Annotated in this window: 51 protein-coding genes, 2 pseudogenes and 1 riboswitch (2 of these 54 only partly in view); of the genes and pseudogenes, 32 read left to right on the top strand and 21 right to left on the bottom strand. The window is 73.4% G+C overall.

Annotated elements, in window-relative coordinates:
* Window positions 1-316, top strand: the 3' portion of a protein-coding gene (locus tag ACFVU3_RS26165; RefSeq protein ID WP_390069840.1) for a TetR family transcriptional regulator. 332 nt of this gene lie to the left of the window's left edge; the window shows 316 of its 648 coding nt (coding positions 333-648); its start codon lies beyond the left edge, outside the window; its stop codon occupies window positions 314-316.
* Window positions 317-432: 116 nt separating this feature from the next.
* Here the strand turns inward: ACFVU3_RS26165 and def are convergent, their stop codons facing one another.
* Complete coding sequence (def, locus tag ACFVU3_RS26170) at window positions 433-993, bottom strand: peptide deformylase (RefSeq protein WP_390069842.1); 561 nt, start codon at window positions 991-993, stop codon at window positions 433-435.
* 124 nt (window positions 994-1,117) lie between these two features.
* Here def and ACFVU3_RS26175 point away from each other — a divergent pair, with 124 nt between their 5' ends.
* From ACFVU3_RS26175 to ACFVU3_RS26195, 5 genes are all read left to right on the top strand, one after another.
* On the top strand, window positions 1,118-2,365 hold the full coding sequence (locus tag ACFVU3_RS26175; protein ID WP_390069844.1) for a MurT ligase domain-containing protein: 1,248 nt from the start codon (window positions 1,118-1,120) through the stop codon (window positions 2,363-2,365).
* 31 nt (window positions 2,366-2,396) lie between these two features.
* Window positions 2,397-3,125 (top strand): type 1 glutamine amidotransferase, encoded by a 729-nt coding sequence (locus ACFVU3_RS26180; protein ID WP_390069846.1) that lies wholly within the window; start codon window positions 2,397-2,399, stop codon window positions 3,123-3,125.
* Between the two features lie 188 nt (window positions 3,126-3,313).
* A complete protein-coding gene (locus tag ACFVU3_RS26185; RefSeq protein ID WP_390069848.1) occupies window positions 3,314-4,342 on the top strand; it encodes a 6-phosphofructokinase in 1,029 nt (342 codons plus the stop codon).
* Between the two features lie 117 nt (window positions 4,343-4,459).
* Window positions 4,460-5,407, top strand: coding sequence for a cytochrome c oxidase assembly protein (locus ACFVU3_RS26190; protein WP_390069850.1), 948 nt, complete (start codon window positions 4,460-4,462; stop codon window positions 5,405-5,407).
* A 161-nt stretch (window positions 5,408-5,568) separates the two neighbouring features.
* Window positions 5,569-5,787 carry a hypothetical protein gene (locus tag ACFVU3_RS26195; RefSeq protein WP_390070001.1) on the top strand — a complete coding sequence of 73 codons (219 nt, stop codon included), beginning with the start codon at window positions 5,569-5,571 and terminating at the stop codon, window positions 5,785-5,787.
* 47 nt (window positions 5,788-5,834) lie between these two features.
* Here the strand turns inward: ACFVU3_RS26195 and ACFVU3_RS26200 are convergent, their stop codons facing one another.
* Window positions 5,835-6,839, bottom strand: a complete 1,005-nt coding sequence (locus ACFVU3_RS26200) for a DUF3048 domain-containing protein (protein WP_390069852.1) — start codon at window positions 6,837-6,839, stop codon at window positions 5,835-5,837.
* 95 nt (window positions 6,840-6,934) lie between these two features.
* Between ACFVU3_RS26200 and ACFVU3_RS26205 the strand changes: the two genes are divergently transcribed.
* Window positions 6,935-7,612: a lysophospholipid acyltransferase family protein gene (locus ACFVU3_RS26205; protein WP_390069853.1), complete on the top strand. Its 678-nt coding sequence runs from the start codon at window positions 6,935-6,937 to the stop codon at window positions 7,610-7,612.
* A 100-nt stretch (window positions 7,613-7,712) separates the two neighbouring features.
* On the opposite strand, the gene ACFVU3_RS26210 is transcribed toward ACFVU3_RS26205, so the two are convergent.
* The 8 genes and pseudogenes from ACFVU3_RS26210 to ACFVU3_RS26245 form a co-directional block, all read right to left on the bottom strand.
* A complete protein-coding gene (locus ACFVU3_RS26210; RefSeq protein WP_390069855.1) occupies window positions 7,713-9,299 on the bottom strand; it encodes an alpha/beta hydrolase in 1,587 nt (528 codons plus the stop codon).
* Between the two features lie 118 nt (window positions 9,300-9,417).
* Window positions 9,418-10,188: an urease accessory protein UreD gene (locus ACFVU3_RS26215; RefSeq protein WP_390069857.1), complete on the bottom strand. Its 771-nt coding sequence runs from the start codon at window positions 10,186-10,188 to the stop codon at window positions 9,418-9,420.
* The gene (gene ureG, locus ACFVU3_RS26220) at window positions 10,185-10,880 is read right to left on the bottom strand and encodes an urease accessory protein UreG (protein ID WP_390069859.1); all 696 of its coding nucleotides are present in this window, start codon (window positions 10,878-10,880) and stop codon (window positions 10,185-10,187) included. The genes ACFVU3_RS26215 and ureG overlap by 4 nt, the downstream gene beginning before the upstream one ends.
* A 13-nt stretch (window positions 10,881-10,893) precedes the next feature.
* On the bottom strand, window positions 10,894-11,562 hold the full coding sequence (locus ACFVU3_RS26225; protein WP_390069861.1) for an urease accessory protein UreF: 669 nt from the start codon (window positions 11,560-11,562) through the stop codon (window positions 10,894-10,896).
* On the bottom strand, window positions 11,562-13,283 hold the full coding sequence (locus ACFVU3_RS26230; RefSeq protein WP_390069863.1) for an urease subunit alpha: 1,722 nt from the start codon (window positions 13,281-13,283) through the stop codon (window positions 11,562-11,564). Before ACFVU3_RS26230 ends, ACFVU3_RS26225 begins: the two co-directional genes overlap by 1 nt.
* A gap of 121 nt (window positions 13,284-13,404) precedes the next feature.
* Window positions 13,405-13,710: pseudogene (locus ACFVU3_RS26235) on the bottom strand (urease subunit beta); the annotation flags it as partial.
* Between the two features lie 15 nt (window positions 13,711-13,725).
* Window positions 13,726-14,028 carry an urease subunit gamma gene (locus ACFVU3_RS26240; RefSeq protein WP_384676113.1) on the bottom strand — a complete coding sequence of 101 codons (303 nt, stop codon included), beginning with the start codon at window positions 14,026-14,028 and terminating at the stop codon, window positions 13,726-13,728.
* Window positions 14,029-14,190: 162 nt separating this feature from the next.
* Window positions 14,191-14,823, bottom strand: a complete 633-nt coding sequence (locus tag ACFVU3_RS26245) for a TetR/AcrR family transcriptional regulator (RefSeq protein ID WP_390069865.1) — start codon at window positions 14,821-14,823, stop codon at window positions 14,191-14,193.
* A gap of 192 nt (window positions 14,824-15,015) precedes the next feature.
* Here ACFVU3_RS26245 and ACFVU3_RS26250 point away from each other — a divergent pair, with 192 nt between their 5' ends.
* Window positions 15,016-16,017, top strand: a complete 1,002-nt coding sequence (locus ACFVU3_RS26250; RefSeq protein ID WP_390069866.1) for an ABC transporter permease — start codon at window positions 15,016-15,018, stop codon at window positions 16,015-16,017.
* Window positions 16,018-16,320: 303 nt separating this feature from the next.
* On the opposite strand, the gene ACFVU3_RS26255 is transcribed toward ACFVU3_RS26250, so the two are convergent.
* On the bottom strand, window positions 16,321-16,620 hold the full coding sequence (locus ACFVU3_RS26255; RefSeq protein WP_390069868.1) for a type II toxin-antitoxin system Phd/YefM family antitoxin: 300 nt from the start codon (window positions 16,618-16,620) through the stop codon (window positions 16,321-16,323).
* A gap of 58 nt (window positions 16,621-16,678) precedes the next feature.
* On the opposite strand from ACFVU3_RS26255, the gene ACFVU3_RS26260 reads away from it, so the two are divergent.
* The 4 genes from ACFVU3_RS26260 (at window position 16,679) to ACFVU3_RS26275 (ending at window position 18,992) form a co-directional block, all read left to right on the top strand.
* The gene (locus tag ACFVU3_RS26260; RefSeq protein WP_390069870.1) at window positions 16,679-17,302 is read left to right on the top strand and encodes an ATP-dependent Clp protease proteolytic subunit; all 624 of its coding nucleotides are present in this window, start codon (window positions 16,679-16,681) and stop codon (window positions 17,300-17,302) included.
* A 7-nt stretch (window positions 17,303-17,309) separates the two neighbouring features.
* Complete coding sequence (locus ACFVU3_RS26265; protein ID WP_390069872.1) at window positions 17,310-17,615, top strand: hypothetical protein; 306 nt, start codon at window positions 17,310-17,312, stop codon at window positions 17,613-17,615.
* Window positions 17,616-17,929: 314 nt separating this feature from the next.
* A riboswitch (cyclic di-AMP (ydaO/yuaA leader) is annotated at window positions 17,930-18,136 on the top strand.
* A 3-nt stretch (window positions 18,137-18,139) separates the two neighbouring features.
* Window positions 18,140-18,616 (top strand): C40 family peptidase, encoded by a 477-nt coding sequence (locus ACFVU3_RS26270; protein WP_390069874.1) that lies wholly within the window; start codon window positions 18,140-18,142, stop codon window positions 18,614-18,616.
* A gap of 28 nt (window positions 18,617-18,644) precedes the next feature.
* Window positions 18,645-18,992: a hypothetical protein gene (locus ACFVU3_RS26275; protein WP_390069876.1), complete on the top strand. Its 348-nt coding sequence runs from the start codon at window positions 18,645-18,647 to the stop codon at window positions 18,990-18,992.
* 21 nt (window positions 18,993-19,013) lie between these two features.
* On the opposite strand, the gene ACFVU3_RS26280 is transcribed toward ACFVU3_RS26275, so the two are convergent.
* Window positions 19,014-19,448, bottom strand: coding sequence for an ATP-binding protein (locus ACFVU3_RS26280; RefSeq protein WP_390069878.1), 435 nt, complete (start codon window positions 19,446-19,448; stop codon window positions 19,014-19,016).
* Between the two features lie 317 nt (window positions 19,449-19,765).
* A complete protein-coding gene (locus ACFVU3_RS26285; protein ID WP_390069880.1) occupies window positions 19,766-20,944 on the bottom strand; it encodes an 8-amino-7-oxononanoate synthase in 1,179 nt (392 codons plus the stop codon).
* A gap of 156 nt (window positions 20,945-21,100) precedes the next feature.
* Between ACFVU3_RS26285 and bioB the strand changes: the two genes are divergently transcribed.
* The 7 genes from bioB to ACFVU3_RS26320 all read left to right on the top strand — a co-directional run bounded on the left by bioB (window position 21,101) and on the right by ACFVU3_RS26320 (window position 28,174).
* Window positions 21,101-22,369 (top strand): biotin synthase BioB, encoded by a 1,269-nt coding sequence (gene bioB, locus ACFVU3_RS26290; RefSeq protein WP_390069881.1) that lies wholly within the window; start codon window positions 21,101-21,103, stop codon window positions 22,367-22,369.
* A gap of 9 nt (window positions 22,370-22,378) precedes the next feature.
* Window positions 22,379-23,659: an adenosylmethionine--8-amino-7-oxononanoate transaminase gene (locus ACFVU3_RS26295; RefSeq protein ID WP_390069883.1), complete on the top strand. Its 1,281-nt coding sequence runs from the start codon at window positions 22,379-22,381 to the stop codon at window positions 23,657-23,659.
* Window positions 23,660-23,838: 179 nt separating this feature from the next.
* Window positions 23,839-24,555, top strand: a complete 717-nt coding sequence (gene bioD / locus ACFVU3_RS26300) for a dethiobiotin synthase (RefSeq protein WP_390069885.1) — start codon at window positions 23,839-23,841, stop codon at window positions 24,553-24,555.
* 179 nt (window positions 24,556-24,734) lie between these two features.
* Window positions 24,735-25,079 (top strand): VOC family protein, encoded by a 345-nt coding sequence (locus ACFVU3_RS26305; protein ID WP_390069887.1) that lies wholly within the window; start codon window positions 24,735-24,737, stop codon window positions 25,077-25,079.
* Between the two features lie 112 nt (window positions 25,080-25,191).
* Window positions 25,192-25,617: a GNAT family N-acetyltransferase gene (locus ACFVU3_RS26310; protein ID WP_390069889.1), complete on the top strand. Its 426-nt coding sequence runs from the start codon at window positions 25,192-25,194 to the stop codon at window positions 25,615-25,617.
* A 200-nt stretch (window positions 25,618-25,817) separates the two neighbouring features.
* Window positions 25,818-27,158 (top strand): hemolysin family protein, encoded by a 1,341-nt coding sequence (locus tag ACFVU3_RS26315; protein ID WP_390069891.1) that lies wholly within the window; start codon window positions 25,818-25,820, stop codon window positions 27,156-27,158.
* A complete protein-coding gene (locus tag ACFVU3_RS26320) occupies window positions 27,155-28,174 on the top strand; it encodes a hemolysin family protein (protein ID WP_390069893.1) in 1,020 nt (339 codons plus the stop codon). Before ACFVU3_RS26315 ends, ACFVU3_RS26320 begins: the two co-directional genes overlap by 4 nt.
* A gap of 313 nt (window positions 28,175-28,487) precedes the next feature.
* Here the strand turns inward: ACFVU3_RS26320 and ACFVU3_RS26325 are convergent, their stop codons facing one another.
* Window positions 28,488-29,507, bottom strand: coding sequence for a maleylpyruvate isomerase N-terminal domain-containing protein (locus tag ACFVU3_RS26325; protein ID WP_390069895.1), 1,020 nt, complete (start codon window positions 29,505-29,507; stop codon window positions 28,488-28,490).
* 64 nt (window positions 29,508-29,571) lie between these two features.
* Between ACFVU3_RS26325 and ACFVU3_RS26330 the strand changes: the two genes are divergently transcribed.
* The 3 genes from ACFVU3_RS26330 (at window position 29,572) to mug (ending at window position 32,483) form a co-directional block, all read left to right on the top strand.
* Entirely contained in the window at window positions 29,572-30,354 is a 783-nt protein-coding gene (locus tag ACFVU3_RS26330) for an SGNH/GDSL hydrolase family protein (RefSeq protein WP_390069897.1), read from the top strand.
* Window positions 30,355-30,468: 114 nt separating this feature from the next.
* Complete coding sequence (gene purB, locus ACFVU3_RS26335) at window positions 30,469-31,911, top strand: adenylosuccinate lyase (protein WP_390069899.1); 1,443 nt, start codon at window positions 30,469-30,471, stop codon at window positions 31,909-31,911.
* 62 nt (window positions 31,912-31,973) lie between these two features.
* A complete protein-coding gene (mug, locus tag ACFVU3_RS26340; RefSeq protein WP_390069901.1) occupies window positions 31,974-32,483 on the top strand; it encodes a G/U mismatch-specific DNA glycosylase in 510 nt (169 codons plus the stop codon).
* 141 nt (window positions 32,484-32,624) lie between these two features.
* Here mug and ACFVU3_RS26345 read toward each other — a convergent pair whose 3' ends face one another.
* Window positions 32,625-33,062: a hypothetical protein gene (locus tag ACFVU3_RS26345; RefSeq protein ID WP_390069903.1), complete on the bottom strand. Its 438-nt coding sequence runs from the start codon at window positions 33,060-33,062 to the stop codon at window positions 32,625-32,627.
* Between the two features lie 189 nt (window positions 33,063-33,251).
* On the opposite strand from ACFVU3_RS26345, the gene ACFVU3_RS26350 reads away from it, so the two are divergent.
* Window positions 33,252-34,409 carry an ROK family transcriptional regulator gene (locus tag ACFVU3_RS26350; protein WP_390069905.1) on the top strand — a complete coding sequence of 386 codons (1,158 nt, stop codon included), beginning with the start codon at window positions 33,252-33,254 and terminating at the stop codon, window positions 34,407-34,409.
* A gap of 183 nt (window positions 34,410-34,592) precedes the next feature.
* On the opposite strand, the gene ACFVU3_RS26355 is transcribed toward ACFVU3_RS26350, so the two are convergent.
* Complete coding sequence (locus tag ACFVU3_RS26355) at window positions 34,593-35,333, bottom strand: GntR family transcriptional regulator (RefSeq protein WP_390069906.1); 741 nt, start codon at window positions 35,331-35,333, stop codon at window positions 34,593-34,595.
* 484 nt (window positions 35,334-35,817) lie between these two features.
* Here ACFVU3_RS26355 and ACFVU3_RS26360 point away from each other — a divergent pair, with 484 nt between their 5' ends.
* Entirely contained in the window at window positions 35,818-36,654 is an 837-nt protein-coding gene (locus tag ACFVU3_RS26360) for an alpha/beta fold hydrolase (RefSeq protein WP_390069908.1), read from the top strand.
* Between the two features lie 51 nt (window positions 36,655-36,705).
* On the opposite strand, the pseudogene ACFVU3_RS26365 reads toward ACFVU3_RS26360, so the two are convergent.
* Window positions 36,706-37,599: pseudogene (locus tag ACFVU3_RS26365) on the bottom strand (DMT family transporter); the annotation flags it as partial.
* Here ACFVU3_RS26365 and ACFVU3_RS26370 point away from each other — a divergent pair.
* The 5 genes from ACFVU3_RS26370 to ACFVU3_RS26390 all read left to right on the top strand — a co-directional run bounded on the left by ACFVU3_RS26370 (window position 37,590) and on the right by ACFVU3_RS26390 (window position 46,574).
* Window positions 37,590-39,068, top strand: coding sequence for a PLP-dependent aminotransferase family protein (locus ACFVU3_RS26370; protein ID WP_390069910.1), 1,479 nt, complete (start codon window positions 37,590-37,592; stop codon window positions 39,066-39,068). The pseudogene ACFVU3_RS26365 and the gene ACFVU3_RS26370 overlap by 10 nt on opposite strands.
* Window positions 39,069-39,218: 150 nt before the next feature.
* Window positions 39,219-40,844 (top strand): alkaline phosphatase D family protein, encoded by a 1,626-nt coding sequence (locus ACFVU3_RS26375; protein ID WP_390069912.1) that lies wholly within the window; start codon window positions 39,219-39,221, stop codon window positions 40,842-40,844.
* Between the two features lie 85 nt (window positions 40,845-40,929).
* Window positions 40,930-42,297: an SWIM zinc finger family protein gene (locus ACFVU3_RS26380; protein ID WP_390069914.1), complete on the top strand. Its 1,368-nt coding sequence runs from the start codon at window positions 40,930-40,932 to the stop codon at window positions 42,295-42,297.
* Between the two features lie 49 nt (window positions 42,298-42,346).
* The gene (locus ACFVU3_RS26385) at window positions 42,347-45,061 is read left to right on the top strand and encodes a DUF6493 family protein (RefSeq protein ID WP_390069916.1); all 2,715 of its coding nucleotides are present in this window, start codon (window positions 42,347-42,349) and stop codon (window positions 45,059-45,061) included.
* Between the two features lie 88 nt (window positions 45,062-45,149).
* A complete protein-coding gene (locus ACFVU3_RS26390) occupies window positions 45,150-46,574 on the top strand; it encodes a GNAT family N-acetyltransferase (protein WP_390069917.1) in 1,425 nt (474 codons plus the stop codon).
* Here ACFVU3_RS26390 and ACFVU3_RS26395 read toward each other — a convergent pair.
* Window positions 46,501-47,712 carry a trans-sulfuration enzyme family protein gene (locus ACFVU3_RS26395; RefSeq protein WP_390069919.1) on the bottom strand — a complete coding sequence of 404 codons (1,212 nt, stop codon included), beginning with the start codon at window positions 47,710-47,712 and terminating at the stop codon, window positions 46,501-46,503. The genes ACFVU3_RS26390 and ACFVU3_RS26395 overlap by 74 nt on opposite strands.
* 59 nt (window positions 47,713-47,771) lie before the next feature.
* Between ACFVU3_RS26395 and ACFVU3_RS26400 the strand changes: the two genes are divergently transcribed.
* The 3 genes from ACFVU3_RS26400 (at window position 47,772) to ACFVU3_RS26410 (ending at window position 50,550) form a co-directional block, all read left to right on the top strand.
* Window positions 47,772-48,269 (top strand): Lrp/AsnC family transcriptional regulator, encoded by a 498-nt coding sequence (locus tag ACFVU3_RS26400; RefSeq protein ID WP_390069920.1) that lies wholly within the window; start codon window positions 47,772-47,774, stop codon window positions 48,267-48,269.
* Between the two features lie 49 nt (window positions 48,270-48,318).
* Window positions 48,319-50,019 (top strand): DUF885 domain-containing protein, encoded by a 1,701-nt coding sequence (locus ACFVU3_RS26405; RefSeq protein WP_390069922.1) that lies wholly within the window; start codon window positions 48,319-48,321, stop codon window positions 50,017-50,019.
* Between the two features lie 84 nt (window positions 50,020-50,103).
* Entirely contained in the window at window positions 50,104-50,550 is a 447-nt protein-coding gene (locus tag ACFVU3_RS26410; protein WP_390069997.1) for an Lrp/AsnC family transcriptional regulator, read from the top strand.
* Here the strand turns inward: ACFVU3_RS26410 and ACFVU3_RS26415 are convergent.
* From ACFVU3_RS26415 to ACFVU3_RS26425, 3 genes are all read right to left on the bottom strand, one after another.
* The gene (locus ACFVU3_RS26415) at window positions 50,540-53,584 is read right to left on the bottom strand and encodes an AAA family ATPase (RefSeq protein ID WP_390069924.1); all 3,045 of its coding nucleotides are present in this window, start codon (window positions 53,582-53,584) and stop codon (window positions 50,540-50,542) included. The genes ACFVU3_RS26410 and ACFVU3_RS26415 overlap by 11 nt on opposite strands.
* A complete protein-coding gene (locus ACFVU3_RS26420; protein ID WP_390069926.1) occupies window positions 53,581-54,756 on the bottom strand; it encodes an exonuclease SbcCD subunit D in 1,176 nt (391 codons plus the stop codon). Before ACFVU3_RS26420 ends, ACFVU3_RS26415 begins: the two co-directional genes overlap by 4 nt.
* Before the next feature lie 303 nt (window positions 54,757-55,059).
* Window positions 55,060-55,474 carry the 3' portion of a YigZ family protein gene (locus ACFVU3_RS26425; RefSeq protein ID WP_390069928.1) on the bottom strand. The gene runs 212 nt beyond the window's last position, so only the last 415 of its 627 coding nucleotides appear in the window; its start codon lies off the right edge, out of view; it ends in the stop codon at window positions 55,060-55,062.

Here is a 55,474-nt window from a genome sequence, read left to right on the forward strand (position 1 = left end):
CTTCCTCATGCACCCGGCCGAGGAGTCCCACCAGACCGAGCAGGGCTTCGACGTCGGGCGCCACTCCGCCCCGCTGCTCCGCCGCATGGGCGAGGAGCTGGGCCAGGTCATCGCCGAGCGCGTCGACCTCGGCCCGGCCGCCGAGGCGCAGGCCCGGATCTGGGGCCACGGCATCGTCGGCATGATGCACGCCGCCGGCGACTGGTGGCTGGGCGAGCGCCCCTGCTCCCGCGCCGAACTGGTCCGCTCCCTCGCGGACCTCCTCTGGGGCCGCCTCGCCGAGGCCGACGACCGCGCGGACGGCCCGGGGTTCTGACCACCGGCCGACCGGGGGGGGCGCCGGGGGGCGGCCCCGGAGCGAGGCGGGTCGCCGGGGGGCGGGCCCGGCGATTCCGGGCGGTCGCCCTCGGAGCCGTACCGGGGAAACGTCCGCTACGCGTCCAGCGCGGCGGCTCCCTCGCCCCACGGCTGCCTGCGGATCGCGCGGAACAGGCGTGATCTCCGCCACCCCGTGACGTGCTCCGCGTAGACGCGGCCCTCCAGGTGGTCCATCTCGTGCAGGAGGCAGCGGGCGAAGAAGCCGGTGCCCTCGATCCGCACCGGGGTGCCGTCCGTCCGCACGCCCTCGACCACCGCGCGGTCGAAGCGGGCCACCGGCGCCTCCAGGCCCGGCAGCGAGAGGCAGCCCTCCGGACCCCGGTAGGCGTCGCCGTCCGCCTCGACGAGGCGCGGGTTCACCACGTGTCCCAGGTGCCGCACGTCCTCGTCGTCCGGGCAGTCGTAGACGAAGACCCGCAGCCCCACGCCCACCTGGTTGGCGGCCAGACCGACGCCGTGCGCCGCGTACATGGTGGCGAACATCGACTCCACCAGACCGTCGAGCACGGGCCCGAACTCGGTGACGGGGGCGCAGGGTGCGTGCAGCACGGGGTCGCCGAGCAGGGTCATCGTCCGGACGATGCCGGAGCTGCCGGGGATGGGGCGGTTTCGCATGCCGGTAAGCGTACGGTCCGCCGTGACCTCCTCATTTCATACGGTCGGCACGGTGCCGTGGTTCGGGCTCCTGGCCGGTTCTCGATAGGCTGAGCCCCGACCGACGCAAGGAGGATCAAGGACGATGTCAGGACACCCCGGTAATCCAGAGCCGCTGTCGCCGCGTGCCAAGCTGGCCGTGACCGCGGGCAAGGCAGCCGCCGCGGTGTCGCGGGCGGCCGGCCGTGGCAGCGGATCGGTGATCGGCGGCCGGGTGGCGCTCAAGCTCGACCCCGACCTGCTGGGACGGCTCGCGCAGCACCTGGACGTCGTCCTCGTGTCCGCCACCAACGGCAAGACCACCACGACCCGGCTCATCGCCGAGGCGCTCAGGGCCAGCGGCCCGGTGGTCTCGAACGCCCTCGGCGCCAACATGCCCGCGGGCATCACCTCCGCCCTCGCCGGCGGCAGTGACGCCCGGTACGGCGTGATCGAGGTCGACGAGAAGTACCTCGCCGGTGTCGCCCGCGACACCACCCCCAAGGCGATCGCGCTGCTCAACCTCTCCCGCGACCAGCTCGACCGCGCCGCCGAGACGCGGATGCTCGCCGAGAAGTGGCGCGAGGGCCTCAACGGCTCCAAGGCGGTCGTCATCGCCAACGCCGACGACCCGCTGATCGTGTGGGCCGCCTCCTCCTCCCCCAACGTGGTGTGGGTCGCGGTCGGCCAGGAGTGGAAGGACGACGCCTGGTCGTGCCCCTCCTGCGGCGGTGTGCTCCAGCGCCCCGGCGACGACTGGTTCTGCGGCGAGTGCGGCTTCCGCCGTCCCGCCCCGAGCTGGGCGCTCAGCGGCGACCACGTGCTCGACCCGCACGGCTCGGCCTGGCCCATCCGGCTCCAGCTGCCCGGCCGCGCCAACAAGGCGAACGCCGCCACCTCGGCCGCCGTCGCCGCCGTCTTCGGCGTGCCGCCCCAGGTCGCCCTGGAGCGCATGTACCAGGTGCAGGCCGTGGCCGGCCGGTACGACGTGGTCTCCTTCCAGAACCGGCAGCTGCGGCTGCTGCTCGCGAAGAACCCGGCGGGCTGGCTGGAGACGTTCTCCCTGATCGACCAGCCGCCGACGCCGGTCGTCCTCGCGGTGAACGCGCGCGGCGCCGACGGCACCGACACGTCCTGGCTGTGGGACGTCGACTACGGCCGGCTCGCCGGCCACCCGATCATGGTGATCGGCGACCGCCGGCTCGACCTCGCGGTCCGGCTGGAGGTCGCGGGTGTCGACTTCCGCGTCTGCGAGACGATCGACGAGGCCGTCGCCATGGCCCCGCCCGGGCAGATCGAGCTGATCGCCAACTACACCGCCTTCCAGGACGTACGCCGCCGTGTCGGCAACTGACCCCGCCCCGGCCCGCAGAAGGAGTGGCAGCATGAGTGACAGCAGCCTGCGTGTGGTCTGGGTCTATCCCGACCTGCTCAGCACCTACGGCGACCAGGGCAACGTGCTCGTCGTCGAGCGCCGCGCCCGCCAGCGCGGCCTGCACGTCGACCGCGTCGACGTCCGCAGCGACCAGCCCGTCCCCACCTCCGGCGACATCTACCTCATCGGCGGCGGCGAGGACCGGCCGCAGCGGCTCGCGGCCGAGCGGCTGCGCCGCGACGGCGGCCTCTCCCGGGCCGCCTCCAACGGCGCGATCATCTTCTCGGTCTGCGCCGGGTACCAGATCCTGGGCCACGAGTTCATCAACGACCTCGGGGCGCGCGAGCCGGGCCTCGGCCTGCTCGACGTGACCACGGTCCGCGGCGAGGGCGCCCGCTGCGTCGGCGACGTGCTCGCCGACATCGACCCGCAGCTGGGCCTCCCCCAGCTGACCGGCTTCGAGAACCACCAGGGCGTCACCCACCTCGGCCCGACGGCCCGCCCCTTCGCCCGGACCGTCTTCGGCAACGGCAACGGCAACGGCGACGGCACCGAGGGCGCGTACAACGACACCGTCTTCGGCACCTACATGCACGGTCCCGTCATGGCCCGCAACCCACAGATCGCGGACCTGCTGCTGAAGCTGGCCCTCGACGTCAACGCGCTGCCGCCGACCGACGACCGGTGGTACGAGGCGCTGCGCGCCGAGCGCATCGCGTCCGCCTCGCAGCCCGCCTGACGGAACGCCAGGAGCCCGGCGGAAGCGCACTTCTGAGCGGGCCGCCGCACATTGGATTCGTAAGTGAATGCGGTGTCCAATCTGCGGACATCCGGTTCGGCCCCGCCACCCGGCAACGATAGGGTGGCGGGGATCCAGCCGGACGACGTGGTCCGGGAGTCGGCCCACGTTGCAAAGGTTTTTGGGCTATGCGCATTGGTGTGCTCACCTCCGGCGGAGACTGCCCCGGTCTGAACGCCGTCATCCGTTCCGTCGTGCACCGGGCCGTGGTCGACCACGGGGACGAGGTCATCGGCTTCCACGACGGGTGGAAGGGCCTCCTGGAGTGCGACTACCGGAAGCTCGACCTCGACGCGGTGGGCGGCATCCTCGCCCGCGGCGGCACCATCCTCGGATCCTCCCGCGTCCAGCCCGCGCACCTCGTCGACGGGGTCGAGCGGGCCCGGGGCCACGTCGCCGACCTCGGCCTCGACGCGATCATCCCGATCGGCGGCGAGGGCACCCTCAAGGCCGCCAACCTCCTCTCCGAGGCCGGCCTCCCCATCGTCGGCGTCCCGAAGACGATCGACAACGACATCGCCTCGACCGACGTCACCTTCGGCTTCGACACCGCCGTCACCGTGGCGACCGAGGCCCTCGACCGCCTCAAGACCACCGCCGAGTCGCACCAGCGCGTCCTCGTCGTCGAGGTCATGGGCCGTCACACCGGCTGGATAGCCCTCCACTCGGGCATGGCCGCCGGCGCCCACGCCGTCGTCGTCCCGGAGCGCCCCTTCGACATCGACGAGCTGACCGCCCGGGTCGGCGCCCGCTTCGAGGACGGCAAGCGGTTCGCCATCGTCGTCGTCGCCGAGGGCGCCAAGCCGCGCGAGGGCTCCTCCATGGACTTCAAGACCGCCGGCACCGACATCTACGGCCACGAGCGCTTCACCGGCGTCGCCAACCAGCTCTCCGTCGAGCTGGAGCGCCGCCTCGGCAAGGAGGCCCGCCCGGTCATCCTCGGCCACGTCCAGCGCGGCGGCACCCCCACCGCGTACGACCGCGTCCTCGCCACCCGCTTCGGCTGGCACGCGGTCGAGGCGGCGCACCGCGGCGAGTTCGGCCGGCTGACCTCGCTGCGCGGCACCGACATCGTGATGGTGCCGCTGGCGCAGGCCGTGGAGTCCCTCAAGACGGTCCCCGAGGACCGCTACGCCGAGGCCGAGTGCGTGCTCTGAGCACCCTTCCGCACGACACCCGCCCCCGGTCGCGAGCGCGACCGGGGGCGGTTCTAGTCTGGTGCGGACAACAAGCGCGAAACGGGCTCGGCGCGCAATGGGCTCCAGGAGTAAGCGATGGATCACAGCGGGCACGGCATGACCACGGATCTGCCGCCGTTCACGCTGGGGCGGGGCCTGGAGTTCTCTCCCGACCTCTTCTTCCTGATCGGGTGCCTCGCGGCCCTCGGCCTGTACGGGTGGGGGGTCGCCCGGCTGCGGAAGCGCGGTGACGCCTGGCCGGTCGCCCGGACCGTGCTCTTCACCGCCGGCGTGCTGACCATCGCCCTGGTGATGTGCACCAAGCTGAACGACTACGGCATGGTCATGTTCAGCGTGCACATGGTGCAGCACATGGTCATCTCGATGGTCTCGCCGATCCTGCTGCTGCTCGGCGCGCCCGTGACGCTGGCGCTGCGGGCCCTGCCGGTGGCCGGGCGCGATGCGCTCGGCCCGCGCGAGCTGCTGCTGAAGCTGCTGCACAGCCGGTACATGCGGGTCATCACGCACCCCGTCTTCACCATCAGCATGTTCATCGCCAGCCTCTACGGCCTCTACTTCACCTCGCTCTTCGACACCCTCATGGCGTCGAAGCCCGGGCACATCGCGATGATGGTCCACTTCCTCGCCGTGGGCCTGGTCTTCTTCTGGCCGATCATGGGCGTGGACCCGGGCCCGCACCGGCCGGGGTACGTGATGCGGATGCTGGAGCTCTTCGCGGGCATGCCGTTCCACGCCTTCTTCGGCATCGCGATGATGATGGCGACCCAGCCGATGGTGGAGGCGTACAAGAACCCGCCGGCCTCGCTCGGCATCGACGCGCTCGCCGACCAGAACGCCGCGGGCGGCATCGCCTGGGCCTTCAGCGAGATCCCGTCGGTCCTGGTGCTGATCGCCCTGGTGTACCAGTGGTACCACTCCGAGCAGCGCCAGGCCGTCCGCAAGGACCGGCAGGCCGACCGGGACGGCGACAAGGAGCTGGCGGAGTACAACGCGTACCTGGCCTCGCTCCAGGCGCGCCGCTGACCCGCCCGCCACGTCGGCGCGAGGCCCCCGGGACCGCACGGTCCCGGGGGCCTCGCGCCGTCCGGCGCACGCCGGGTGCGTCCGGGGAGTAGCGCGCGCCCCCGGTGGGGAGTCACGATGGCAGGGAGGCTTCCCAGGCCCCGGTCGGGAGGAGAGCGGACATGTCCGGTTCCACGAAGGCGATGACGTACGTCACGTGCGCGGCCCTGGTGCTGATCACCGCGTACACGGTGGCGCTCGGCAGCAGCGGCTGGCTCTGGTTCGGCTGGATCGTGCTCGGGATCGCGACCATCGGGATGGCGGCGGCGGACAGCGCCGACACGGCCGCGCCGCGCGGACCCCGCGCGGGCGGGACGGGGCCCGGTCCGTCGGCACGCTGACGGCGCCGGCTCACGTGTGACGGTCCGCGCGGCACCGCTCGACGAGCTCAGCGGGGCACGAGGACGAACCAGACCTGTCCGAGGGCGAAGGCGAGCGGACGGCCTTCGGGGGTGGTGAAGGAGGTGCCGCCGTCCGGGTCGGGGCGGGACCAGCGGGCCTCGTACGCCCGCCCGTCGCGCAGGACCGTCGCCGTGCCGGAGCCGGTGGTCTCGGTGTACGGGGAGACGGCGCCGGTGACGTCGTGGAAGTCCGAGGGGCGGACGGTCACGCGCTGGACCACGACGGTGGCGGGGGTGAGCGGACCGCTGTCGGTACTGGTGGCGGCGCGGCCGTCGATGGCGACGCGCCAGCCGCGGTCGGCGGCGGACCAGGTGAAGGTGTAGCGGGCGGCCGGGAAGCGGGCGGTCTCCGAGGCGGTCGCGGTGCCGCCGGCGGGCGCGGGGCCGAAGCGCAGTCCGACGGGGCGCGCGTCGGAGGCGTCGGGGGCGGCCGCGAGGGCGCGCTCGGGGCTCAGGTAGAGGTTGTGCGGGGCGGGGCGGTCCGGGGAGCGCCGGAACGCCCGGGGCGCGTCCGACGGGGCGACGAGGTCGAGCGGCGCGGCCTCCAGGAGCGGGGTCAGCCTGCTCTGGGCGCCGGAGTAGGCGAGGGCGGGCCGGCCGAAGGGGCGCAGGAGGGAGATGTCGGACTCGCGGGCGCTGCGGACCGGGCCGACGCTGTCGGGGAGGCGGGAGGAGTAGACGGCGAGGAGGCGGGTGACGCCGCCCTCGACCTGTTCGACGTAGACGAGGTCGGCGGCGCCGAGGCCGGTGTGGGGGCGGGCGGCGGCGACGTTGTCTATCTTCACGGCGAGGACGGGGCCGGTGCGGGCGGGCAGGCCGGTGAAGGGCGAGACGCCGCTCGGCGTGGTGGCGGTGGTGGGCGCGCGCGTCGGCGTCGGTGACGGGCCCGGCGGGCCCGAGCCGGAGCAGCCGTACAGACCGGCCGCGGTCACCGCGCAGAGCAGTGCGGTGAGCACACGGCCGGGACGCCGGGGTCCGCGCGCGCCTGGCATGTCGGCCTCCCGGTGGTTCGGGACACTCCTCCCAGTGGACCACGGGCGGCCGGGGCGTTACAACGGGGCGTGACGGACGACGAACGGGGGTCCCGGTGTTCTACCGGCTGCTGAAGTACGTACTGATCGGACCGCTGCTGAAACTGCTGTTCCGGCCGCGCGTGGAGGGGATCGAGCACATCCCCGAGGAGGGCGCGGCGATCGTCGCGGGCAACCACCTCTCCTTCTCCGACCACTTCCTCATGCCGGTGGTGCTCGACCGGCGGATCACGTTCCTGGCGAAGCAGGAGTACTTCACCGGGCCGGGGCTGAAGGGGAGGCTGACGGCGGCGTTCTTCCGGGCGGCCGGGCAGATCCCGGTGGACCGCTCGGGCAAGGAGGCGGGCCAGGCGGCGATCCGCGAGGGGCTGGGGGTGCTGGCGAAGGACGAACTGCTGGGCATCTACCCGGAGGGCACCCGCTCGCACGACGGGCGCCTGTACAAGGGCAAGGTCGGGGTGGCGGTGATGGCGCTGACGGCCGGGGTGAAGGTGGTGCCGTGCGCCATGGTCGGCACCTTCGAGATCCAGCCCCCGGGACGGGTGGTGCCGCGGATCCGGCGGGTGACCATCCGGTTCGGGGAGCCGCTGGACTTCTCGCGCTTCGCGGGCTCGGCGGACGAGCGGGCGGTGGTCCGGGCGGTCACGGACGAGATCATGTACGCGATCATGCGGCTGTCGGGGCAGGAGTACGTGGACGAGTACGCGGCCGTGGTGAAGGCGGCCGGCTCCTGAGGGACGGCTCCGGGAACGGGCCGAGGGACGGCTCCGGGAACGGGCGGAGGGGCGGTCGCCGTGCGCGACCGCCCCTCCGTGCTGCGTCAGGCCGCCGGGGTCACGGCTGCGGAGCGGCGTGCGGGGCGCACGTCTGGTCCGTGGCGTCGAGCCGACCGGTCAGCAGGTAGTCCTCGACCTTGGTGTTGAGGCACGGGTTGGCGAGGTTGGTGATGCCGTGCGAGCCGGCGTCCCGCTCCGTGATCAGGCGCGAGCCCTTGAACCGCTTGTGCAGTTCCACAGCGCCCTCGTACGGGGTGGCGGCGTCGCGCTCGGCCTGGGTGATGAGCACGGGCGGCAGCCCCTTGCCGGTCTTGACCTGCACGGGCTGGCGGCTGGGCGCCTTCCAGGTGGCGCAGGGCAGGTTCATCCAGGCGTTGGACCAGGTCATGAACGGGTACTGCTCGTGGAGCCGGGAGTTGTCCCGGTCCCACTTCTTCCAGCTGGTCGGCCACGGTGCATCCGCACATTCGACCGCCGTGTAGACGGCGTTGCCGTTCTCCGCCGCGATGTTGCCGGCGGTGTCCGTGAGGTCGGCGGCGGCGTTGTCGATGAGCGGCTGCGGGTCGCCGGCGGCGTACGCGCTCCACACCTCGGCCACGGGGGCCCACATGGAGTCGTAGTAGGGGGCGTTCTGGAAGAAGCCGATGAGCTCGGCCGGTCCGACGGTGCCGCCGAGCGGCGCCTTCTTCGCGGCGGCGCGCAGGGTGTCCCACTGCTGCCGGACCTCGGCCAGGGTGTCGCCGAGGTGGTAGGTGGCGTCGTTCTTCGCGACCCAGGTCATCCAGTCGGTGAGCCGGCCCTCGAAGGCGATGTCCTGGCCGAGGTTGGCCTCGTACCAGATGGACCGGGTCGACGGGTTCACGACGCTGTCCAGGACCATGCGCCGGACGTGGTCCGGGAACAGGGTGCCGTAGACGGCGCCGAGGTAGGTGCCGTAGGAGACGCCGACGAAGTTGAGCTTCCGCTCGCCGAGGGCGGCGCGGACGACGTCGAGGTCGCGCGCGGTGTTCGGCGTCGTCATGTGCGGCAGCATGTCGCCGCTCTTCTCGGCGCAGCCCTCGGCGTACTCGGCGGCGAGCTTGCGCTGCGCGCGCTTGTCGGCCTCGCTGTCGGGGACCGGGTCGAGCTTGGGGCCCTTGACGAACTCGGTCGGGTCGACGCAGGAGATCGGGGTGGACCTGCCGACGCCGCGCGGGTCGAAGCCGACGAAGTCGTACGCCTCGGCGGCGTTCGCCCAGATCTTGTTGCCGGTGGTGACGCGGCGCGGGAAGCGCAGGCCGGAACCGCCGGGGCCGCCGGGGTTGTAGAGCAGGGCGCCCTGGCGCTCGGCCGGGGTGCCGGTGGCGGCGATCCGGTCGACGGCGATCTTGATCTTCTTGCCGTACGGCTTGGCGTAGTCGAGCGGCACGGTCACCCAGCCGCACTGGATCGGCTTCTCCAGGCCCCAGTCGGCGGGACAGTCCTGCCAGTCGATGCCGGTGCGGGCGGCCTGGGCCGCGGCGACGGCTGCCCCGGCCGCCTCGGCGTCGCGCCCGTGGCGCGCGCCGTTGTCGGCGACGGCGGCCGGAGCCGCGAGCGCGCCCGCGGCGAGCGTGCCGGCGATGAGTGTGCCGGCGGAGCCGAGCACTGCCGTGCGTCGTCTCACAGGTGTCCTCCCCCTGTAGGTGGTCGTCTGTTCGGGCGATCCTTCCGTCAGAGAGGCCACGACGTCATTCCGAACACACGTTTCTTTGCCGAACCCATAACCGGAGTACGGAATCCGCTCAGCGGTGCACCGGGAAGCCGGGCCCGGCGGCGCCGAGTTCGTCCAGGGCCGCGTCGAGGATCCGGCGCAGGGCGAGCGCGTCGGGGGCGACGGCGGTGACGAGCGCGGCCGGGCCGGCGAGCGGGGTGAGCGCCGCGTGCTCGCCGAGCGGGCGCGCCGCCACCGGCGCCTCCTCGTACGCCGGGTCGACGACGAGGAGCTGACCGGTGGCCCGGTGACCGGCGAGGACGGCGCCGCCGTCCCAGCCGCCGGGGGCTCCGGGGCCGTACGCGAGCTCCTGGTCGAGCAGCGGCCGGCCCGCGCGGCGGACGGTGAGGCGCGAGACCAGCGTCCCGGGCGGCTCGCCGTGCCGGCCGAGGATCTGCTCCTCGCGCAGCACCAGCCGCGCCGTGGGCGCGAGGTCGACGCCGGTCCGCACGCGCAGGTCCGAGCCGTGGGCGCTGACGAGCTGCTCGGGCAGCCAGTGCAGGACGGCGTCCGCGCCGATGCGGAGCCGGAGTTCGTACGTCGCGGGGTCCGGGGTGCGGCCGGGCAGGGCCAGCGTGGCCGCCGCCGAGTCGACCCGGAGCCTGGCCCCGTCGCCCACCTCGGTCTCGATCGCGAGCCGGTCGCCGCCGAGCGGCGCGCTCATCGCGCCGACGACCGTCACCCGTGCCCAGCCGGGGGCGGCGGCGCGAGTACGGCGCAGGGCGAGCGGCCCGTCGCTCTCCAGGACCGGCAGCGAACCGCCGGCCCCGGCGGTGATCCGGGCGGTGGCGCGCAGGCTCATGCGGTGGGCGCCGGCGCGGCCGTCCAGGCGGCGAGCCGCTCGCGCACCCAGTCGGCGACCGGGCCGACGCCCTCCGCCGAGCGGAGCGAGGTGAACGCCACGGGCAGGTCGCCGCGCTGCTCCGCCGCGTCGCGGGCCATCCGGCCGAGATCGGAGCCGACGTAGGGCGCGAGGTCCGTCTTGTTGACGACCAGGAGGTCGGCGGTGGTGACGCCGGGGCCGCCCTTGCGGGGGATGTCGTCGCCGCCGGCGACGTCGATGACGAAGATCTGCGCGTCCACGAGGCCCTTGGAGAAGGTGGCGGTGAGGTTGTCGCCCCCGGACTCGACGAGGACCAGGTCGAGCGGGCCCACGGTGTCCTCCAGTTCCTCGACGGCTTCGAGGTTGGCGGAGATGTCGTCGCGGATGGCGGTGTGCGGGCAGGCGCCGGTCTCGACGGCCTGGATGCGCTCCGGCGGCAGCACGGCCTCGCGGAGCAGGAACTCGGCGTCCTCGCGCGTGTAGATGTCGTTGGTGACGACGGCGAGCGAGAGCGTGTCGCGGAGGGTGCGGCAGAGCGCGGCGACGGTGGCGGTCTTGCCGGAGCCGACCGGCCCGCCGAGCCCGATGCGCAGCGCGCGCCGGGTGCCGTCGGGCCGGTGGGCGTCGGCGGAGACGGCGCCGTGGTGGGTGTGACCGTGGTCGAGGTGCATGGGAACTCCCGTGTTACGAGGCGAAGAGGCGGACGGGCCAGGTCGCGTGCTGCTCGGCGGTGATGTCGAGGAGCGGCGCGGAGGCGGCGGGCAGCGCGTCGACACCGTGGTGGGCGGCGGCCGCGGCGCGCGCGGCGACCGCGTCCGTCTCGGGTGCGAGCCGGGCCAGCACGGCGGTGGCCTGGTAGGGGTCGAGGCCGAGGAGGCGCACGACGGCGGTGACCGGGCCGCCGACCGTCTCGTACGCGGCGCAGTGCGCGGCGTCCTCGGGGCCGAGTCCGGCGGAGCGGGCCGTGACGCCGAGGACGACGGGCTGGTGCGCGCCGCGCGGGAAGGCGGCGGCGAGCGCGTCGAGTTCGGGGCCGGGCCAGGCGGCGCGGGCGGCCCGCATCAGCTGGCGGCCGAGCCGGCGGGCGGCGGCGCGCAGGGCGGGCGAGGGGGTGCGGGCGTCGGCGGCGGCGTCGAGCGCGTACGGGTCGAGGCCGAGGCACGCGCCGGCGGCGAGGCCCGCCGCGGTGAGGCCGGTGGTGTGCAGACGCCCACGGCAGAAGGCTTCGAGCCCCGCCGCGTCATGGATGCGCCCGGCCTTGACGGCGGCCTCGGCACCGCCCGAGTGGGCGTGCCCGCCGGCGGGGAAGCGCCCGTCGGCGAGCACGAGGAGTGCGGAGCGGGAGGCGGCCATCAGAAGAGGAAGTACCGCTGGGCCATGGGCAGCTCCACAGCGGGCGCGGGTTCGACCGCTTCGCCGTCGATGGTGACGGTGAAGGTGTCGGCGTCGACCTCGACACGCGGCAGGGCGTCGTTCTCCCGCATGTCCGCCTTGGTGACGCGGCGGGTGGAACGGATCGGGGTGAACTCCTTGGCCAGGCCGAGTCTCTGGGGAAGGTCGTCCTCGATGGCCGCCTCGGCGGTGAAGTTGACGGAGCCCGCGGCGGCCGCCCTGCCGAGCGCGCCGAACATGGGCCGGGGCAGCACCGGCTGGGGCGTGGGGATGGAGGCGTTGGCGTCGCCCATCTGGGCGTAGGCGATCTGGCCGCCCTTGAGGACGACGAGCGGCTTGACGCCGAAGAAGGCGGGCTCCCACAGGACGAGGTCGGCGAGCTTGCCGGGTTCCACGGAGCCGACGAGGTGGTCCATGCCCTGGGCGACGGCCGGGTTGATCGTGTACTTGGCGACGTAGCGGCGCACCCGGTGGTTGTCGGCCCGGCCGTCCCCCGGCAGCGCGCCGCGCCGCCGCTTCATGACGTGGGCGGTCTGCCAGGTCCGCAGGATCACCTCGCCGATCCGGCCCATGGCCTGGGAGTCGGAGGAGATGATCGAGATGGCCCCGAGGTCGTGGAGGACGTCCTCGGCGGCGATGGTGGACGGCCGGATCCGGGACTCGGCGAAGGCGAGGTCCTCGGGGACGGCCGGGTTGAGGTGGTGGCAGACCATCAGCATGTCGAGGTGTTCCTCGATGGTGTTGACGGTGTGCGGCCGGGTCGGGTTGGTCGAGCTGGGCAGCACGTACGGCTCGGAGACCACGGTGATGATGTCGGGCGCGTGCCCGCCGCCCGCGCCCTCGGTGTGGTACGCGTGGAGGGTCCGGCCCGCGATGGCGGCGAGGGTGTCGCCGACGAACCCGGCCTCGTTGAGGGTGTCGGTGTGGATGGCGAGCTGGACGCCGGTCTCCTCGCAGACGCCGAGGCAGGCGTCGATGACCGCGGGGGTCGCCCCCCAGTCCTCGTGGATCTTGAAGCCGAGGGCGCCGCCGCGCAGCTGGGAGTGCATGGCCTCGCGGGACATGGTGGTGCCCTTGCCGAGGAGGCCGATGTTGACGGGGAAGGTGTCGAGGGCCTCGAACATCCGGGCCGTGTGCCAGGGGCCCGGGGTGACGGTGGTGGCCTTGGTCCCCTCGGCGGGGCCGGTGCCGCCGCCGACCAGGGTGGTGACGCCGGTGGCGAGGGCCTGCTCGACGACGGTCGGCGAGATGAAGTGGACGTGGGTGTCGACGCCGCCGGCCGTGACGATCCGTCCGTTGCCGACGACGATCTCGGTCTCGGGGCCGATGACGAGGCCGGGGTGGACGCCGTCCATGGTGTCGGGGTTGCCGGCCTTGCCGAGGGCGGTGATCCGGCCGTCGCGGATGCCGATGTCCGCCTTGACGATCCCCCAGTGGTCGATGACCACCGCACCGGTGATCACCGTGTCGGGGGCGCCTTCGGCGCGGGTGGTACGGGACTGGCCCATGGACTCGCGGATGACCTTGCCGCCGCCGAAGACGGCCTCCTCGCCGGCCCGTCCGGGGCCGCCCGAGCGGTCCTCCTCGATCTCGACCAGCAGGTCGGTGTCGGCGAGCCGGATGCGGTCGCCGGTGGTGGGGCCGAACAGGTCGGCGTACACGGCGCGGTGGAGGTCAGGCACGGGGGGCTCCGTTCGGCGGGTCCAGTCGGCCGGCGGTCTCGCCGCGCAGGCCGGCGGCTCCGTCCGGCGGGTCGAGCGGGCCGGCGGTCTCGCCGCGCAGACCGGCGGCTCCGTCCGGCGGGTCGAGCGGGCCGGCGGTCTCGCCGCGCAGACCGGCGACGATCCGGTGCCCGGCGATCGGGACGAGTTCGACCTCGACGGGGATGCCGGGTTCGAAGCGCACGGCGGTGCCCGCGGCGATGTGCAGCCGCTTGCCCCGCGCGGCCGCCCGGTCGAACGCGAGACCGGGATTGACCTCGGCGAAGTGGTAGTGGGACCCGACCTGGACGGGCCGGTCGGCCGCGTTCAGGACGGTGAGCCGGGTGACGGGCCTGCCCTCGTTGAGGGGCACGGGGCCGTCGGCGTACAGGATCTCTCCGGGGATCATCGGCGCCGGCCCCCGTCAGACGATCGGGTCGTGGACGGTGACGAGCTTGGTGCCGTCCGGGAAGGTCGCCTCGACCTGGACGTCGTGGATCATCTCCGGGATGCCGTCCATGACGTCGTCGCGGGAGAGCACCTTGCGTCCGGAGGCCATGAGTTCGGCGACGGTGCGCCCGTCCCTGGCGCCCTCCAGGATGTGCGCCGTGATGAGGGCGACGGCCTCGGGGTGGTTGAGCTTCACCCCGCGGGCGCGGCGCTTCTCCGCCACGTCGGCAGCCACATGGATGAGCAGGCGTTCCTGCTCGTGCGGGCTCAGTTGCACTCTTCCACCTCACAGTCGTCCACCGGGCCGCACCCGGTCAGCTGCGGACCCTACCGACCGTCAACACTCTGTTGAACAGCGGAGATGCGGTGGACGGCCGGACATTGCACGTTAGGGCGGAAGTTTTTCCGGCGCGTTAACTCCGGCTTTGCGATTCCATGATCATCGGACCGGTGGGGTCGGGGTCGGCGCGCCCATCGACATGAGCCCGCGCAGCCCCTCCCGCAGGACGTCGATCTCGACGTCGCCGAAGAGCGCCTGCTGGGCGATGAAGCCCTGCACGGTGGCGATGAGGGTGCGGGCCATGTCCTCGGAGGAGACGTCGGCGGGGACGAGCCCGTTCGCCCGGTACGCGTCGACCAGCCCGGCCCAGATCTCCCGCATACCGTCGAAGCCCTGGGTGAGGGTCTTCGCCAGGGCCTCGTCCCGGAGGGTTTCGGCCCACACCTGGATGATCAGCCGGGCGAACGCCTGCCGCTCCGCGCCGGCGATCCGCCGCTCCAGGACGATCGTCATCACCCGCGCGATCAGCACGTCGGGCATCGGCGGCGGATTCTCCCCGGTGGCCTCCGCGAAGGCGCCGCGGATGCGGGTGAAGGTCTCCTCCGCGATGGCCGCGATCAGCTCGTCCTTGCTCCGGAAGTAGCGGTAGACCGCGCCGGCGGAGAGCCCCGCCTCGGCGAGCACGTCCTGCATGGAGGTGGCGTGGAAGCCGTTGCGGGCGAAGCAGCGGGCGGCGCCGTCGAGGATCTGGCGGCGGCGGGCGTCGAGGTGTTCCTGGGAGACACGGGCCATGGGCCGACGCTAAAACGAATATTCATTCTTGACAACTTCGCCGCACCGGCGGACAGTGGGGCTCAAGTAAAACGAACGATCCTTCTCTTTGCCGGATGGTGCGGCGGCCCCTCGCTCTCCACCTCCCGGTCCCGCACCGGATCCGCCCCCGGGCGCTCCGGCCCGTCCCCGAACCTGCGAAACGAGGCCGTCATGTCCGCCGCCACCGCCCCCACCGCGGGGCGCAAGACCCTCGCGGTGCTGCTGCTCGTCCCGGCACTCGCCGCCCTCGTCCTGTGGACCTTCGCCTGGCCCGCCGCCCGCGTCGCCCCGCGCGACCTGCCCGTCGGCGTGGCGGGCCCGGCCGCGGCCGCCGACGGAGTGGCCCGCGAACTCGGCCGGCACGAGGGAGCCTTCGAGATCCACCGGTACGAGGACGCCGCCGCCGCGCGCTCCGCCGTCGAGAACCGGGAGGTCTACGGAGCGGTGGTCGTCACCCCCGCCGGCCCGGAACTGCTGACCGCCTCCGCCGGCAGCCCGGTCGTGGCCGGCCTGCTGCGCGAGGCCGTCGCCGGCCCGGCCGCCACCGAGGGCAGGACCGTCCCGGTCACCGACGTCGTCGCCCTCCCCTCGGGCGATCCGCGCGGCGCCGTCCTGGGCGCCAGCCTGCTGCCGCTCGCCGTCGCCGGCGCCGCCACCGGCGTGATCACCGTGCTCCTCGGGCTGCGCGGGGCCCGCGCAGCCGCCACCCTCGCCGGCGCCTCCGCGCTCGCGGGACTCACCGGCGCGGCGCTCGCGCACGGCTGGCTCGGCGCGCTGGCAGGTGACTTCTGGGCCGAGGCGGGGGTGCTGGCCCTGACCGTCCTGGCGATCGGCGCGACCTTCGCGGGGCTCGCCACCGTGCTCGGCAAGCGCGGCTTCGGGCTCGCCGCGGTGCTCACCGTCCTCGCGGGCAACGCCTTCTCCGGCATGGCGAGCGCCCCGGAACTCCTGCCCTCCGGGATCGGCCTCCTCGGCCAGTGGCTGCCGCCGGGCGCGGGCGGCACGGCCCTGCGCTCCGTCGCCTACTTCGACGGCGCCGGAGCCGGCGGCCCCCTCCTGGTCCTCGCCCTCTGGGCGGCCGCGGGCCTGACGGCCCTGGCCCTGGGCGGACGGCGGCGGACCGCACCGGCGGCCGCACCGGCACCGGTCCCGGTCCCGGCGGCCACGGGCTGATCCGCCCGCACCCGGACGGCCGCGTGCCCCCCGCCGTAGCGGACGGGGGCGCGCGGCTTTCGCCTGCCCGGAAGGGCCGGCGCGACGGCGGATCGGCGCGGACCCGAGCGAGAGGGACGGAGGGGGTGGTGCCGCAGCGCGAGTCAGAGGAAGGAGGGGGCCGGGCGGCGGTCAGGTCGTACCGGGGTCGGGGCGGTGGGCGAGGACAGCGCCGCCACCGGCGACGGTCAGCTCGTACCGCGGGCGCGGTGGTGGGCGAGGACAGCGTCGCCACCGGCGAGCGGGCGCCGCTGTGCGCGGCCGTCAGCTCGTACCGGGGTCGCGGTGGTGGGCGGCGATGCCGAAGCGGCGCTGTTCACCGGTGGCGGAACCGAGACCGCCCACGACGCCCGTGGCGGAGAGCGAACTGATCACCGGCTCGACGGGCACTTCCGCCTCCTCGGCCTCCAGTTTCTCCAGTCGTTCCAGGTCGGCGGCGGAGACCAGGCCGACGAGGGGCTTTCCGTGCCGGGTCACGACCACGCGCTCGCCGCCGTACACCACGCGGTTGATGAGGTCGGCGAGCTCCGCCCGCGCTTGCGTCACCGGGATCTCGTAGGTCATGCTCCTCATCTTACGGTCTGTACGTCCTGTACATTTTTGACAGAAGGAGATGTTCCTCATGGACGCACGCCACGTGCTGCCGGAGTTCTCGGAGCGGACCTCGTACGGAACCCGGACGCTCGACCCGTACGCGAAGCTCCTGGAGAACCGGGTGGTCTTCCTGGGCACACCGGTCGACGACATCGCCGCGACCGACGTCATCGCCCAGCTCCTGCACCTCGATCACGCCGACCCCGGGCGGGACATCGCGCTGTACCTCAACTCCCCCGGCGGCTCGATGACCGCGATGACCGCGATCCACGACACGATGCGGAGCCTGGCGAGCGACGTGGAGACGACCTGCCTCGGCCAGGCCGGTTCCACGGCGGCGGTCCTGCTCGCCGCGGGCACCCCCGGCAAGCGGATGATGCTGCCCGGCGCCCGGATCACCCTGCGCCAGCCGGTGCTGGACGAGTCGTTCACGGGCCGGCCCTCCGACCTGGACCTCCAGTCGCGAGAACTGCAGCGGCTGCGCGACATGATGACGCGGCTGCTCTCCGCGCACACCGGGCAGGGCGAGGAGCGGATCGCCGCCGACACCGACCGCCCGACCGTCCTCGACGCGCCGGCCGCGCTCGCGTACGGCCTGGTCGACCACGTCATCAGCGACCGCCGGGCCGCCTCCGGCCCGTCGGCCCGGTGAGGCGGCGATGGTCCCGGAGCTGCCACCGCTGCCCGCCCTGACGCGCGCCGAGGGGCAGTTCATCGACGCGTACCTCGAAGTCGTCGACCTCCTAGGGAAGATCAATCCATCCAGGACCTCGCATACCTATGGGGCCCTGCGTGCCGCGCAGGCGCTGGCAGGCCGGGTGGAGGCGCTGCGCGAGGCCCTGACGCTCATGCATATGCGGGGCGAGAGCGAGGTCCACGCCGAGACATTGGCCTGCGCGCTGCGGGTGTTGGACGGCGAGCGGCGCGCGGCGCGCGTCACCGTGCCGGGAACACGGGCCAGTTGACATTCCGACGTGTCGTGTCGAGCCCCGGACGGCCGACACGGGACGCAGAATCTGTCCCCCGTTCGGCGTAGTCGAGGAATCGACAGTTGGGGCGGGCGAGTTGCGCAACAGGTGTACGCATTTGGCGGAATGGGACATTCCGACGCTGGTAAGAGGCTCGTCGGCCAAACCTACGACGATCACGAAACCGTCTTGTCCACCCGTATGGATCAGTCGTGAGGAGCCTCACATAACGCCGTTTCCGCTCGGTTTTCGCCCGACTCGTGGGTCAAGATCCTCGACGACGACAAGCCCCCGCCATCCAGGCGGGGCGGTCCGGGCGGACGCCGAGTCCTGCCGCCGTCCCGGACGTCTGGTCGACAGGATTGGACCGGCAGGAGTGGAGGACCCGAGCAGTACGGGTCGACCGCGCTGAATCCCCAGCGCGGCCGTCCCTTGGGGTGAAGCCGCAGCCGCGGCCGGGCATCTTCGCCTGCCCGAACCCGACAGGTCATCCTTCACAGGCGGCTGACGAAGGGTTGCGCATGACTGCGCAGATGCATGTCCCGTCCCTGCTGTCCCGGGCGGGAGCCGTCTCGGCTCTCACCCTCGCCGCCGTCGGCGGCACGCTCCTCGCACCCGGAGCGGCACCCGAGGCCCAGGCAGCCACCTCCCACGCGACGAAGGCACTGGGCGTCGCCGCCGCCAAGAAGGGCGCGCCCTACCGGTACGGTTCCGCGGGACCCACCCGCTTCGACTGCTCCGGGCTCACGCTCTACGCGTACAAGAAGGCGGGCAAGTCGCTGCCCCGCACCGCGCAGCAGCAGTACAACAAGACCCGGCACATCTCCGCCTCCAGCCGGCAGAAGGGCGATCTGGTCTTCTTCCACTCGGGCGGCCGGGTCTACCACGTGGGGATCTACGCCGGCAGCGGCAAGATCTGGCATTCGCCCAAGACCGGCTCCTGGGTGAAGCTCGACAAGATCTGGTCCTCGAAGGTCTCCTACGGGCGCGTGCGCTGACCCACCGGCGCCCGCGGTCGTCCCCGGGGTGCGGTGGCGCCGCCGCACCCCCCACCGCGGGCGCCTCTCCCCGCTTCACCGCACCCTGTGCCAAAAGACCGGGGCGTACCGCCAGGCGTACACCCTCGACCGCCGGGTCACCGCCAGCGTCTGCGTCTTCCGCGACCCGGAGGACGGCCGGTACGTCATCCTGCCGCCGTGCGGCGTCTGCCAGGAACGTCTCGCGCTCTGGGGCCCGGACGTCGAGGTCGGCGTGCCCGACCCCGAGGACCCGACCCGTTGGCTCTCCCGCAGGCTCGTCGAGGTCAATCCGTACTACTGGGCCCCTCACTTCGCGGGCGGCTCGTGGCCCTCGACCACGATGCACTCCACATGAGCGGGGGCGACGAGCCGTTCGTCAGGCGGGGACGGCGGCCGCTGCCCACGGCAGCGTGATCGACACGGTCTTGCCGCCCTCGGCGGTCGGCGCGACCGAGAGCCGCCCGCCGGCCTCCGCCGCCAGGACCCGGATGATCACCATGCCGCGTCCGTTGTCCTGCTGCACGGCGGCGGGAAGCCGGCGCGGGAACCGCGGATGGCTGTCGGTGACGCCGATCCGCAGCACCTCCTCGCGGTCGAGACGCAGCTCGACGGTGAAGGTGGGCGATTGCCCAAAGGTGTGCTGCACCGCGTTGGTCGCCAGCTCCGAGACCATCAGCCGGATCGAGTCCGCCGCGTCCCCGCACTCGTCCAGACCCCAGCGGCCGAGCACCTCCGCCACGAACCTCCGCGCCGTGGCGACCGCGGCGGGATCGCTCGGCAGGGTGACGGATGCTTCCTGGTGATCTGCCATGGCGAGGTCGTCCCTTTCCCGCCGGGGCCGTCGCCCCGGATCGCGCTCCGCGTCAGACTGCCACCGATCGCGGGCCCGGGTGGGACGTTCTCCCGAGATATGCCCCGTTCTGTCGCCCGAAGCGGTGAACTCTCGCCCCTTGAAGCGCCCTTGGGCCGACGCCCAGCGCCCCGCCGGAACCCCTGGCCTCGTCCCCGGTCGGCGCGCTCCACGTCGTCCCGTGGCAGCGCGCCCCACGGCGTCCCGACCCGACGCGCTCCACCGTGTCCCGAACAGACGCACTCCTCACGTTGCCGGCGCGCTCCACACGCCGCGTGTCAGCGCGCCCCGGCCGGCGCGGTGCGTACGATCGTCGCCACCGCCCGCTCGATCTGCGCGTCCGTGAGGTCCGCGCGGGCCGTCAGCCGCAGCCGCGAGATCCCGTCCGGCACCGACGGCGGCCGGAAGCACCCCACGGACAGGCCCTGTCCGCGGCAGTCGGCCGCCCATCGCAGGGCCTCCTCCGGTCCCGGCGCGCGGACCGAGACCACGGCCGCGTCCGGCCGCGCCGAGGTGAACCCGGCCTCGGTGAGCGTCCGGTGCAGGGTGGTCGCGACCGTACGCGCCCGCTCGGCGAGACCCGGATCGGCGGAGATCAGCCGCAGGCTCGCGAGCGCCGCGCCGGTGGCGGCCGGGGCGAGCCCGGTGTCGAAGATGAACGTCCGCGCCGCGTTGACCAGGTGCTCGATCACCCGGGCCGGGCCGAGGACCGCGCCGCCCTGGCTGCCCAAGGACTTCGAGAGGGTGAGCGTGGCCACCACGTCCTCGTCGCCCGCGAGCCCGGCGCCGTGGAGCGCGCCCCGGCCGCCCGCGCCGAGGACGCCGAACCCGTGCGCGTCGTCCACGACGAGCCCGGCGCCGTGCTCGCGGCAGGCGGCGGCGAGCTCCTCCAGCGGGGCCCGGTCGCCGTCGACCGAGAAGACGGAGTCGCTGACGGCGAGCGCCCGGCGCCCCGGATGCGCCTCCAGCGTCTTGCGCACGGCCTCGGGGTCGGCGTGCGGGACCACGGCGGCCTCCGCGCGGGCGAGCCGGCAGCCGTCCACGATCGAGGCGTGGTTGGCGGCGTCGGAGACGATCAGCGCGCCCGGGCCGCCGAGCGCGGTGAGCGCGGCGAGGTTGGCGGTGTAGCCGGAGGAGAAGACGAGGGCCGCCTCGAAGCCGCAGAACGAGGCCAGTTCCTCCTCCAGCCGGGTGTGCAGCTGGGTCGTACCGGTGACCAGACGCGAACCGGTCGCGCCGGCGCCCCAGCGGCGGGCGGCCTCGGCGGCCGCTGCGGTGACCTCGGGGTGCCGGGTGAGGCCGAGGTAGTCGTTGCCCGCCAGATCGAGCAGCTCCGACTCGGCCGGCCGTGGCCGCAGCGTCCGTACGAGCCCGGCCTCCGCCCGGCGGCGGGCCTCCGCCCCGGTCCAGTCGAAGGCGGAACGGCGCGGGGGCTGGGTCGGCTGGGCCTGGGACATGCGGCGATCCTTTTGTCGGCACCTTTTGTAGGCAGCGCACAGACCCTAACGGCAGCGGGCCGAGGTCGGGATGTGGTCATACACACACCTCGATCGGGCTCGTTTGTTCAGATCCTCCTTGGCCGAGGGGTGTGCGGTAGGCAAGGATCAGCGCTTATGGACCTGCTGAACACGCTGGTGGAGAAGGGGCTGCGGCGCGAGTCGCCGACCCGTGAAGAAGCGCTCGCCGTGCTGGCGACCTCCGACGACGACCTGCTCGATGTGGTGGCCGCGGCCGGCAAGGTGCGCCGTCAGTGGTTCGGGCGGCGGGTGAAGCTGAACTACCTCGTCAACCTGAAGTCCGGACTGTGCCCGGAGGACTGCTCGTACTGCTCGCAGCGGCTCGGCTCCAAGGCCGACATCCTCAAGTACACCTGGCTGAAGCCGGACGAGGCGTCCCAGGCGGCCGCGGCGGGCATCGCCGGCGGCGCCAAGCGCGTCTGCCTGGTCGCGAGCGGCCGTGGTCCGACGGACCGGGACGTCGACCGGGTCGGCAGGACCATCGAGGCGATCAAGGAGCAGAACGAGGGCGTCGAGGTGTGCGCCTGCCTCGGTCTGCTCTCCGACGGCCAGGCCGAGCGGCTGAAGACGGCGGGCGCCGACGCGTACAACCACAACCTCAACACCTCCGAGGGCACGTACGGCGGGATCACCACCACCCACACCTACGCGGACCGGGTGGACACCGTGCAGAAGGCGCACGCGGCGGGCCTCTCGGCCTGCTCGGGCCTGATCGCCGGCATGGGCGAGACCGACGAGGACCTGGTCGACGTGGTCTTCGCGCTGCGTGAGCTGGACTCGGACTCGGTGCCGGTCAACTTCCTCATCCCCTTCGAGGGCACGCCCCTGGCGAAGGAGTGGAACCTGAGCCCGCAGCGCTGCCTGCGGATCCTCGCCATGGTCCGCTTCGTCTGCCCCGACGTGGAGGTGCGGATCGCGGGCGGCCGCGAGGTCCACCTGCGGTCGATGCAGCCGCTGGCGCTGAACATCGCCAACTCGATCTTCCTGGGCGACTACCTCACCAGCGAGGGCCAGGCCGGCCAGGCCGACCTCGACATGATCGCGGACGCCGGCTTCGAGGTGGAGGGCGCGGGGACGACCACGCTGCCCGCCCACCGCGCCGACGCGCTCGCGGCGGCGGGCGGCGGCTGCGGTTCGCACGCGTCCGCGGGCGGCTGCGGTTCCGCAGCGGCGGGCTGCGGCTCGCACGCGGACACGGACGCGAACGCGACGGCCGGTGGCGGCTGCGGCCCGTGCGGCGGTGGCCACGCGGCTCCCCCGGCCGAGGCTCCGGCCGCGGTGTCCGCGGACGCCTCGGACGCCCGGACCGACCTGGTGGCGGTGCGCCGCCGCGGGGCCGGCACGGACCTCGCGCCGAACGCGTAACGGGTGCCGATGCGCAACGACGAACTCCTCGCCCTGGACCGGGCGCACGTGTGGCATCCGTACGGCCCCATGCCGGGCCGTGCGGAGCCGCTGGTGATCGCCTCCGCGTCCGGTGTGCGTCTGCACCTCGCCGAGCCCGCCGAGGGACGGACCGAGCTGATCGACGGCATGTCCTCGTGGTGGTCGGCTGTGCACGGCTACAACCACCCCGTGCTCAACGAGGCGGTGCGCGGCCAGCTCGACAAGATGAGCCACGTGATGTTCGGCGGGCTCACGCACGAGCCGGCCGTACGCCTCGCGGCCCGGCTCGTCGAGATCACGCCCGAGCCGCTCCGGCACGTCTTCCTCAGCGACTCCGGCTCCGTCGCGGTCGAGGTCGCGGCCAAGATGTGCCTGCAGTACTGGCGTTCGCTCGGCCGTCCCGCCAAGCGGCGGCTGCTGACCTGGCGCGGCGGCTACCACGGCGACACCTGGCAGCCGATGTCGGTGTGCGACCCCGAGGGCGGGATGCACCAGCTGTGGTCCGGCGTCCTCCAGCAGCAGGTCTTCGTCGGCGAGCCGCCGGCGACGTACGAGGAGTCGTACGCCGAAGTGCTCCGCGCCACGATCGCGCGGCACGCGGACGAACTGGCCGCGGTGATCGTGGAGCCGGTGGTGCAGGGCGCGGGCGGCATGCGCTTCCACGACCCCGGCTATCTGCGGGTGCTGCGCGAGGCGTGCGACGCGCACGACGTGCTGCTGGTCTTCGACGAGATCGCCACCGGCTTCGGCCGCACGGGCACGCTCTTCGCCGCGGACCAGGCGGGGGTCTCACCCGATGTGATGTGCCTGGGCAAGGCGTTGACGGGCGGATACCTGTCGATGGCGGCGACGCTGTGCACGAGCGCGGTGGCCGACGGCATCTCCCAGGGCGAGGTGCCGGTGCTCGCGCACGGTCCGACGTTCATGGGCAACCCGCTCGCATCCGCGGTCGCCTGCGCCTCCATCGACCTGCTCCTCTCCCAGGACTGGGCGCGGGAGGTCAAACGGATCGAGGCCGGGCTCCGCGACGGCCTCGCGGGCACCGAGGACGTCCCCGGCGTCCGCGAGGTACGGGTGCTCGGGGCGATCGGCGTCGTCCAGCTCGACCACGAGATCGACATGGCTGCGGCGACCCGGGCGGCCGTCCGGGAGGGCGTCTGGCTGCGGCCGTTCCGGGACCTCGTCTACACGATGCCGCCGTACGTGACCGAGGACGCCGACCTGGCGCGGATCTGCGCGGCGGTGCGCGCCGCGGCGACCGCGGGCTGACCCCGCCCGGAGACGGCGTCCGGCCGGCCCCGGCCGGACGCCGTCGCACGGGAACGGGCACCGGCACCGGGGCCGGCACCGAGACCTGACGCCCACGCACGGTCGCGAAGAACCTGTGCGCCCGCGCACGGATCCGGGGAATCCGGAGGCACGCGCGCGGTCGCGAAGAAAGGAACACCATGAGCATCGTCGTCGTCAGCGGGACGGGGACGGAGATCGGCAAGACCGTCGTCACGGCGGCGGTCGCCGCCGCGGCCGTCGCCGCCGGACGTTCGGTCGCGGTCCTCAAGCCGGCCCAGACCGGGCTCGCGCCACGGGAACGCGGCGACGCGGACGAGGTCGTACGGCTCTCGGGCGCGAAGACCTCCGCCGAACTGGCCCGCTACCCCGAACCGCTCGCCCCGGACACGGCCGCCCGGCGCGCCGGCATGGCCACGGTCGGTCCCGCGCGGGTCGCGGAGGCGGCCCGGGCGCTCGCCGAGGAGCACGACCTGGTGCTCGTCGAGGGCGCGGGCGGGCTGCTCGTCCGCTTCGACGAGGACGGCGGCACGCTCGCCGACGCGGCCCGGCTGCTCGGCGCGCCCGTCCTCGTGGTGGCGCCCGCCGGACTCGGGACGCTGAACTCGACCACGCTGACGGCTGAGGCGCTGCGGGCACGCGGGATCGAGCAGCTCGGTGTGGTCATCGGGAGCTGGCCCGCGGCGCCGGACCTCGCGGCGCGGTGCAACCTCGCCGACCTGCCGGCGTCGGCGGGCGCACCGCTGCTCGGCGCCGTGCCGGAGGGCTCCGGTTCGCTGGACCCGGCGGCCTTCCGCGCGGCGGCGGGCGGCTGGCTCGCCCCCGCGCTCGGCGGCACCTGGGACGCGGACGCGTTCGCGCGCGGCGCCGGGGCCTGAGCCACCGGGCGCCTCGCGCCCCCCGCGAACCGAGCCGCCGGCGTCCCTCGCACTCCCGGGCTGGAGGCGCCGGGGCCTCTCGTACTGTCGCGAACCGAGCCGTCGGGGCTCCCTCGTACTCCCGGGGCCCGAGCCGTCGGGGCTCCCGCGCGTCCCCTCCCTCTCCGTAGAGTGAGGGGATGCGCGCACACGTTCAGGAGCTCGTCCTCGACTGCGGCGATCCGGCCGCGCTCGTCCGTTTCTGGGCCGGACTCCTCGGCGGCGAGCCCGTCGACCGGAGCCCCGACTGGTCGTACGTGGATCCGCCCGGCTTCGTCCGCATCGCCTTCCAGCGGGTGCCCGAGGGCAAGACGGCGAAGAACCGGCTCCACCTCGACCTGGAGGTGCCCGACCCGGAGGCGGCGGCCGACGGGACGCTGGCGAGCGGCGCGGTCCGCGTCGGCGGTCTCGTCACCGACGAGCAGGGTTCCTTCCAGGTGATGCGGGATCCGGAGGGCAACGAGTTCTGCTTCGTCACGGGGTGACGGGTGGCGGTGCCGGTGACGGTCGACGACCCCCGCGACGGTCGACGCCCGCCTCTGCTCCACGGTGCGGAATGTGCTGGCGACGCTCGTACCCGCGTGGTGGGATCGAGCCATGATCGACATAGAGATCCGCGCGGCCGTGCCCTCCGACGCCGAGTCCGTCCTCGCCTTCTGGCGGGAATCCGCCGAAGGCACCTCCATCTCCGACGACGTGGACGGGGTGCGCCGGCTCCTCGACCGCGACCCCGAGGCCCTGATCCTCGCCGTGGACGGCGATCTGATCGTCGGTTCCGTGATCGCCGGCTGGGACGGCTGGCGTGCCTCGCTCTACCGGCTCGCGGTGCTCCCTTCGTACCGCAGGCGCGGCCTCTCGAAGGAGCTGCTGAAGGCGGCGGAGGATCGATTCGCCGCGCTGGGCGGGCGCCGCGTGGACGCGATGGTCCTGGAGGCGAACGAGCGGGCGCACCGCACGTGGGGCGCGGCGGGGTACGAGCGGCAGGACGAATGGCGCCGCTGGGTGAAGCCCTTCACGGGGTGACCGACCAGGTGTTTTGCCGATCCTTTACCATGAGATCTCCATCAGACGACCGAGACGACCGAAAGGTGTGAACGTCCGCCCATGGGCGAGCCTCCCAGTAGCACTGGTGCCACCCTTCCCGAAAGCACCGGTTCCGATTCCGGCGACCGACATCGCGCGTTCCGTGCCCCGCTGACTGATCATGGGACGGAGGTGAACCGATGACCGAAGTGCTTCTGCTCCTGGTGGCGCTCCTGCTCTCCCTCGCGTGCGGCGCGTTCGTGGCGGCGGAGTTCTCTCTGACCACCGTCGAACGGGGCGAGCTCGAAGCGGCCGTCGAGCGCGGCGAGCGCGGCGCGGCCGGCGCCCTCAAGGCGGTCAAGTCGCTCACCTTCCAGCTCTCCGGCGCGCAGCTCGGCATCACCGTCACCAACCTGGTCGTCGGCATGCTCTCCGAGCCTTCCATCTCCAAGCTGATCCAGGGGCCGGTCGAGGCCCTCGGCATCTCCCCCTCCGTGGCCTCCTCGATCGCGCTGGTCCTCGGCACCGCCGTGTCCACCGTGGTCCTCATGGTGGTCGGCGAGCTGGTCCCCAAGAACTGGGCGATCTCACAGCCGCTCGCCGTCGCCAAGGTCGTGGCCACGCCCCAGCGCGTGTTCACCGCCGCGTTCAAACCGCTGATCAGCCACCTCAACAACACCGCCAACCGGATCCTGCGCCGCCTGGGCATGGAGCCCGCCGAGGAGCTGGCGTCCGCCCGCTCCCCCCAGGAGCTGGTGGCGCTGGCACGCCACTCGGCGAAGGAGGGCGCGCTGGAGGCGGACACGGCGGAATTGTTCGTTCGCACACTGAACCTCGCCGAGCTGACCGCCGAGAACGTCATGACGCCGCGCGTCCAGGTGACGGCCCTGGAGGTACAGGCCACCGCCGAGGACGTCGCGAACGCCACCCGCGCCACCGGCCTCTCCCGGTTCCCCGTCTACCGGGGCAACCTCGACACCGTCGTCGGCATCGCCCACATCAAGGACGTGCTGGCCATACCGGCCGGCGAGCGGCGACTGCGCCGCGTCGGCGACATCGCGCGCGAGCCGCTGCTCGTCCCCGAGACGCTGACCGTGGACAAGCTGCTCGACCGGCTGTCCGGCAAGCAGACGATGGCCGTCGTCATCGACGAGTACGGCGGCACGGCCGGCGTCGCGACCCTGGAGGACATCGTCGAGGAGGTCGTCGGCGAGGTGCGCGACGAGCACGACCCGCACGAGACCCCGGACCTGGCGCGCGCCGGCGAGGACGAGGACGGCCGCGTCCTGTGGTCGGCCGACGGAGCCGCCCGTACCGACCAGCTGGAACGCATCGGCCTGAGGGTGCCGGACGGCCCGTACGAGACCCTCGCCGGCGTCCTCGCGACCGCCCTGGGCCGGATCCCGGCCGTCGGCGACACCGTGGAACTCGGCGGCTGGCGCCTCGACGTCGTCGACGCCTCCGGGCGCCGCGCCGCGCGCGCGCTCCTGCACGCGCCGCTCCCCCAGGACGAGGACGAGACCGGGGAGGCGCGCCGATGATCGCGATCCAGTTGCTGATCGGCCTGCTGACGCTCGTCGTGAACGCCTTCTTCGTCGGCGCCGAGTTCGCCCTGATCTCGGTCCGGCGCAGCCAGATCGAGCCGCTCGCCGAGGCCGGCGACCGGCGGGCCCGCAGCGTCGTCTGGGGTCTGGAGCACGTCTCCGCGCTCCTCGCCGCGGCGCAGCTCGGCATCACGCTGTGCACCCTGGTGCTCGGCATCGTGGCCGAGCCCGCCATCGCGCACCTGCTGGAGCCCGTCTTCGACGCCATCGGCGTGCCGCACGGCCTGGTCCACCCGATCTCGTTCGTGATCGCGCTGACCGTGGCCACCTATCTGCACATGCTGCTCGGCGAGATGGTCCCGAAGAACATCGCGCTGGCCGAGCCGGCCAAGAGCGCGCTGCTCCTCGGCCCGCCGCTGGTCACCCTGGCCCGCGCCCTGCGGCCGGTGATCTTCACCATCAACGCCTTCGCGAACGCGCTGCTGAAACTGCTGCGGGTGGAGGCGAAGGACGAGGTGTCGGCGACGTTCTCGGACGACGAGCTGGCGCGGATGGTCACCGACGCGAGCGACGCCGGTCTGCTCGACGACCGCGCGACCGAGCGTCTGCACGACGCCCTGGAGCTGGGCCGCCGTCCGGTACGGGACGTGGTCATGCCGGTGGAGAAGGTCATGTACGCGCAGGTGGGCACCACCCCGGAGGAGCTGGAGGCGCTGTCCGCCGAGTCGGGCTTCTCCCGCTTCCCCGTGGTGGACTCCGACCGCCGGATCCTGGGCTACCTCCATGTGAAGGACGCCCTGGACATCACCCCGCGCGACCTTCCGTTCCCCGTGTCGGCGCTGCGGCCGATCGCCCGCGTGCGGGCGGCGACGCCGATGGACGACGTGCTGACGGCGATGCGCCGCAGCCGTACCCACCTGGCCGCCGTGCTCGACGAGGACGGCAAGCTGGCCGGCCTGGTGACGATGGAGGACGTCCTCCGCGAGCTGGTGGGGCGCCCCGCGGCACCGTGACGGCGCCGCGCGGACAGCGCTCGTACGGGGAAGGGCCCCGGGATCTCGTATCCCGGGGCCCTTCCCGCGTCCACGTCCGCCACGTCCGCGCGCGACGGGACCGGCCGCGTTCCGGCGAAGGGTGACGGGGTGCGGACGGTTGACGCCGTGCGGACGGGACACCGCGCCGACCGTTGACGCCGTGCGGACGGGTGGCGGCGTACAGCCGCTGGACGCCGGACCGCCGGTCGACGCGTGGACGCGTGGACGCGTGGACGCGTGGACGCGTGGACGCGTGGACGGCGCTCTCCCGCCGTCCCGCCGCCGCGCGGTCTCAGAGCGCGCCGGCCGCGAGCCAGTCGTCGAGGAGGTCGCGGTCTCCGGTGAGGGTGAAGCGGGGGTCGTCGGCGGGGAGGCGGCGGTGCAGCAGCAGGAGCAGTTCGCCCGCGTCCGCCGTGACGCTCGCGGTCGGCACGGCGCCGCCGCTCCCCCGGCTCCAGGCGAAGCCTCCCCCACCGAGGACCAGCGTCCAGGCGGCGCCGCTGTCGCGCGCGCTCAGGCGCAGGACGGCGCCGTCGCGGTCGAGGTGGGCGAGCGGTTCGGCGATCCACGGGATGTACGGGGCCGAGGTGAGGTAGTGGTCGAGCGCGTCGGCGGCCGTGGTCGGGTCGAGCGGCCGGGCCGTGCCGGTGAGCGCGATCTCGGCGTCGGCGAGGTGGACGACCGTCTCCGCGAGGACATGGCGCGGATAGTGGCGCACGGACGGGTCGGCGCCCGGCGACCACACCGGCGCCGCGGGGTCGGCGGCGCGCGCCGCGGCGGCGAACCCCTCGGCCCTCGCGGTGAACCAGCCGGGGTACGAGGACGGGTCTGTCGGCGGGTCGAGCGGCAGGTCTCCGGCGCGGACGCGGGTGGCGGGGCGCGCGGTCACGAGGTGCTCGGCCCAGCCGTGGACGGTGCCGAGGTGACGGGTCAGGTCGGCGAGCGTCCAGCCGGGGCAGGTCGGCACGGGCGTCGCGGGATCGGCGTCCCTGACGGTGTCCGCGTACCGTCCGGCCCGCTCGGCGACGGCGTCGACGAGGGCGAGATGGGCGTCCTCGGCGAGCCGGAAGCGGGCGGGGACCTTGAGCAGCGCGTCGCGCCGGGGGCCCGGCGGCTGCCGCAGCGCCGCGGCGCGGACGAGGCCGTCGAGGGTGCTCCGGTCGGCCTGGCCGAGTCCGGACAGCACCTCGGCGGTCCCCTCCAGCCACGTCACGGCCGTATCGGGGTCGAGGGTGTCCTCGCCGCTGGTCTCGACCGCCGTCACCAGCCCGGCCAGCGCTTCGGCCAGGGTGTTCAGGAGCGCGTCGCTCATCGGGTTTCCCCTCCCGGGTTCTCCACGGCACCCGGGCATACCGCACGGTATGATCGGCTGCGCCATGGAGATCAATGCCACGTACAACAGTCTTGTCGCCGTCGGGGACAGCTTCACCGAGGGTATGTCGGACCTGAGGCCCGACGGCTCCTACGGGGGCTGGGCGGACGTCCTCGCGGGCCGGCTCGCGGCGCGCACGCCGGGCTTCCGGTACGCGAACCTCGCCGTCCGCGGAAAGCTCATCGGACAGATCGTCGAGGAGCAAGTACCCCTGGCCGCAGGGATGCAGGCCGACGTGGTCACCCTCGTCGGCGGCCTCAACGACACCCTCCGCCCCAAGGTCGACATGGTCCGCGTGAAGGACCTCCTGACCGAGGCCGTGGAACACCTCACACCTGCCTGCGGACAGCTCGTCCTGATGCGGAGCCCCGGCCGGAACGGTCCGGTCATGGAGCGCTTCCGCCCCCGCATGGAAGAGCTCTTCACCCACATCGACGAGCTGGCCGCCCGGCACGGCGCCCTCGTGGTCGACCTGTACGGCGTGCCCGCCCTGGGCGACCCCCGGATGTGGGACGTCGACCGGCTGCACCTCACCACCGACGGGCACCGGCGGGTGGCCGAGGCCGTGTGGCAGAGCCTGGGGCTCGCCGCCGAGGACGACTGGCGTGCCCCGCTGCCGTCCGCCGCACGAGCGGGCTGGGTCGCGCGGCGCGCCGCGGACGCCCGGTTCGCCCGGGAGCACCTCGGCCCGTGGATCGGCCGCCGGCTCACCGGACGCTCCTCCGGCGACGGCCGTCCGCCGAAGCGGCCCGAGCTGCTGCCGTACGAGACGCGGTCCGAGGTCTGACCCGGCCGGCCGCACCGGCCGGGCGACCTGCGCCCCGGTGACCTGCGTCTCGTAGCAAGCTCCAGCCGGGACCACGGCGCTGGCCTGCAGAAATCACCAGTAAACTCTGGACACGTGACTGCTGCGACTGTGAAGCCCCGTATCCCCAACGTCCTGGCCGGCCGCTACGCCTCCGCGGAGCTCGCCGTCCTCTGGTCCCCCGAGCAGAAGGTGAAGCTGGAGCGCCAGCTGTGGCTCGCCGTGCTGCGTGCCCAGAAGGACCTCGGGATCGAGGTTCCGGACGCGGCGATCGCCGACTACGAGCGCGTCCTCGACCAGGTCGACCTCGGCTCCATCGCCGAGCGCGAGAAGGTCACCCGGCACGACGTGAAGGCGCGCATCGAGGAGTTCAACGCCCTCGCCGGCCATGAGCACGTGCACAAGGGCATGACCTCCCGTGACCTCACGGAGAACGTCGAGCAGCTCCAGATCCGCCTCTCCCTGGAGCTGGTCCGGGACCGTACGGTCGCCGTCCTGGCCCGCCTCGGCAAGCTGTCCGCCGAGTACGGCGAGCTGGTCATGGCCGGGCGTTCGCACAACGTCGCCGCCCAGGCCACCACCCTCGGCAAGCGCTTCGCGACCACCGCGGACGAGCTGCTCGTGGCGTACACCCGCCTGGAGGAGCTGCTCGGCCGCTATCCGCTGCGCGGCATCAAGGGCCCGGTCGGCACCGCCCAGGACATGCTCGACCTGCTCGGCGGCGACGCCGGCAAGCTCGCCGACCTCGAGCAGCGGATCGCCGGGCACCTCGGCTTCGCCCACGCCTTCACCTCGGTCGGCCAGGTCTACCCGCGCTCGCTCGACTACGACGTGGTCACCGCGCTGGTGCAGCTGGCCGCCGGCCCGTCGTCGATCGCCAAGACGATCCGCCTGATGGCCGGGCACGAGCTCGTCACCGAGGGCTTCAAGCCCGGTCAGGTCGGCTCCTCCGCGATGCCGCACAAGATGAACACCCGCTCCTGCGAGCGCGTCAACGGCCTCATGGTCATCCTGCGCGGCTACGCGTCGATGACCGGCGAGCTGGCCGGCGACCAGTGGAACGAGGGCGACGTCTCCTGCTCCGTGGTCCGCCGCGTGGCCCTGCCGGACGCGTTCTTCGCGCTCGACGGCCTGCTGGAGACCTTCCTCACCGTGCTCGACGAGTTCGGCGCCTTCCCGGCCGTCGTCGCCCGCGAGCTCGACCGCTACCTGCCGTTCCTCGCCACCACCAAGGTCCTCATGGCCTCGGTCCGCGCCGGCGTGGGCCGCGAGCTCGCCCACGAGGCGATCAAGGAGAACGCGGTGGCCTCGGCCCTCGCCATGCGCGAGCAGGGCGCCGAGCGCAACGAGCTGCTCGACAAGCTCGCCGCCGACGACCGCATCCCGCTGGACCGCGCGCAGCTCGACGAGCTGATGGCGGACAAGCTCTCCTTCACCGGCGCCGCCGCCGACCAGGTCGCCACCGTGGTGTCCCGGATCGAGGAGCTCGTCAAGCAGCACCCGGAGGCCGCCGCCTACACCCCCGGCGCGATCCTCTGACCCGGACCCGCCGGTTCACCCGTGAGGAACTGGAGGCCGCCCGCGACCGCGTCGTCCCCGACGTGGCCGAGGGCGGCCTCGCCGTTCTCTTCTGCGGCATCAACCCGGGCCTGATGACCGCCGCGACCGGCCACCACTTCGCCCGGCCCGGCAACCGTTTCTGGCCGGTGCTCCACCTCTCCGGCTTCACCCCGCGCCTGCTGCGCCCCGACGAGCAGGGCGAGCTCCTCCCGTACGGGCTCGGCATCACCAACGTCGCCGCCCGGCCGACCGCGCGCGCCGACGAGCTGAGCCGCGAGGAGTACGTCGAGGGCGGCCGCATCCTCACCGCGAAGGTCCTGCGGCTGAAGCCCCGCTGGCTCGCGGTCGTCGGCGTGACCGCGTACCGCACGGCCTTCGGCGAACCCAAGGCGGCGATCGGCCCGCAGGAGCGGACGATCGGTACCACGCGGATCTGGGCCCTGCCCAATCCGAGCGGCCTCAACGCGCACTGGACGGCGCGGACGATGGCGGAGGAGTACGCCCGCCTGCGGAAGGCCGCCGGTCTGCCGCCCGCGAACCCGGGCACGTGACCACCTCCGCGCCGACCGCCGCGAAAACGCGGGGCGCGGAGACGCGGGAGGCAGGGCGTGGGGCGCGGGGACGCCGGGCGCGGGAAGGCGCGGCGCTGAGACGCGGGGCGCGGGGAACGGCGTCGGCGTCGGAGGCGGCCGTTACGGCGGATCCACGTCCGTGATGACGGCGAGGAGCTGGAACGGCAGCTCCTTGTCCCACTGCGAGACGCCCAGCCCGATCCATCTGGCGTCCACACGCCACAGCATGAGGTCCGGCACGTGCGCGCACAGGACGGACCAGGGCTCCGGCAGCGTCTCCCCCTCCATGCCGCGGTGGTGCAGCGACCACAGGCTCACCCGGTCCGGCTCGCCCCACCGCGCGGTGAGCACGGCCGCCAGACCGTCCCGCTCCGCTTCGTACTGCTCCTCGACCTCCTCCCGGCGACTCACGTCGGCCTCCCAGAACTCCTCGCTGGTGGCCAGCATGGCGACATGGAAACCGGGCCCGCTGTCGAGGTCGCCGGAGTACTCCGGCTCCGCCGGGAACTCCCTCGACCGCAGTAAGTCGAGGTCCGACAGAAGGCGTGTCGTGGTCATGTGCCCAGTAAACCGTCCGCCACTGACAGTTGGCACCGCGTCAGTCCGCCCCTGCGGCAGCGCGGTACTGGACCGGCCGCGGGTCTCGGGGCGGACACGGCCCGGACACGTCCAGGGGGCGGCCCTCGCCGCTTCCGGAACCATTGAGTACCATCCGCCTGAGACGGGCAAGAGCTGGGAGGACACACGGTGGGGCGGCTGACCGGCGGGGATCCGTCGCTGCTGCGGCGGATCAATTCCGCGGTGGTACTCCATGCTCTGCGCGGCTCCGACGCGCGTACGCTCACGGACCTGACCCGGATCACGGGCCTGTCCCGGCCGACCGTCGAGGGCGTCGTCGAGGGACTCATCGAAGGCGGTCTCGTCGTGGAGACCGCGCCCGAGGAGGGCGAGGCCCGGCGTCAGGGCCGCCCCGCCCGGAGGTTCCGCTTCCGCGCCGAGGCCGGTCATCTGCTGGGCATCGAGATCGGTCCGCACCGCGTCGCCGCCCTCCTCTCCGGCCTGGACGGCCGGATCATCGGCGCCGGCGCGCGCGAGGTCTCGGAGACGGCGCCGGAGGACGAGCGCCTGGACAAGGTGCGTACGGTCGTCGCCGACGTCCTGCGCCGGGCCGGCGTGCCCCGGTCGAACCTGCGGGCGGTCGGTGTCGGCACGCCCGGCATCGTGGAGGCCGACGGCACGGTGCGGCTCGGCACGGCGCTGCCCGGCTGGACGGGCCTCGCGCTCGGTGAGCGGCTGCGCCGCTCCTTCCGCTGCCCGGTGATCGTGGAGAACGACGCCAACGCGGCGGCCGTCGCCGAGCACTGGAAGGGTGCCGCGACCGACTCCGACGACATCGTCTTCGTGCTCGCCGGGCTGAGCCCCGGGGCGGGCTCGCTGATCGGCGGCCGGCTGCACCGCGGTTACGGCGGCGCGGCGGGCGAGATCGGCGCGCTGCACCTGCTGGGGCGCGGCGTCACGCCGGAGCACCTGCTGTCGACGACCGACGAACCGCTGCACCCGCTCGACGAGCAGGCGGTCGCGGAGGTCTTCGCGCTGGCGAGGAAGGGTGACGCCCGGGCCGAGGCGGCCGTGGAGCGGTTCACCCAGCGGCTGGTGCACGACGTCGGCGCCCTCGTCCTGGCGCTCGACCCCGAGCTGGTGGTGGTCGGCGGCTGGGCGGCCGGCCTGGACGGGGTGCTGCAGCCGCTCCGCGAGGAGCTGGCGCGGTTCTGCCTCCGCCCGCCGCGCGTGGTGCTCTCGCTGCTCGGCGAGGCGGCCGTCGGCACGGGCGCGCTGCGACTCGCCCTCGACCACGTCGAGGAGCAGCTGTTCGCGGTCGAGGGCAGCGTGACGGCGCGGCGCTAGGACGGGCTGGGGCCCAGAAGCGCCCAGCCGAGAGACGAACGACGAAGACCCGGCCTGGGAGGGCCGGGTCTTCGTCGTTCGATCACGAGGCGACGTCCGCCTTGGAGACGTTCTGAACATGCGAGACGTTCTCGACGGGCGAGAGGACCTCGACGTTCGAGGCGGCCGTCGCGGTGGCGCCGGTCAGGAGGCCATCGCCAGGTCGACGGAGTCGCCGAAGGTGAGGCGGCAGGTGTCGGCACGGTAGGTGGCGACGGAGACCGCCGCGGTACGACCGCCCGAGAGGTAGCGGGTCGTCACGACCAGCACCGGCGAACCCGGCAGGCGGTCCAGCTCCTTGGCGTCCTCCGCGCGCGCGGAACCCAGCTCCACCGAACGGTCCTGACCGTCGAGGGCCAGGTGCTGGAGCTCGCGCAGCACGGCGCGGGCGCGCGCGGGCCCGGCGGGAGCGTCGATCGCGGCGAGGCCGGCGACCGAGCCCGCGGGCACGTACAGCAGCTCCGCGGCGACTGCCTGCCCCTGGCTGAGGCGCACCCGGCGGACCAGGTGCACGTCCTCGCCGGCCGGAGTCTCCAGCAGGCGCGCCACGGCGGCGGGCGCCGTGCCGAGGAGGGAGTCCTGCGCCTCCCAGGCGTCGTCACCGACCCCGGGCCACGCCTGCTGCGTGGTCGAGACGTCGACGCCGACGCGCGGAGGCGCGACCGTCGTCCCGACGCCGCGCCGGCGCTGGAGGCGTCCTTCGAGCTCCAGCTGCTCCAGAGCCTGGCGGAGCGTGGCCCGGGCGACGCCGAAGCGGGCCGCGAGCTCGCGCTCGTTGGGCAGGATCTCGCCGACCGCGAAGTCGGAGTCGAGAGCTTCGCCGATCACCGTCTTGAGGTGCTGGTACTTCGGTTCCTGGACCGATTCCAGCTGCGTGGTCCCCACCCTGTCCTCCGCAATTCGCCGTGTCCCGCGGCGTTTCCGCGCCCTTGTTTATTAAAGGTTCCTGCACTAACTCTGCGACCATAAGGCGAGCCACCACCTTGGTCAAGACCAATCCTCTGTCGAACGTCCGGAAATGTGACCCTCTGACCTTGATCGTTCACAGGACGTTCGCACCCCCGTGAGACGCGCGCAGCCGAAAGCCCCGCCCACCGGTCAAGTGGGCGGGGCTTCGAGGTCCGCGGGGAAGGCGTCGGGAAGAGGGGGGAGACGTCGGCGGAAAGAGGCCGCGGAGGCGGGGCGGACGGAGCGGGGCCGCAGGGGCGGGGCGGCAGGCGTGGGGGCGGAGGTGCGGCGATCCGGAGGTGGGCGATCCAGCGGCGCGGCGATCCGGAGGCAACACTTTCCGCAGGACTCTTGAACTCGTGCCTACCGACCAGTAATTCTTGCTGACAGGACGTCTAAGAGGATGTACGAGGGAGCCTCCATGCCGGCACGGATCGCGTTCGAGTTCGAGACCCCGCAGGGTCCCCGCACCACGTCCCTGACGTACGAGCGCCGCGGCGCGGGCGCGCCGCTGCTCCTCCTCCACGGCATCGGCCACCACTGGCAGGCGTGGGAGCCGGTGCTCGACATCCTGGCCACCGAGCGCGACGTCATCGCCGTCGACCTTCCCGGCTTCGGCACGTCCGACGGACTGCCGCAGGACTGCGCCTACGACCTGACGACCGTCACCCCGGTGCTGACCGCCTTCTGCGCGGCCATCGGCGCCGAGCGACCGCACGTGGCCGGCAACTCGCTCGGCGGACTGCTCGCCCTCCAGCTCGGCCGCGAGAAGGCCGTCCGCTCGGTCACGGCCCTCTCCCCCGCCGGCTTCTGGACCGAGAGCGAGCGCCGGTACGCCTTCGGCACCCTGCGCGCGATGCGCGGCGCCGCCCTGTCGCTGCCCGTCCCCCTCATCGACCGCCTCTCCCGCACACCGGCCGGACGCACCGCGCTCACCAGCACCATCTACGCCCGGCCCGGTCGCCGCTCACCCGAGGCGGTCGTCGCCGAGACGCTCGCGCTGCGCGAGGCCACCGGCTTCCACCAGACCCTCGCCGCGGGCCGGACCGTCCTCTTCCGCGAGGACATCCCGTCCGTCCCGGTCACCGTCGCCTGGGGCACCCGTGACCGACTGCTGCTGCGCCGCCAGGGCGTCCGTGCCAAGCGGACCATCCCCGGGGCGCGCCTCGTGCGGCTGCCCGGCTGCGGTCACGTTCCGATGAACGACGATCCCGCGCTCGTCGCCCGCGTGATCCTCGACGGCAGCTCCACCGACTGAGCCGGGCGCCGCCTTCCGCCGGGTCAGCAGTCCGGTGCCGAGCGCGGCCCCGGCCCCGACGAGAAGGCCGCCCACGGCCTGCGGCAGACCGAGGGTGGACTCCCCGACCGCGGCCGCGCTCAGAGCGGCCGCCACGGGGATGGCGCCGGTATAGAGCGTGGCGCGCTCCATGCCGATGCGCTGGACCGCCATGTAGAAGAGGACGAACCCGACGACGGTCGCCAGCACCGCCTGCCACAGCAACGCCCCCGTCTCCACGGCGGTCGGCATCCGCACGAAGGCGGAACCGTCCACGGCGAGCCCGATCAGGGTCGCCTCCACCGCGCCGACGCCGCAGACGGCGACCGTGAGCAGGCGGGGGCCGAGCGGACGCAGAACGGGCACCGCGAGCACCGTGAACCCGACCTCGCCGACGAGCGCCGCCACCGACCAGCCGAGCCCCGTCAGATCGGTCCGCCCCCACCCCTGCACGGTGAAGGCGCCGGCCGCGACGAGCAGGGCCCCGTACAGCACGGGGGGCGCGGGGCGCCTCCCTTCGAGCAGCGGGACAAGGACGGCGACCACGATCGGGGCACAGCCGACGACGACACCGGGAACGGCGGGTTCGGCGGTGCGCTCGGCGGCGAGGACGGCCAGGTTGAAGCCGACCATGCCGACGGCGGCGAGGACGGCGATCCGCACCCATGGGCCGAGGCCGAGCAGGCGCAGCGGAGCGAGCCCGCCGCGGCCGAGCAGCGGCAGCAGGAGCAGACAGGCGGCACCGTAGCGGAGGGCCTGACCGCCCGCGTACGGGTAGTCGCCGAGCAGGCCGTTGGCGGTGAAGGAGGCGCCGACGAGGGCGTAGGCGAGGGTCACGAGCAGGACACCACGCAGGGCGTTCGCGTTCATGGTCCTGACGCTAGGGAGCGGGGCGGACCGGGTTAAGGTCCACTTCCATGACGCCATCGGGGACCACTTCGGACGCGGGGGCGGATCCGTCGGCCCGGGACAGCGGCGCACAACCGGCCTGGGAGCTGCTGCTTCCCGCAGCGGGCGCACCCGCGCGCCGACGGGGCCGCGCCCTGCAGGAAGCCTTGCGTGAGGCGGTGCGGACCGGGCGGCTCGCGGCCGGCACGCGTCTGCCGTCGAGCCGCGCGCTCGCCGCGGACCTGGGGGTCTCCCGTGGCCTCGTCACGGAGGCGTACGAGCAGCTGACGGCGGAGGGCTATCTCCGCAGCGACCGCGGCTCGGGCACATGGGTGAGCGGCACGGTCCGTACGGCACGGGCGTCGGCCTCCCCCGGTCCGAACGCTCCCGTCGCATCACCTCCCACCGCCTCCGGCGTGACCGTCGACTTCCGGCCCGGCACCCCCGATCTGTCCCTCTTCCCGCGCACGGCCTGGGCGACGGCGCAGCGCACGGTGCTCGCCGAGCTTCCGCACCACGCTCTCGGGTATCCGGATCCGCGCGGACTCCCCGCGCTGCGTTCGGCGCTGGCGGCCTTGCTGACCCGGCGCAGGGGCGTGGTGGCCGATCCCGATCGGCTGGTGGTGTGCTCGGGCGTGGCGCAGGCGGCGACGCTGCTCGGGTTCGTGCTCCGGGAGCGGGGGCACGGCGCGGTGGGCGTGGAGGACCCGGGCAGCCCTGAGCACGCCCGGCTCTTCGCGGCGACCGGCCTGAAGACCGTGTGGTTGCCGCTCGACGAGGAGGGGCTGCGTCCCGCGCCCCTCCTCGCTGCGGGGTTGCGCGCCGTGGTGGTGACGCCGTCGCATCAGTTCCCGTCCGGGATCGCGTGGTCGGCGCAGCGACGCGGAATGCTCCTCGACTGGGCGCGGACGGTGGACGGTTACGTCCTGGAGGACGACTACGACGGCGACTTCCGCTACGACCGCGCGCCGGTGGGAGCGCTCCAGGGGCTGGATCCCGAGCGTGTCGTGTACACCGGCTCGGTGAGCAAGTCGCTCGCGCCGGGATTGCGGCTCGGCTGGATGGTCCTGCCGGAGGCGCTCGTCGACCAGGTCGTCGAGCGGAAGCGGACGATGGACCTCGGGCATCCGGCGCTCGACCAGGCGGCGTTGGCGCACATGGTGAGGGGCGGCGGCTACGACCGGCAGCTGCGCCACTGCCAGCGCGTGTACAGGGAACGGCGGGACGCCCTGCTCGCCGCGCTGGAGAAGCACTTCCCCGGAGCTTCGGCGACCGGGATCGCAGCCGGGCTGCACGTGATCGCGTGCCTCCCGGCCCGGTACGGGCCGGCGGCACGCTTCCTGGCTGCGGCGGCGAGCGCGGGCGTGGCGCTGCGCACACTGGAGGAGTACGGGACAGCGCGGCCCGCTGACGGTGCCGTACGGCTCGTCATCGGATACGCCCACCTCGCTCCGACGGTGATCGAGGCCGGCGTGCGGCGGACAGCGGAGGCTCTGGGCAGCCGCTGAGCCGCGTGGCGTGATCTGTTCACGCGGGGTTCGCGCGGCCGCCGCTCCCAGCGATTAGGCAAGGACCCGGCGCGAACTCTCGTGCCGAAAACCGACCTTGCCCTCGTCGCCACGGCGACGTGCCGACGTCGACCCGCTCTCGGAGGCCACGTGTCCACGAACCCGTCCGATTCCCACCCCACCGCTCCGTCCACGGCCCCTTCCTCCTCCGCGCCCGCACGCCGCAGCGTGTTGCGGGGCTCGCTCGCGGCCTCGGCCGGAATCGCCCTGGGCGGCGCCGGTCTCGCGGCACCGGCCTTCGCCCTGTCCGGACGCCCCGAAGCACGGTGGGGCGTACAGACCGGTGACGTCACGTCCCGCTCGGGGCTGGTGTGGGCACGATCGGACAGGCCCGCCCGGATGATCGTCGAGACGTCGGCGACGGAGTCGTTCCGACAGGTCCTCCGTCATCACGGGCCGCTGCTGGGCACCGGCAGCGACTTCACGGGGACGACGTTCCTGCGGGGGCTGCCGGCCGGCGAGCAGATCCACTACCGGGTCGTCCTCGCCGACGCCGACGATCCGCGCCGCACGAGCGAGCCCGTCCTGGGAACGTTCCGCACGGCTCCGGAGCGGCGTCGCGACGGCGTGCGCTTCCTCTGGTCCGGAGACATCGCCGGACAGGGATGGGGCATCAACCCTGACATCGGCGGATTCCACGCCTTCGAGGCCATGCGCCGCCTCGACCCCGACTTCTTCCTGTGCAGCGGTGACACCGTCTACGCCGACGGGCCGCTTCAGCCGACGGTGGCACTTCCCGACGGACGGATCTGGCGCAATCTGATGACGCCGGAGAAGGCGAAGGTCGCCGAGACGCTCGACGAGTACCGGGGCAACTTCCGGTACAACCTCCTCGACGAGAACGTCCGGGCGTTCAACGCACAGGTGCCGTCGGTGGTGCAGTGGGACGACCACGAAGTGCGCAACAACTGGTATCCGGGGCAGATCCTCGACGACGCACGCTACGCGGAGAAGAACGTGGACGTCCTCGCGGCCCGCGCGTCACGCGCCTTCGCCGAGTACTTCCCGGTCTCGACACTGCGGGCCGGTGCCGGTGCCGGTACAGAGGGCCGCATGCACCGGGTGGTGCGGTACGGGCCGCTGCTCGATGTCTTCGTGCTCGACATGCGCTCGTACCGCAATGCCAACTCGCCCGGACGGCAGGCGGACGACACCACCGGCATCCTCGGTGCCGAGCAGCTCGCCTGGCTGAAGCGGGAGCTGGCGCGCTCTCGGGCGGTGTGGAAGGTGCTGGCGGCCGACATGCCGATCGGGCTGGTCGTTCCGGACGGCGCCACCGCCTTCGAGGCCATCGCCCAGGGCGACCCCGGTGCACCGCTCGGACGGGAGTTGCAGATCGCCGAGCTGCTGCGGTTCATCAAGCACCGCCGGATCACCGGCACGGTGTGGCTGACGGCGGACGTCCACTACACCTCGGCCCAGCACTACGCACCGGAGCGGGCGGCCTTCCAGGACTTCGCCCCCTTCTGGGAGTTCGTCTCAGGACCTCTGGCCGCGGGCGGGTTCCCGGCCAACAAGCTGGACGCGACGTTCGGCCCGGAGCGCGTGTTCGTGCGGGCGCCCGAGCGGGCGAACGTGTCGCCGATGGAGAGTCCGCAGTACTTCGGCGAGGTGGACATCGATGGAGGGAGCGGTGACCTGACGGTTCGCCTGCGAGGGGACGACGACACCGTGCTGTTCACGAAGGTGCTGCGGCCGGGGCTGGTCGGACAGTAACCCCTTCTCCACCCCGGCGGAGTTATCCACAGGTCAGGCTGTGGACACGAGCGGGATGTCAGTGGTCGGCCCTACGGTCGTTTCCATGACGCGATCCGTACAGGCGCTCGCCTACGCACGCCCATCTTCCCTCGAGTCCACGGCCTCCGGCCGGCTCCTCGGTCTGGAGACGGCCGGCGGTCTGACCCCTCGCGGGGCCGAGGCCCACCCCCACTTCTTCTCCGGCTTCCTGGCCACCCCTCAGATCGCCGCGCGCGGTCTGCTGGCGGTGGCGGACGTGGCTGCGGCCCGCTACTACCAGCGGATGAGACCGGGTTCACTGGATCCCGTCGTGACGGGTAACGGGGACCGGCTGCGGTTCGAGTCCTTCTCCGGATGCGGCGGGGTGTACGCGCGGCTGGACGTGCTCGACGAGGGGCTGGACGGCACGGAGACGGGCCACGGAACCACGAATGTCGATGTGAACGACCCTCTGCGCGAAGCACTTTCGCGGATGACCGGAGACGATCCGATGCATCTGCGGGTCGGCCCCGACGAGATGGCGGTCACGACGCTCGGCGGCTCGGTGGTGGAGAAGAAGGTCCCGCTGCCGGATCGCTGGCTGCGAGGCTTCGCGGAGGCGCAGGTCGCCTCGGCGCGGTTCGACCTGCGGGCAGAACTGACCGGCGCGGAGGCCGTACGGTTCCTGCGCGGGCTGCCCCGTTCGCAGAGCCGCGGTCGGGCACCGCTGTGGGTGGTCCAGGCGGGCCGGACGCTGCGTCCGACGACGCGCCCGGGAGCGGGGGCCGTGTGCCTGCCGGGGCCGGACCGGTTGGTGGCGCTCGAACGGGTGCTGCGCTTCGCCACCGGGCTTCGCGTGTACGGGCCGACGCCCGACGGAATGGCCGCGCCCAGCGCGTGGGAGGTGACCTTGCCGGGCATGCGGCTGACACTCACCCTTTCTCCCGATCCGGCGCGCGGATTCTCCGGGGAAGGCGGAGTTCTGGAAGCCCTCGCCACGGACGACGCGGCGTCGGACGCGGAGCTGGTCGCGGTCCTCCTCGCCTGGGAACCGCGGATCGATCCGGCCGACCTAGCGGAGCAATCCGGTCTCACCAGGGATCGTGTCCGCGCCGCCCTCACCAGGCTGGGGACGGCCGGACGAGTGGGCTATGACGTGGCGGACGCCTCGTACTTCCACCGGGAGCTCCCCTATGACGCGGACCGGGCCGAGCGGCACAATCCCCGGCTCGTCTCCGCGCGACGGCTGGTCGCGGAGGACTCGGTGAGTCTGGACGGGGAGCTGGCGACAGTGGCCTCGGGTGAGCGGCGCTACCGCGTGCGTGAGACGGACGGGGTGCTGAGCTGCACGTGCGCGTGGTGGACGGAGTACAAGGGCCGCCGAGGACCCTGCAAGCACGCTCTGGCGGTACGGATGGCCCGCCAGAGCGCGACAGTGGCGCGGGCGGCATGAGGGGCGACAGTCCGCGGGCCGAGTGCGGCAAGGGAGGAACGAACAACCGATGGGGGCGGAAATGACGACTGGGGTACTCAGCGGGACGAGCGACGGCGAGGGCGTCGACGCGCTGATGAAAGCGGTGCGCGCCGGCCGCGCGGCCGAGGTTCCAGCACTTCTCGAACGTATGGACTCCGCAGCCCGTGGAGAGGCACTCCCGCAGCTCAAGGCGCTGCGGTCCGAGGCGCGTTCCTGGGACTGGAGCCGATGGGAGGAGACCGCCCGAGTACGGCGGGCGTTGTACGTCGCGGGGGCCGGCTGCCACACGGGAGCCGCGGCCGCCGCCGGCTGGCTGGGCGGGCGGGATCTGCTCAGCTGGCGCACCGAGGACGGCGCCCTGGCCCTGCGGGTGCTCCTGGACCGCACGCCCGCCTGGCGTGCCGACGTGGCCCACCGGCTCGCGGCCAAGCCGTCGGTCGCCGAGGACAACTACGGCCTGATTCGCGGATTGGTGGAAGGCTCGGGGGCCACGGTGCCGGCGACGGACGGCTACGTACTGGGCTGGGCTCGGCAGATCACGGACGGCAAGCTTCTGGAGAGGCTGAGGGCGGATCCGCAGACGCCGGTGCTGGTCACACACGCCCTCTCGATGCAGGAGACCCCTGACCAGCTGACCTGGTCAGGGCCGAGCGGCTCCCCGGCGCACTGGCCGACAGCGTTGGCGACGCTCGCTGAGGAAGGAGTGCTCGACCGCGCGGAGATCGTCGACCTGTGCGTGTCGCGCCTGCTGCGGGGTGGACGGCAGCGCGACCTGCGGTTCCCCCTGACGATGCTGCAGCTGGTACCGCCGAACGCGGAGGAGCGGCGGGATCGGATCGCCGACTGGATCGGCATGACCGCCGACGCGAACTCCCCGGTCGCCGGATACGCGCAGAAGACGCTGTCCGGACTGGCGCTCGAGGGGACGCTGCCGGGTGGGGCGTTCGCGGAGATGACGGCGGGCGTACTGTTCCGCACGGAGAAGAAGCTGCTGCGGGCCCAGTTGTCGCTGGTGAACAAGGTGCTCACCAAGAATCCGACACTCGCCGGCGAAGTGCTGCCGGTGGTCGCCGAAGCCTTCGGTCATGACGATACGGAGGTGCAGGAGCGGGCGCTGCAGGTCGTGGCCCGCCATCTGAAGGCCGTCGACGAGGAGACGCGCCATGGGCTGGCCGAGGCCGCGTCCCTCGTCGGTCCCGCACACCGCTCCGCCGCCGAGGCGGTTTTCGGCAGGCATCTCGGAGACTCCGATCGACTGCCGTACGAGGAGATCCTGCCTCCGGTACCGGAGCCTCAGTTCCTGCCCGGGCCCCAAGGCTCCTTGGAGGAGCTGATGGAGGACCTGCTGGTGCAACAGCGGCGTCGGTCGACCGACGCCATGGGGTTCGAGCGCGCGCTCGACGGTCTGGTCAGGCATGCGCACATGGACCGGGAAGGGGTCGTGGAGCGGATCCGCGAGGCGTTCTCCGACGCGTACTGGCAGGACCCGAGCGCTGCCGCCCGTCACGCCGACCACGACTACTTCCGGCACGGTCCGCGCGGCATGGACGCCGTCCTCGCCGCACTCGCGGGCAAGGTGAAGCGGGAGCGGATCGATGCGGGACGGAACCAGCCCGTGCCGATGACCTCCTGTGTGCACGGGGCGATGGAGGTGACCCAGGAGACCCGGCTCTGGGAGGTCGCTCACCTGATCGGCGGAGGAACACTCCCTCTCCTCCTGTCGACTCCGACACGGCACACCGGAGGCATCGACCCTCTGGCCCTGGTGCGACGACTCCGGGAGTACGCGGACGCGGGCATCGCGCCGGCACCGGTGGACCTGGGTCACGCCCTGCTGCGGGTGCGACGGCAGGACGAGTCCGCCGCGAAGGCTGCCGAGGAGGCGGAGGCGCTGGGCACCGAAGCCGGGGCGCGGCTGGCCACGTGGCTGCGGACGGAGAGCCCCGTGGAGGCGACCGTGCGCTTCCATCCCCGGACGGAGAAGGGCTCGGGCCGTTGGTGGCTGGTGGACCGGATCCTGGTCGAGATGGCCAAGCGCCAGGATTTCCGGAAGGAGTTTCCGAAGTCCTTCCACTGGCTCGGCGGGGGCCTGATGCCGAACGCCCGTCGCTGCTACCACTGGGAGCAGGTACCCGAGCGCTGGGCCACGCTGCTTCCCGCCGACCGGGAGCTGCTCGCGGCATGTCTCCTCTCCTCCATGGCGAGCGCGGTCGACGGTGATTCGGCACGGGACGTGACCGGTCCGCTGACTCTCCTCGCCGAGGGGGAAGGCCATGTGGGCAGGGCGGTTGCGCTGGTGCTGGCCTTCGGGCTCGGCTGCCGCGACGCGGACGACCGGCTGCGAGCCGTGGACGCGCTGCTCGTGCTGGCCTCACGGGGCGACCTCGACGCCGGCCAGGTGGGCAGGGACCTGGCCTGGCTCCTCGCCGAGCGTTCGATGAAACCGAACCGACTGGCGGACGCGGCCCGGACCGCGGCTGCCACCGGCGCGTACGAGACCGTGTGGACGATCCTGTCCGAAGCACTCCCGCCACTGCTGGAGGCCGAGCAGCCCATGCGCGGTCTGGGTGAGCTGCTGGCCATCGCCGCGGACTGTGTGGAACGGTGTGGGGCGACCGGGAAGCTGGCGGGGCTCGAACGGCACGCCTCGGCCCGGGGCACGTCACAGCTGGTCACGCAGTCCAAGCGGCTGCTGAACGCACTCCGCCAGCAGACCGATCAGGGCATGACAGAAACGTCCTGAATCAGTCGCAAATCCTCCAGATCGCCACTTAACCCGCCAGTCACAAAGCGTTCGTGATCACGCAACACCTCTCGGTCACAGTGAAGCCATGACCGATGTGACGTCCTCCAAGAGCACCCGCCGCCCGCACCACTGGCGGCACGACCTGATCGAGCTCGCAGCCCTCTTCACCGCCGTGGTGGTGGCCGACACGATCGCCAAGACCATCGTCAAGGGTCCCGAAGGCCCCTACCTCCTGGTGTTCTCGGCCATCGCGCTGGTCGCCACCGCCGGCTTCCACACGTGGTGGGCACGAAGGCATAGCCATGCTCCACCCGTCACGACCGCGGGCACACCCACAGCCTCGCTCGCCTCCGACGAGCGAGCGGGGCTGCACACGGATGCGGAGCCGGCCCATGCCCCGGAGGCAGTCGAGACGGTGCTGTGGCGGATGAGGGCCACGGTCGACGACGCGCCGGGAAGCCTGGCCGCGCTGTGCACCGTACTCGCCCGCCTCGGCGTCGACATCCTCACGCTGCAGACCCATCCGCTGACCGAAGGAACGGTCGACGAGTTCCTGCTCCGCGCCCCGGCCGATCTCTCCTCCGGAGATCTCACCCGTGAGATCGGATCCGCCGGCGGACGCGACACCTGGACCGAACGAGCCGACGCCCATGACCTGGTGGACACGCCCACCCGAGTCCTCGGCCTTGCCACACGGACCGCTCTCGACGCCGCCGAGCTGCCTCTCGCGCTCCGCCAGCTCCTCGGTCGCTGCACGCTCCACTCCGTGCCGGCCGTCTCGCTGACCGGACGCCCGACCGGCGAGCAGGCGCCCGTCGAAGGCGTGCTCGAGGAGACCGTCATGAAGCTGCGCGACCCCAGCGGGGGCACGCTGCTGATCGAGCGGCCCTATCTTCCCTTCACCCCGACCGAGTTCGCCCGCGCCCGCGCGCTCGTCGAGCTCGACGCGCGACTCGGCCCGCGCGTCCCCCACAGCCAGGACGTGCTCACCCTGCCCGAGGGGAACGAGATCACCGTCCGGCGCGCCGACCAGCGCGACCTGACCGCCGCCCGTGCCATGCACGACCGGTGCTCGGCACGCACGTTGAGCCTGCGCTACCACGGTCCGGTCGGCGACGCGGACCGCTACCTCGACCACCTGCTCAGCCCGCGTTTCGGACGCACCCTCGCGGTGCAGACCGCGTCCGGGCGCCTCGTCGCCCTCGGGCACCTGCTGTGGGACGGCGACGAGACCGAGGTCGCGCTGATGGTCGAGGACGACTGGCAGCGGCGCGGGATCGGCTCCGAACTCCTCGGCCGACTGGTGGCGATGGCCGAGGAGGCCGGATGCGAGAGCGTCTACGCCGTGACCCAGGCGTCCAACACCGGCATGGTCGCCGCCATGCGGGCGCTGAACCTGCCCCTCGACTACCAGATCGAGGAGGGAACCCTGGTGATCACCGCTCGGCTGGAGTCGGCACCGCGACGGAGCGAGCGGTCGCAGCCGCAGGCTCGGCAGAGCGAGCGCTGAGCGCCTCGGTCAGGTCGCGCCAGAGATCCTCGACGTCCTCCAGGCCCACCGACATCCGCAGCAGGCGGTCGCTGACACCCGCGGCCCGGCGGTCGCCCTCATGCACGATGCGGTGGCTGATGGAGGCCGGGTGCTGGATCAGGGTGTCGACGCTGCCGAGGCTGACCGCCGGGGTGATCAGCCTGACTCCGGCGATCACCTCGTGCGGGTCGCCGTACACCTCGAAGGCGATCATGGCCCCGCCGATCGCCGGGTAGTGGACGCGGGCGATCCGCGGGTCGGCGACCAGGCGCCGTACCAGCTCCGCGGCCGTCGCCGAAGCCGCCCGGACGCGTACCGGAAGGGTGGAGAGCCCTCGGAGCAGCAGGTAGCCGGCGAGCGGGTGGAGGACTCCGCCCGTGGCGAAGCGGACGCGACGGAGTTCGCGGGCGAACTCCTCGTCGCATGCGACCACGCCGCCCATGACGTCGCCGTGCCCGCCCAGGTACTTGGTGGCACTGTGCAGGACTATGCGGGCGCCGAGGTCGGCCGGGCGCTGGAGGACCGGGGTCGCGAAGGTGTTGTCGACGATGAGCGGGACCGAGCCGCAGGAGTGGGCCACGGCGCGGATGTCGACCTCGGCCAGCGTCGGGTTGGCCGGGGACTCGACCATCACGAGCCCCGTGTCCGGGCGGATCGCGTCGGCGACGCCCGCCGGGTCGGTCCAGGTCACCTCGGTGCCGAGCAGCCCGGCGTCCAGGAGGTGGTCGCTGCAGCCGTACAGCGGGCGGACCGCGACGACGTGGCGCAGGCCCTGGCTCGCCCGGGCCAGCAGGACCGCGGTCAGAGCGGCCATGCCGCTCGCGAAGGCCACGGCGGCCTCGGTGCCCTCCAGCCGCGCCAGCGCCTCCTCGAAGCGGGCCACGGTCGGGTTGTCGAGACGGGCGTAGACGGGCGGACCCTCGAGGCGGGCGCCGGTGGCGGCGAACTCGTCGATGCGGGCGGCCTCCGCCCGGGCGTCGTACGAGGGGTAGGTGGTCGACAGGTCGAGCGGCGGGGCGTGCACCCCGAGCGCGGCGAGGTCTTCCCGGCCGGCGTGCACGGCTTCGGTGGCGAGCGCCCTCGGGGTGGCCGAAGGGGCGTGATCCATGGCGTCCATGGCGGCACTGTGAACGGATACCCGGAAGTAGGGGCGAACATCCGTGCTACGTTCGACCGATGGCCGAATCTGTCGTACTGGACACGGTCGATCTGCACATTCTCCGCCTTCTGCAGAACGACGCCCGGACCACCTACCGCGAGCTCGCCGCCGAAGTCGGCGTCGCCCCGTCCACCTGCCTGGACCGGGTGGCACGGCTCCGGCGCACAGGTGTCGTCCTCGGACACCAGCTGCGATTGGATCCGGCCAAACTCGGCCGCGGTCTGGAAGCGCTGCTGCTCGTGCAGGTACGGCCCCACCGACGGGAACTGATCGGTCCGTTCGTCGACCGGATCCGGGCCCTGCCCGAGTCCCGGGCGCTGTTCCACCTCACCGGCCCCGACGACTACCTGGTGCACGTGGCGGTCGCCGACCCCTCCGACCTGCAGCGACTCGTTCTCGACGAGTTCACCTCGCAGCGCGAGGTGGCACGGGTCGAGACGCGGCTGATCTTCCAGCAGTGGGACTGCGGTCCCCTGATGCCGCCGGGCGTGGGAGCGTCCTTGTCAGCCGTGTGACGCCGGTCGAGGGTGACGGGAGGCCGACGGAGGCATCAGGATGAGACACATGCCAGAGAGTTCCCGCAGCAATCTGCCCCGTCAGGTCGCCGACGCCTTCGTCGACGACCTCATCGTCCTCGACCCGATCACCGGCACCCACCTGGGTGTCCGGGAGAGCGCCGGCCGGCTTCCCGACTTCTCCCCCGAAGGCCAGGAGGCCGTGGCCGAGCTCGCCCGCCGGACCCTCGCTCTGCTCGACGAGGCCGAGCGGAGCCCCGGCGCGGACAGCGACGCCGAGCGGCGCTGCGCCCGCCTGCTCCGGGAGCGGCTCACCGCCGAACTGGCCGTGCACGAAGCCGACGAGGGCCTGTGCGCGGTCAGCAACATGCGGTCGCCGGTGCACAGCGTCCGGATCGTCTTCACGGTGATGCCGACCGACACCGAGGACGACTGGGCGAGGGTCGCCCAGCGGCTGCGGGCCGTCCCGGCCGCGCTGGAGGGGTACCGGGCCTCGCTCGCGCTCGGGCTGGAGCGCAAGCTGTTCGGCGGACCGCGCGCCACCACCACCTTCGTCGGCCAGCTCACCGACTGGGCGGGCGGCGACGGCGAGCCGGGCTGGTTCGAGCAGTACGCCGCGGCTCGCCCCGACGCGCTCCCGGAGGAGCTGCGTACCGAAATCGCCGCGGCCGCCGCCGAGGCCAACGGCGCCGTCGCCTCGCTGCGGGACTGGATGCGCGACGTGTACGCCCCCGCCGTCGCCGACGCCCCCGACACCGTGGGCCGCGAGCGCTACCGCCGCTGGAGCCGTTACTTCAACGGCACCGACCTGGACCTCGACCAGGCGTACGCCTACGGCTGGTCCGAGTACCACCGGCTGCACGGCGAGATGGTCGTCGAGGCGGACCGCATCCTGCCCGGCTCCGACCCGTGGGAGGCGCTCGCCCACCTCGACGAGCACGGCACCCACATCGAGGGTGTCGACGAGGTCCGCGAGTGGCTGCAGCGGCTCATGGACGAGGCGATCGACGCGCTCGACGGCACCCACTTCGAACTCGCCGAGCGGGTGCGGAAGGTGGAGTCGCGCATCGCGCCGGCGGGCGGCGCCGCCGCCCCGTACTACACCGGCCCCTCCGAGGACTTCTCGCGTCCGGGCCGCACCTGGCTGCCGGTGGACGGGCAGACCCGGTTCCCGGTGTACGACCTGGTGTCGACCTGGTACCACGAGGGCGTGCCCGGGCACCACCTCCAGATCGCGCAGTGGGTGCACGTCGCCGACAGCCTCTCCCGCTACCAGGCCACCATCGGCATGGTCAGCGCCAACGCCGAGGGCTGGGCGCTGTACGCGGAGCGGCTGATGGACGAGCTCGGCTTCCTGCCGGACGCGGAGCGGCGGCTCGGCTACCTGGACGCGCAGATGATGCGGGCCTGCCGGGTGATCGTGGACATCGGCATGCACCTGGGGCTGGAGATCCCGGCGGACTCGCCGTTCCACCCGGGCGAGCGGTGGACGCCGGAGCTGGCGCAGGAGTTCTTCCAGCGGCACAGCAGCCGGCCGCCGGCGTTCGTGGAGAGCGAGCTGACGCGCTACCTGTCGATGCCGGGGCAGGCCATCGGCTACAAGCTGGGCGAGCGGGCGTGGCTGCTCGGCCGCGAGCGGGCCCGGGAGGCGCACGGCGACGCCTTCGACGCGAAGGCGTGGCACATGGCCGCGCTGAGCCAGGGGCCGCTGGGCCTGGACGATCTCGTGGACGAGATCTCCCGGCTCTGACTCCACCCCCGCGGCAGGTTTCCCCGGCGGACGGCTTGATCCGCCGGGGAAAGCCCTGTTGGCTCGGGTCCCATGAACGGTTCCCTGAACGACTACGCCCCCGACGCCACCGACTGGCGGATCCTCGACGCCCTCCAGGCCCAGGGGCGGGCCAGCTACGCGGAGCTCGCCCGCGCCGTCTCCATGTCGCCTTCGGCCGTGACCGAGCGGGTGCGGCGCCTGGAGGAGGCCGGGGTGATCACCGGGTACACCGCCGTGGTCGACCACGAGCGGCTCGGGCTGCCGATCCTCGCCTTCGTACGGCTCCGCTACCCGACCGGCAACTACAAGCCGTTCCACGACCTGGTCGCCGTCACCCCCGAGGTGCTGGAGGCGCACCACGTCACGGGCGACGACTGCTTCGTGATCAAGGTCGCCGCCCGTTCCATGCGACACCTGGAGGAGATCTCCGGAAAGATCGGCACGCTCGGGTCGGTGACGACGAACGTCGTCTACTCCTCGCCGCTCCCCCGCCGCCCGGTCAGCCGCTGAGGTCGTCGCCGCCGGCGCGGAGGCGTACGGCCGAGCCGTGGCGGGACTTGGTGACCTCCAGCTGGGCCGGAATGCGGCGGCGCAGGTCGGCGACGTGGCTGACGATGCCCACGCTCCGGTCCCGTTCGCGCAGCGAGTCGAGGACGTCGAGGACCTCGTCGAGGGTCTGGTCGTCGAGGCTGCCGAAGCCCTCGTCGATGAAGAGGGTGTCGAGGCGCACGCCGCCGGCCTCGTCGGTGACGACGTCGGCGAGGCCGAGGGCGAGCGCGAGCGACGCGAAGAACGTCTCGCCGCCGGAGAGGGTGGCGGTGTCGCGCTCGTTCCCGGTCCAGGCGTCGACGACGTGCAGCCCGAGGCCGCTGCGCCGGGTGCCCGCTCGGGCGTCGGAGTGGACGAGGGTGTAGCGGCCGGAGGACATCCGCTGGAGGCGCGCGGAGGCGGCGGCGGCGACCTGTTCGAGCCGGGCGGCGAGGACGTACGCCTCCAGGCGCATGCGGCGCTCGTTCTCGGCGGAGGTGCCGGCGGTGAGGCCGGCGAGCCGCGCGACCCGGTCGTGCTCGGTACGCAGCGGACCCAGGTTCCGCACCTCGGCCTCGGCCCGGCGGGCGAGGCCGGCGAGGCCGGTGACGCGTTCGCGGGCCGCGGTGAGTCCGGCCGCGGCGGCGCGCAGTGCGCGTTCGGCGGCCGCGTGCGCGGCCTCGGCCGCGGCGGGCTCGGCGGGCGGGAGGGCGGCGGCCTCCTCGATGCCGGGTTCGGCGAGACGGTCGGCGACGGCGGCGGCCTCGGCCTGCCAGACGTCGACCCGGTGCTGGCACGAGCGGCGTCCGTGCTCGTCGAGGAGGGCGGCGGCCGCTTCGGCGGGGGTGGCGAAGCCGGCGCGGTAGGCGGCGTCGGCAAGTTGGGCATCCGCCTTCTTGAGGCGGTCGGCGGCGACCTCTTCGGCGCGTACGGCTCCGGCGGCGTCGACCAGGAGGGCGATGCGGCGCTCCAGCCGGTCGGCGTGTTCGGCCACGGTGGCGAACGCGCCGCGGCCCCGGTCCAGTTCCTCGGCGAGTTCGGCCCGCCGGCGTTCGAGGCCCTCGCGCTGCGAGGTGCGCGCGGCGGCGCGGCGCTCGGCCGCACGTTGGGCAGTTGCCCTGTCCTCGTGCTCGCGCTCCGCGCGTGCCAGTGCTTCGCGCGCGGCGTGGGTCTGGGCGGCGAGGGCGTGGGCCTCGGCGTGGCGGGCGGTCAGTTCGTCCGCCTCGGCCGCGAGTTCCGCGACGGTGGGCTGGGCGTCTGCCCTGCCGGCCGCGGCCAGGGCCTGCACCTCGTCGCGGGCCGCGGCGAGGGCTTCGCGGGTGCCGGCGAGGTCGCGTTCGGCGGTGCGGCTGGTCTCGTCGGCCTGTGTGTAGCGGGCGTACGCGGTCTCCTCGGCGGCCCGGTCGACGTGGTCGGCGGTGGTGGGCGTCGGGGCGGGGTGGCTGGTGGAGCCGCAGACCTGGCAGGGGTCGCCGTCGGTGAGGGTGGCGGCGAGTTCGGCGGCGATGCCGCGCAGCCGGCGGGACTTGAGGTCGAGCCAGGTCTCGTGCGCGGTGTTGCGGTGTTCGCGCGCGGCGGCGTACCGCTCCTCGGCCTGTGTCAGCGTACGGGCGAGGCTGTCGCGGCGGCGGGCGGCGGCGAGCCGGAGGCGGAGGGGGTCGAGCCGGCCGGCGAGCTGTTCGGCGCGGGCGGCGGCGTCCTGCGCGGTGTCGACGCGCTGCTGGAGGGCGGCGCGGCGGGGTTCCCAGTCGGCGAGCCAGTCGGCGGCTTCCTGGAGGGCCTCCTCGTCGGCGCGGGCCTCTCGTTCGAGGAGGGTCCGCTCCTCGGCGAGCGCAGCCGCCCGGCTCTCGGCGCGGCGGGCGGCGGCGAGGCCGCCGAGGTCCTCGCGGAGCCGGTTCTCCAGCAGGGAGAGCTGTTCGGCCGGGGCCTCGGCGAGGTCGGGGGGGAGCAGGGAGCGGGCCGATCCGCGGACGGCGAGCGCCCCGGAGTGTTCGCGTTCCGCCTCGTGGCGGAGGGCGAGGGCGGGGGCGACGCGGTCGGCCTTGAGGGCGAGGTCGAGGGCGTGCTGGTCGCGGTCCCGGTCGGGGATGCGGGCGGTGAGCGCCTCGCGGCGGCGCCGTGCCTCGGTGTGCCGGGCCTGGCGGGCGGCGAGGTCCCGGGCGTGTCCGGCGGCGGTGCGGGCGTGGGCCTCGGCGTGCTCGGCGGCGGTGAGGCGTACGCCGGCGATGTCGGCGGCCTCGCGGGCCTCGGTGCGGGCGACGGCGCCCCAGCCGAGGACAGTGTCGGCGAGGCCGGGCTCGCCGGGCCTGCCGTCGACGGGGGTGCGGGCGGCGGGGAGTCCGCCGGCGGCCTGGGCCATGCGGTGGGCGAGGGCGAGCAGCCGGGCGTCGCCCTCCTCGACGCGGTGGGCGGCGGCGCGGCGCAGCTCGGCCAGGCGGTCCTCGACGGCGGCGAAGCGGCGGGTGTCGAAGAGCCGGCCGAGGAGCTTGCCGCGGGCCTCGGCGTCGGCGCGCAGGAAGCGGGCGAAGTCGCCCTGGGGCAGCAGGACGACCTGGCAGAACTGGTCGCGGCTCATGCCGAGGAGCTGGGTGATCTCCTCGCCGATCTCCTGGTGGGACTTGCTGAGACCGTTCCACGCGCGCGTGGCGGGGTCGTACTCGCGCAGGGTGCTCTGCGCCTTCTCGGTGGTGAAACCTCCGCCGCGCTTCTTGGGGCGGAGCTGGGCGGGGCTGCGCCTGATCTCCAGGCGGCGGCCGCCGACGGTGAGGTCGAGCAGCACCTCGGTGAGCGTGCCGGGGGCCGCGTGGTCGCTGCGGAGGGTGGTGCCGGGGGCCTGGCGGGCGCCGGGCACGCTGCCGTACAGGGCGAAGCAGACGGCGTCGAGGACGGACGTCTTGCCCGCTCCGGTGGGGCCGTGGAGGAGGAAGAGTCCGGCGGTGGACAGGGCGTCGAAGTCGACGGTCTGGGTGGTCCCGAAGGGACCGAAGGCGGTGATCTCCAGCCGGTGCAGCCTCATCGGCCCCCCTCGCGCTCGGTGGTGGCGGCGTCGACGCGGACGTCGTCGAAGGCGCCGTACAGCACGGTCCGTTCCGCGGCGTCGAGTCCGCCGCCGGCGCGGACGTGGGTGACGAAGTCCTCGGCGATCTCCTGGTCGCTGCGGCCGCGGAGCCGCTGGGCGTAGGAGGCGAGGGAGTCGGTGTCGGCGCGGTCGGGCTCGAAGACGAGGGTGAGGGTGTGCGGGAAGCGTTCGGCGAGCCGGGCCATCGGGTCGAGGGGGCGTACGGCGTCGGTGAGGGTGGCCTCGATCCAGGACTCCTCGTGCCGGTCGTGCGCGGGGTCGGCGAGGAGGTCGTCGAGCCGGCCCCGGAGACGGGCGAGGGGGCGGGGCACGGGGCAGTCGACGCGTTCCTCGGCGGTGACGGCGCCGTCGGCGCCGAGGTCGATGAGCCACATCGTCTTGCGGTGGTCGACCTCGGAGAAGGAGTAGGCGAGCGGGGAGCCGGAGTACCGCACGCGCGGGGTGAGGGTCTGGGAGCCGTGGAGGTGGCCGAGGGCGACGTAGTCGACGCCGTCGAAGACGGTGGTCGGGACGGCGGCGACGCCGCCGACGGTGATGTCGCGCTCGCTGTCGCTGGGCGCGCCGCCGGCGACGAAGGCGTGCGCGAGGACGACGGAACGGGTGCCGGAAGGACGGCCGGCGAGGTCCTCGCGGACCCGGTCCATGGCGGCGGCGAGCACCGGCTCGTGGCCGGACCGCTCGGCGCCGAGCTGCTCGCGCACGAGCGCGGGCTCCAGGTACGGCAGGCCGTAGAGGGCGACCTCGCCGTGGGCGTCGGTGAGGACGACGGGGGTGCCGATGCCGGCCGGGTCGGTACGGAGGTGGATGCCGGCGCGGTCGAGGAGTCCGGCACCGACGCCGAGGCGGCGGGCGGAGTCGTGGTTGCCGGAGATCATGACGGTGGGCACGCCCGCCTCGGCGAGGCGGTGCAGCGCGCGGTCGAAGAGCTCGACGGCGGGCAGTGGCGGGACGGCGCGGTCGTAGACGTCGCCGGCGACGAGGACGGCGTCCACCTCGCGGTCGCGGACGGTGGCGACGAGGTGGTCGAGGAAGGCGGCCTGGGCGTCGAGGAGGCCGACGCGGTGGAAGGACCGGCCGAGGTGCCAGTCCGAGGTGTGCAGGAACCTCACGTCGTCGTCCCACCCCGCATGCGCGTGCCGCTCCTCGCCCCTGGTGTCCGGATCCGGCGCCGTGTGCGCCGCGTGTGCGGGTGCACCGCGGGTGCGTACGCACGGCGTGCGCGGGCGCACCGCTGCGGCAGGTGCGCAGCGTCCGCGTGGCACGGTGTGTGCGCGTGCACTGGTTCCGGGTCTGTTCGTGTGTGTCCACCACGCTAACCCGGCGGCGGTGGTGGGCGGGGCCACACCGGGGAGACGCGGGTGGGAGGCGGGTGGGACACGAGCGGCCGGAGCGGGGCGGGCGGGCTCGGGCGGTCAGGCGTCGCCGTACGCTTCGCCGCCGAGTTCCATGGTGGCCGCGCCCGCCGTCACGTCGGCGAGCCATGCCTGGAAGGCGGGCACGTCGGCGTCGGGGAGGCCGATCTCGAGGGTGACGGCTTCGGCGTAACGCACGTCACGCACGGCGCGGCCGGTGGAGCGCAGGTCGTTCTCCAGTTTTCCGGCGCGCTGGTGGTCGACGGTGACGGTCGCGAGCCGGTAGCGCTGCCGGGTGATGGTGCCGAGCGCGTCGAGCGCTTCGCCGACGACGCCGCCGTACGCGCGGATCAGGCCGCCCGCGCCGAGCTTCACGCCCCCGTAGTAGCGGGTGACGACGGCGGCGACGTACCGCATCTCGCGGCGCAGCAGCATCTGGAGCATGGGGACGCCGGCCGTGCCGCCGGGCTCGCCG

The organism is Streptomyces sp. NPDC058052 (assembly GCF_042885515.1).
In the GTDB taxonomy this organism is placed as follows: domain Bacteria; phylum Actinomycetota; class Actinomycetes; order Streptomycetales; family Streptomycetaceae; genus Streptomyces.

Coding starts and splice junctions, on each gene's coding strand:
- def (WP_390069842.1), bottom strand. CDS start 993: ATGCGAAACCGCCCCATCCCCGGCAGCTCCGGCATCGTCCGGACGATG.
- ACFVU3_RS26250 (WP_390069866.1), top strand. CDS start 15,016: ATGTCCGCCGCCACCGCCCCCACCGCGGGGCGCAAGACCCTCGCGGTG.
- ACFVU3_RS26245 (WP_390069865.1), bottom strand. CDS start 14,823: ATGGCCCGTGTCTCCCAGGAACACCTCGACGCCCGCCGCCGCCAGATC.
- ACFVU3_RS26360 (WP_390069908.1), top strand. CDS start 35,818: ATGCCGGCACGGATCGCGTTCGAGTTCGAGACCCCGCAGGGTCCCCGC.
- ACFVU3_RS26305 (WP_390069887.1), top strand. CDS start 24,735: ATGCGCGCACACGTTCAGGAGCTCGTCCTCGACTGCGGCGATCCGGCC.
- ACFVU3_RS26225 (WP_390069861.1), bottom strand. CDS start 11,562: ATGGCCGCCTCCCGCTCCGCACTCCTCGTGCTCGCCGACGGGCGCTTC.
- ACFVU3_RS26285 (WP_390069880.1), bottom strand. CDS start 20,944: ATGTCCCAGGCCCAGCCGACCCAGCCCCCGCGCCGTTCCGCCTTCGAC.
- ACFVU3_RS26295 (WP_390069883.1), top strand. CDS start 22,379: ATGCGCAACGACGAACTCCTCGCCCTGGACCGGGCGCACGTGTGGCAT.
- ACFVU3_RS26185 (WP_390069848.1), top strand. CDS start 3,314: ATGCGCATTGGTGTGCTCACCTCCGGCGGAGACTGCCCCGGTCTGAAC.
- ACFVU3_RS26195 (WP_390070001.1), top strand. CDS start 5,569: ATGTCCGGTTCCACGAAGGCGATGACGTACGTCACGTGCGCGGCCCTG.
- ACFVU3_RS26395 (WP_390069919.1), bottom strand. CDS start 47,712: ATGGACGCCATGGATCACGCCCCTTCGGCCACCCCGAGGGCGCTCGCC.
- ACFVU3_RS26400 (WP_390069920.1), top strand. CDS start 47,772: ATGGCCGAATCTGTCGTACTGGACACGGTCGATCTGCACATTCTCCGC.
- ACFVU3_RS26310 (WP_390069889.1), top strand. CDS start 25,192: ATGATCGACATAGAGATCCGCGCGGCCGTGCCCTCCGACGCCGAGTCC.
- ACFVU3_RS26215 (WP_390069857.1), bottom strand. CDS start 10,188: ATGAGCCTGCGCGCCACCGCCCGGATCACCGCCGGGGCCGGCGGTTCG.
- ACFVU3_RS26180 (WP_390069846.1), top strand. CDS start 2,397: ATGAGTGACAGCAGCCTGCGTGTGGTCTGGGTCTATCCCGACCTGCTC.
- bioD (WP_390069885.1), top strand. CDS start 23,839: ATGAGCATCGTCGTCGTCAGCGGGACGGGGACGGAGATCGGCAAGACC.
- ACFVU3_RS26320 (WP_390069893.1), top strand. CDS start 27,155: ATGATCGCGATCCAGTTGCTGATCGGCCTGCTGACGCTCGTCGTGAAC.
- ACFVU3_RS26175 (WP_390069844.1), top strand. CDS start 1,118: ATGTCAGGACACCCCGGTAATCCAGAGCCGCTGTCGCCGCGTGCCAAG.
- ACFVU3_RS26405 (WP_390069922.1), top strand. CDS start 48,319: ATGCCAGAGAGTTCCCGCAGCAATCTGCCCCGTCAGGTCGCCGACGCC.
- ACFVU3_RS26390 (WP_390069917.1), top strand. CDS start 45,150: ATGACCGATGTGACGTCCTCCAAGAGCACCCGCCGCCCGCACCACTGG.
- ACFVU3_RS26385 (WP_390069916.1), top strand. CDS start 42,347: ATGGGGGCGGAAATGACGACTGGGGTACTCAGCGGGACGAGCGACGGC.
- ACFVU3_RS26330 (WP_390069897.1), top strand. CDS start 29,572: ATGGAGATCAATGCCACGTACAACAGTCTTGTCGCCGTCGGGGACAGC.
- ACFVU3_RS26265 (WP_390069872.1), top strand. CDS start 17,310: ATGGTCCCGGAGCTGCCACCGCTGCCCGCCCTGACGCGCGCCGAGGGG.
- ACFVU3_RS26325 (WP_390069895.1), bottom strand. CDS start 29,507: ATGAGCGACGCGCTCCTGAACACCCTGGCCGAAGCGCTGGCCGGGCTG.
- ACFVU3_RS26260 (WP_390069870.1), top strand. CDS start 16,679: ATGGACGCACGCCACGTGCTGCCGGAGTTCTCGGAGCGGACCTCGTAC.
- ACFVU3_RS26255 (WP_390069868.1), bottom strand. CDS start 16,620: ATGACCTACGAGATCCCGGTGACGCAAGCGCGGGCGGAGCTCGCCGAC.
- bioB (WP_390069881.1), top strand. CDS start 21,101: ATGGACCTGCTGAACACGCTGGTGGAGAAGGGGCTGCGGCGCGAGTCG.
- ACFVU3_RS26315 (WP_390069891.1), top strand. CDS start 25,818: ATGACCGAAGTGCTTCTGCTCCTGGTGGCGCTCCTGCTCTCCCTCGCG.
- ACFVU3_RS26190 (WP_390069850.1), top strand. CDS start 4,460: ATGGATCACAGCGGGCACGGCATGACCACGGATCTGCCGCCGTTCACG.
- ureG (WP_390069859.1), bottom strand. CDS start 10,880: ATGCACCTCGACCACGGTCACACCCACCACGGCGCCGTCTCCGCCGAC.
- ACFVU3_RS26345 (WP_390069903.1), bottom strand. CDS start 33,062: ATGACCACGACACGCCTTCTGTCGGACCTCGACTTACTGCGGTCGAGG.
- ACFVU3_RS26380 (WP_390069914.1), top strand. CDS start 40,930: ATGACGCGATCCGTACAGGCGCTCGCCTACGCACGCCCATCTTCCCTC.
- ACFVU3_RS26370 (WP_390069910.1), top strand. CDS start 37,590: ATGACGCCATCGGGGACCACTTCGGACGCGGGGGCGGATCCGTCGGCC.
- ACFVU3_RS26270 (WP_390069874.1), top strand. CDS start 18,140: ATGACTGCGCAGATGCATGTCCCGTCCCTGCTGTCCCGGGCGGGAGCC.
- ACFVU3_RS26415 (WP_390069924.1), bottom strand. CDS start 53,584: ATGAGGCTGCACCGGCTGGAGATCACCGCCTTCGGTCCCTTCGGGACC.
- ACFVU3_RS26200 (WP_390069852.1), bottom strand. CDS start 6,839: ATGCCAGGCGCGCGCGGACCCCGGCGTCCCGGCCGTGTGCTCACCGCA.
- ACFVU3_RS26280 (WP_390069878.1), bottom strand. CDS start 19,448: ATGGCAGATCACCAGGAAGCATCCGTCACCCTGCCGAGCGATCCCGCC.